The 52386-nt window shown below is 65.5% G+C and carries 46 protein-coding genes and 1 rRNA gene (1 of these 47 cut by a window edge); 14 read left to right on the forward strand and 33 right to left on the reverse strand.

Annotated features, from left to right (window positions below):
* Positions 1-786, forward strand: the 3' portion of a protein-coding gene (trpB, locus tag CXK94_RS10275) for a tryptophan synthase subunit beta (protein WP_102894263.1). It extends 423 nt beyond the left edge of the window; 786 of the gene's 1209 nt are visible here — the last part of the coding sequence; its start codon lies off the left edge, out of view; it ends in the stop codon at positions 784-786.
* A 105-nt stretch (positions 787-891) separates the two neighbouring features.
* Positions 892-1599, forward strand: coding sequence for a tRNA (N6-threonylcarbamoyladenosine(37)-N6)-methyltransferase TrmO (gene tsaA, locus CXK94_RS10280; RefSeq protein WP_102894264.1), 708 nt, complete (start codon positions 892-894; stop codon positions 1597-1599).
* 18 nt (positions 1600-1617) lie between these two features.
* On the opposite strand, the gene CXK94_RS10285 is transcribed toward tsaA, so the two are convergent.
* From CXK94_RS10285 to CXK94_RS10320, 8 genes are all read right to left on the reverse strand, one after another.
* Positions 1618-4155 (reverse strand): penicillin acylase family protein, encoded by a 2538-nt coding sequence (locus CXK94_RS10285; RefSeq protein WP_102894265.1) that lies wholly within the window; start codon positions 4153-4155, stop codon positions 1618-1620.
* 73 nt (positions 4156-4228) lie between these two features.
* On the reverse strand, positions 4229-4693 hold the full coding sequence (locus CXK94_RS10290; protein WP_102894266.1) for a DUF2489 domain-containing protein: 465 nt from the start codon (positions 4691-4693) through the stop codon (positions 4229-4231).
* Positions 4694-4700: 7 nt separating this feature from the next.
* A complete protein-coding gene (locus tag CXK94_RS10295; protein WP_102894267.1) occupies positions 4701-4889 on the reverse strand; it encodes an SEC-C metal-binding domain-containing protein in 189 nt (62 codons plus the stop codon).
* 7 nt (positions 4890-4896) lie between these two features.
* On the reverse strand, positions 4897-5394 hold the full coding sequence (locus tag CXK94_RS10300; protein ID WP_180984410.1) for an LEA type 2 family protein: 498 nt from the start codon (positions 5392-5394) through the stop codon (positions 4897-4899).
* Between the two features lie 151 nt (positions 5395-5545).
* Entirely contained in the window at positions 5546-6283 is a 738-nt protein-coding gene (locus CXK94_RS10305) for an S-methyl-5'-thioinosine phosphorylase (RefSeq protein WP_102894268.1), read from the reverse strand.
* A gap of 25 nt (positions 6284-6308) precedes the next feature.
* A complete protein-coding gene (nagZ, locus tag CXK94_RS10310) occupies positions 6309-7307 on the reverse strand; it encodes a beta-N-acetylhexosaminidase (RefSeq protein WP_102894269.1) in 999 nt (332 codons plus the stop codon).
* A gap of 15 nt (positions 7308-7322) precedes the next feature.
* Positions 7323-7847 carry a L,D-transpeptidase gene (locus tag CXK94_RS10315; RefSeq protein ID WP_102894270.1) on the reverse strand — a complete coding sequence of 175 codons (525 nt, stop codon included), beginning with the start codon at positions 7845-7847 and terminating at the stop codon, positions 7323-7325.
* Between the two features lie 39 nt (positions 7848-7886).
* Positions 7887-8594: a TetR/AcrR family transcriptional regulator gene (locus tag CXK94_RS10320; protein WP_037039436.1), complete on the reverse strand. Its 708-nt coding sequence runs from the start codon at positions 8592-8594 to the stop codon at positions 7887-7889.
* A 205-nt stretch (positions 8595-8799) separates the two neighbouring features.
* On the opposite strand from CXK94_RS10320, the gene lexA reads away from it, so the two are divergent.
* On the forward strand, positions 8800-9408 hold the full coding sequence (lexA, locus tag CXK94_RS10325; protein ID WP_102894271.1) for a transcriptional repressor LexA: 609 nt from the start codon (positions 8800-8802) through the stop codon (positions 9406-9408).
* Positions 9409-9418: 10 nt separating this feature from the next.
* On the forward strand, positions 9419-9889 hold the full coding sequence (sulA, locus tag CXK94_RS10330; RefSeq protein WP_102894272.1) for an SOS-induced cell division inhibitor SulA: 471 nt from the start codon (positions 9419-9421) through the stop codon (positions 9887-9889).
* A gap of 75 nt (positions 9890-9964) precedes the next feature.
* Here sulA and CXK94_RS10335 read toward each other — a convergent pair whose 3' ends face one another.
* Positions 9965-10201 carry a hypothetical protein gene (locus CXK94_RS10335; RefSeq protein ID WP_037039428.1) on the reverse strand — a complete coding sequence of 79 codons (237 nt, stop codon included), beginning with the start codon at positions 10199-10201 and terminating at the stop codon, positions 9965-9967.
* A gap of 188 nt (positions 10202-10389) precedes the next feature.
* Between CXK94_RS10335 and CXK94_RS10340 the strand changes: the two genes are divergently transcribed.
* Complete coding sequence (locus CXK94_RS10340) at positions 10390-11229, forward strand: DMT family transporter (RefSeq protein ID WP_102894273.1); 840 nt, start codon at positions 10390-10392, stop codon at positions 11227-11229.
* An 18-nt stretch (positions 11230-11247) separates the two neighbouring features.
* On the opposite strand, the gene CXK94_RS10345 is transcribed toward CXK94_RS10340, so the two are convergent.
* The 5 genes from CXK94_RS10345 to fadB form a co-directional block, all read right to left on the reverse strand.
* Complete coding sequence (locus CXK94_RS10345; RefSeq protein WP_102894274.1) at positions 11248-11766, reverse strand: DUF6586 family protein; 519 nt, start codon at positions 11764-11766, stop codon at positions 11248-11250.
* Between the two features lie 169 nt (positions 11767-11935).
* Positions 11936-14536, reverse strand: coding sequence for a type I DNA topoisomerase (topA, locus tag CXK94_RS10350; RefSeq protein WP_102894275.1), 2601 nt, complete (start codon positions 14534-14536; stop codon positions 11936-11938).
* 284 nt (positions 14537-14820) lie between these two features.
* Positions 14821-15054 carry a DUF1653 domain-containing protein gene (locus CXK94_RS10355; RefSeq protein WP_102894276.1) on the reverse strand — a complete coding sequence of 78 codons (234 nt, stop codon included), beginning with the start codon at positions 15052-15054 and terminating at the stop codon, positions 14821-14823.
* Between the two features lie 133 nt (positions 15055-15187).
* The gene (gene fadA / locus CXK94_RS10360) at positions 15188-16363 is read right to left on the reverse strand and encodes an acetyl-CoA C-acyltransferase FadA (RefSeq protein WP_102894277.1); all 1176 of its coding nucleotides are present in this window, start codon (positions 16361-16363) and stop codon (positions 15188-15190) included.
* Positions 16364-16381: 18 nt separating this feature from the next.
* Entirely contained in the window at positions 16382-18529 is a 2148-nt protein-coding gene (gene fadB / locus CXK94_RS10365; RefSeq protein WP_102894278.1) for a fatty acid oxidation complex subunit alpha FadB, read from the reverse strand.
* A 427-nt stretch (positions 18530-18956) separates the two neighbouring features.
* On the opposite strand from fadB, the gene CXK94_RS10370 reads away from it, so the two are divergent.
* A complete protein-coding gene (locus CXK94_RS10370; RefSeq protein ID WP_102894279.1) occupies positions 18957-20990 on the forward strand; it encodes a S9 family peptidase in 2034 nt (677 codons plus the stop codon).
* Between the two features lie 295 nt (positions 20991-21285).
* Here CXK94_RS10370 and acs read toward each other — a convergent pair whose 3' ends face one another.
* From acs to CXK94_RS10385, 3 genes are all read right to left on the reverse strand, one after another.
* Positions 21286-23241, reverse strand: coding sequence for an acetate--CoA ligase (gene acs / locus CXK94_RS10375; RefSeq protein ID WP_102894280.1), 1956 nt, complete (start codon positions 23239-23241; stop codon positions 21286-21288).
* 444 nt (positions 23242-23685) lie between these two features.
* Positions 23686-24684 (reverse strand): TRAP transporter substrate-binding protein, encoded by a 999-nt coding sequence (locus CXK94_RS10380; protein ID WP_102894281.1) that lies wholly within the window; start codon positions 24682-24684, stop codon positions 23686-23688.
* Between the two features lie 130 nt (positions 24685-24814).
* The gene (locus tag CXK94_RS10385) at positions 24815-25729 is read right to left on the reverse strand and encodes a LysR family transcriptional regulator (protein WP_102894282.1); all 915 of its coding nucleotides are present in this window, start codon (positions 25727-25729) and stop codon (positions 24815-24817) included.
* Between the two features lie 177 nt (positions 25730-25906).
* Between CXK94_RS10385 and CXK94_RS10390 the strand changes: the two genes are divergently transcribed.
* Together CXK94_RS10390 and CXK94_RS10395 are read left to right on the forward strand one after the other, a co-directional pair.
* A complete protein-coding gene (locus CXK94_RS10390; protein ID WP_102894283.1) occupies positions 25907-27109 on the forward strand; it encodes a CaiB/BaiF CoA transferase family protein in 1203 nt (400 codons plus the stop codon).
* 127 nt (positions 27110-27236) lie between these two features.
* The gene (locus tag CXK94_RS10395) at positions 27237-28172 is read left to right on the forward strand and encodes a hydroxymethylglutaryl-CoA lyase (RefSeq protein WP_102894284.1); all 936 of its coding nucleotides are present in this window, start codon (positions 27237-27239) and stop codon (positions 28170-28172) included.
* A gap of 9 nt (positions 28173-28181) precedes the next feature.
* Here CXK94_RS10395 and CXK94_RS10400 read toward each other — a convergent pair whose 3' ends face one another.
* The 8 genes from CXK94_RS10400 to CXK94_RS10435 all read right to left on the reverse strand — a co-directional run bounded on the left by CXK94_RS10400 (position 28182) and on the right by CXK94_RS10435 (position 36463).
* Positions 28182-29072 (reverse strand): alpha/beta fold hydrolase, encoded by an 891-nt coding sequence (locus CXK94_RS10400; protein ID WP_102894285.1) that lies wholly within the window; start codon positions 29070-29072, stop codon positions 28182-28184.
* Between the two features lie 145 nt (positions 29073-29217).
* A complete protein-coding gene (locus tag CXK94_RS10405; protein ID WP_037039409.1) occupies positions 29218-30210 on the reverse strand; it encodes a TRAP transporter substrate-binding protein in 993 nt (330 codons plus the stop codon).
* 57 nt (positions 30211-30267) lie between these two features.
* Positions 30268-31095 carry an HpcH/HpaI aldolase/citrate lyase family protein gene (locus CXK94_RS10410; RefSeq protein ID WP_102894286.1) on the reverse strand — a complete coding sequence of 276 codons (828 nt, stop codon included), beginning with the start codon at positions 31093-31095 and terminating at the stop codon, positions 30268-30270.
* 19 nt (positions 31096-31114) lie between these two features.
* A complete protein-coding gene (locus CXK94_RS10415) occupies positions 31115-32320 on the reverse strand; it encodes a CaiB/BaiF CoA transferase family protein (RefSeq protein WP_102894287.1) in 1206 nt (401 codons plus the stop codon).
* A 131-nt stretch (positions 32321-32451) separates the two neighbouring features.
* A complete protein-coding gene (locus tag CXK94_RS10420; RefSeq protein WP_102894288.1) occupies positions 32452-33804 on the reverse strand; it encodes an MmgE/PrpD family protein in 1353 nt (450 codons plus the stop codon).
* Positions 33801-34205 (reverse strand): VOC family protein, encoded by a 405-nt coding sequence (locus CXK94_RS10425; RefSeq protein WP_102894289.1) that lies wholly within the window; start codon positions 34203-34205, stop codon positions 33801-33803. Before CXK94_RS10425 ends, CXK94_RS10420 begins: the two co-directional genes overlap by 4 nt.
* 193 nt (positions 34206-34398) lie before the next feature.
* Positions 34399-35562 carry an acyl-CoA dehydrogenase family protein gene (locus tag CXK94_RS10430; RefSeq protein ID WP_102894290.1) on the reverse strand — a complete coding sequence of 388 codons (1164 nt, stop codon included), beginning with the start codon at positions 35560-35562 and terminating at the stop codon, positions 34399-34401.
* Between the two features lie 79 nt (positions 35563-35641).
* Positions 35642-36463 carry an FAS1-like dehydratase domain-containing protein gene (locus tag CXK94_RS10435; RefSeq protein WP_102894291.1) on the reverse strand — a complete coding sequence of 274 codons (822 nt, stop codon included), beginning with the start codon at positions 36461-36463 and terminating at the stop codon, positions 35642-35644.
* 122 nt (positions 36464-36585) lie between these two features.
* On the opposite strand from CXK94_RS10435, the gene CXK94_RS10440 reads away from it, so the two are divergent.
* The 3 genes from CXK94_RS10440 (at position 36586) to ggpS (ending at position 41467) form a co-directional block, all read left to right on the forward strand.
* Positions 36586-37476 carry a LysR family transcriptional regulator gene (locus CXK94_RS10440; RefSeq protein WP_037039396.1) on the forward strand — a complete coding sequence of 297 codons (891 nt, stop codon included), beginning with the start codon at positions 36586-36588 and terminating at the stop codon, positions 37474-37476.
* Positions 37477-37685: 209 nt separating this feature from the next.
* Positions 37686-39008: an MFS transporter gene (locus CXK94_RS10445; protein ID WP_102894292.1), complete on the forward strand. Its 1323-nt coding sequence runs from the start codon at positions 37686-37688 to the stop codon at positions 39006-39008.
* Positions 39009-39211: 203 nt separating this feature from the next.
* Positions 39212-41467, forward strand: coding sequence for a glucosylglycerol-phosphate synthase (gene ggpS / locus CXK94_RS10450; RefSeq protein ID WP_102894293.1), 2256 nt, complete (start codon positions 39212-39214; stop codon positions 41465-41467).
* Positions 41468-41524: 57 nt separating this feature from the next.
* Here the strand turns inward: ggpS and arfB are convergent, their stop codons facing one another.
* On the reverse strand, positions 41525-41938 hold the full coding sequence (gene arfB / locus CXK94_RS10455) for an alternative ribosome rescue aminoacyl-tRNA hydrolase ArfB (protein ID WP_102894294.1): 414 nt from the start codon (positions 41936-41938) through the stop codon (positions 41525-41527).
* Between the two features lie 134 nt (positions 41939-42072).
* Here arfB and CXK94_RS10460 point away from each other — a divergent pair, with 134 nt between their 5' ends.
* Positions 42073-43116 carry a metal-dependent hydrolase gene (locus tag CXK94_RS10460; RefSeq protein WP_102894295.1) on the forward strand — a complete coding sequence of 348 codons (1044 nt, stop codon included), beginning with the start codon at positions 42073-42075 and terminating at the stop codon, positions 43114-43116.
* A gap of 36 nt (positions 43117-43152) precedes the next feature.
* Here CXK94_RS10460 and CXK94_RS10465 read toward each other — a convergent pair whose 3' ends face one another.
* Positions 43153-45105, reverse strand: a complete 1953-nt coding sequence (locus CXK94_RS10465; protein ID WP_102894296.1) for a HAMP domain-containing methyl-accepting chemotaxis protein — start codon at positions 45103-45105, stop codon at positions 43153-43155.
* A gap of 333 nt (positions 45106-45438) precedes the next feature.
* Between CXK94_RS10465 and CXK94_RS10470 the strand changes: the two genes are divergently transcribed.
* Positions 45439-46161, forward strand: a complete 723-nt coding sequence (locus tag CXK94_RS10470) for a TorF family putative porin (protein WP_037039385.1) — start codon at positions 45439-45441, stop codon at positions 46159-46161.
* Between the two features lie 91 nt (positions 46162-46252).
* On the opposite strand, the gene CXK94_RS10475 is transcribed toward CXK94_RS10470, so the two are convergent.
* The 5 genes from CXK94_RS10475 to CXK94_RS10495 all read right to left on the reverse strand — a co-directional run bounded on the left by CXK94_RS10475 (position 46253) and on the right by CXK94_RS10495 (position 50580).
* Positions 46253-48031: an ABC transporter ATP-binding protein gene (locus tag CXK94_RS10475; protein WP_102894297.1), complete on the reverse strand. Its 1779-nt coding sequence runs from the start codon at positions 48029-48031 to the stop codon at positions 46253-46255.
* Positions 48024-48653, reverse strand: coding sequence for a DsbA family protein (locus tag CXK94_RS10480; protein WP_256046181.1), 630 nt, complete (start codon positions 48651-48653; stop codon positions 48024-48026). Before CXK94_RS10480 ends, CXK94_RS10475 begins: the two co-directional genes overlap by 8 nt.
* 35 nt (positions 48654-48688) lie before the next feature.
* Entirely contained in the window at positions 48689-49624 is a 936-nt protein-coding gene (locus CXK94_RS10485; RefSeq protein ID WP_102894298.1) for a rhodanese-related sulfurtransferase, read from the reverse strand.
* A gap of 141 nt (positions 49625-49765) precedes the next feature.
* Positions 49766-50062 carry a BolA family protein gene (locus tag CXK94_RS10490; protein WP_102894299.1) on the reverse strand — a complete coding sequence of 99 codons (297 nt, stop codon included), beginning with the start codon at positions 50060-50062 and terminating at the stop codon, positions 49766-49768.
* A gap of 11 nt (positions 50063-50073) precedes the next feature.
* Positions 50074-50580, reverse strand: a complete 507-nt coding sequence (locus CXK94_RS10495; protein ID WP_102894300.1) for a DUF2059 domain-containing protein — start codon at positions 50578-50580, stop codon at positions 50074-50076.
* Positions 50581-50730: 150 nt separating this feature from the next.
* Between CXK94_RS10495 and CXK94_RS10500 the strand changes: the two genes are divergently transcribed.
* Complete coding sequence (locus tag CXK94_RS10500; protein WP_102894301.1) at positions 50731-52125, forward strand: class II fumarate hydratase; 1395 nt, start codon at positions 50731-50733, stop codon at positions 52123-52125.
* 158 nt (positions 52126-52283) lie between these two features.
* Here CXK94_RS10500 and rrf read toward each other — a convergent pair.
* Positions 52284-52386: ribosomal RNA gene (rrf, locus tag CXK94_RS10505) — 5S ribosomal RNA — on the reverse strand; the annotation flags it as partial.

Here is a 52386-nt window from a genome sequence, read left to right on the forward strand (position 1 = left end):
CACATGGGCCAGGTGGACATCGAGAAGGAACATCCCAACGTCACCAAGATGAAGATCCTCGGCTGCAAGCTGGTGGCGGTCACCCGCGGCGCGGCGACGCTCAAGGAAGCGGTGGACAGCGCCTTCGAGGAATACCTGAAGGATCCGCACAACTACCTCTACGCCATCGGCTCGGTGGTCGGCCCGCATCCGTTCCCGAAGATGGTCCGCGATTTCCAGTCGATCATCGGTCAAGAGGCGCGCGGCCAGTTTCTTTCCAGGCATGGTCGCCTGCCGGACCAGGTGGTCGCCTGCGTCGGCGGCGGTTCCAATGCCATGGGCATCTTCACAGCCTTCCTGGAAGACGCCGCGGTCGAGCTGGTGGGCATCGAGCCGGCCGGCGAAAGCCTGGACAAGCCCGGCCGCCATTCGGCCACCCTGTCCAAGGGCAAACCCGGTGAACTGCACGGCATGGCCTGCTACGTGCTGGAAGATGCCGAGGGCAACCCGTCCGCGGTGCACTCCATCGCCTCCGGACTGGACTATCCCGGCGTCGGCCCTCAGCACAGCTACCTCAAGGACATCGGCCGGGTGAACTACCAGACCGCGACCGACCAGGAATGCCTGGATGCCTTCATGACCCTGTCGCGCGTCGAAGGCATCATCCCCGCGCTGGAAAGTGCCCACGCGGTGGCCTGGGCGATTCGCACCGCGCCGAGGCTGGGCAAGGACAGCCACATTCTGGTCAACCTCTCCGGCCGCGGCGACAAGGATGCCGACTACGTCGCCAACCTGCTCGGTCTGTAACCCCTTCGCAGCGGGCCGTCGCCGTAACCGGAGCGGCCCCGCTGCGCAACGCGGCGCCATAGCGGGTAAGATGCCCAGCCGCCCGCCCGTATCCAGGCCTGCCCCATGCAACACAGCGTCTCGCCGATCGCCTACGTTCGCTCCTGCTTCAAGGAAAAGTTCGCCATTCCGCGCCAACCCAGCCTGGCCCCGGCCGCACGCGGCGTACTGGAACTGCTGCCGCCGTTCGACAAGGGCGATGCGGTGGCCGGACTCGAACAGGTCAGCCATGTATGGCTGCTGTTCCTCTTCCATCAGGCGCTGGAAAGCACGCCACGTCTCAAGGTGCGACCGCCGCGCCTGGGCGGCAATCGCATGGTCGGCGTGTTCGCCACCCGCGCGACGCATCGCCCCAACGGTATCGGTCAATCGGTGGTCAGGCTGGATCGCATCGAAGCGGACCGGCTGTTCATCTCCGGCATCGACCTGCTGGATGGCACGCCGGTACTCGACATCAAGCCCTATGTGCCCTACGCCGACGCCCTGCCGGATGCGCGCAACGAAATGGCTGCGGGCGCGCCGGCGCTGATCGAGGTGCAGTGGACGGAAAGCGGGTTGCGGCAGGCCCACCGCGAAGCGCTGCGCCTCGGCGAGCCGCTGGTGGAACTCATCGAGCAATGCCTGGCGCAGGACCCACGCCCCGCGTACCAGAAGCCGGAGCCCGAGCGGCGCTACGGCGCGCAGTTCTGGGATGTCGACGTGCGCTGGCACTACCCTGCGCCGGGCACGATCCGCGTGCTCGAGGTGATACCCGCGACGCCGCAACTGACCTGAGGCCGGCGCGGCGCGACCTCACTTGCCGGCCGGGGTCAGCAACAGGCGCTGCGTGCCATAGACCTTGTCGAGATTCTCCGCCTTGAACGGGAAGCTCAGGTACTGTGCCTTCAGCCACGCCTCGATGCCGTCGGCGTAGTGCGGGCTGGCCGGGTTGCCGGATTGGCCCGAACTGTTCAGCCCGATCATCGGCTCGTCCAGCCCGAAGTCGACGATGATGCGCATCGCCGGGATCAGCCAGGTATCGAAGTCCGTGCCCAGGTGATAGGCCGAGGCATTCAGCGTACTGTGATCGCCGCCCATGGCATAGGGACCACGGTCGAGGTAGTTGCCGATGGCGTTGATCTTGCTGCGCTGGCCGGCCGGCATGTGCGGCGCCAGCTGCGTCGCGCCGGAGGTCCAGCGAGCCGTATGCAGTTTGCCCCATTGCCAGGCGCTGCGCTCGTTGCCGAGACGGGTTTCCAGCAAACTCACCGCAGCGGCCAGGCTGCGCGCCAGGATCGCCGGTTTGTCTTCGCTCTGCGCGGTACGCTGGTCGTTCCAGAACGGGCTGTCTTCGCGGCCGAGCAGATGGTCCGCCTGGGCCGAATAGGAAGTGTTGGCCGTCTGCACCAGCGCACGCCAGGCCGGCGAGTCCTCAGGCCCCAGTTCGTCGAGGAAGATCTGCCGCGCGCTCTCGTGCAGGAAGGCGCCATACAGCGCGGCGTTGGCCGAATCGGCCGCGAGCTTGCCATCGAAGGCGAGCAACCGATCCAGCGCCTCGCGCGCCTTGCTGCGTTCGGCGGCCGGCAGCGCATCGATCGCCTGGCGCAGCGGCCCGGCCATGCCCGGCGCCTCGAACATCGCCCTGAGCTTGGCGGCGAACGGCGTGACCTGGTCGTACTGCATGGCGATGGTGCTGCGGGTGTCATGCTTGCCGCGCCCGGCCAGCTCCGCCAGTCGCTCATAGCGCTCCGGGCCGTACCAGGAGCTGGACAGCTGCATGCCATAGCCGCGCGGCACGCTGCGCTGGTTGGCGGTGCCTAGCCAGCCCTGGAACGGGTCCTGGTCGTAGGGATGCAGCATCGGGTCGGCATAGCCATCCCAGTCGTAGCGACCGTCCCAGCCCGGCGACGGCACCAGCCCCAGCCCCTCGCGACGGTTGGGGAAACGCCCGGTAACCTGCCAGCCGATGCCCTGCTGGTCGGCGAAGACCAGATTGAGCGCGGCGGCGCGAATCTCCCGGGTCGCCTCGAAGGCCTGGTCCACCGACTGCGCGCGGGACAGGTCGAAGAAGGCGTCCAGCGTGCGATCGGCTTCCAGCTGCGTGGTCTTCAGTGCCAGGCCGTAGCCACTGCTGAGCTGCAACGGTTGCAGCGGGTGCTTGCGCTCGCCGAGTACGCTGTTGAGCAGCGGGCCGTTGCGAGTCTCGAAGATGGTCTCGCGGATCGGCCGCTCGCCCTTGACGAAGTAGGTCTCGTGGCGCTCGCGGGCCGGCAGCCATTTGCCGTCGGCGAGGTACATCAGCCGCGAGCCTTCGCGACGCACCTGCTCGAGATAGAGGTCCTGGTTGTCGCCCATGACCATGGTCATGCCCCAGCCGAGCTTGCCGTTGAAGCCCGCCACCACGGCAGGGACGCCGGCGATGGTGACGCCCGCCGCCTGGAACTTCGGTGCGCGGATCTGCATGAAATTCCAGTACGAGGGCATCGACAGCGGCAGGTGCGTGTCGTTGGCCAGGATCGGCTTGCCGCTGCGCGTGTTGCTGCCGGCGATGGCCCAGTTGTTGGAGGCCGCCATGCCGGCCGGCGTCAGAGCCGCCAGCGGCTGTGTGGCACGTTCGAGTGCCGCCAGCCCGGGCACGCTGCCACCCAGCTTCAAGCCCTTGAGCTTGTCCGCCTCGTCGAACGGCAACGCCTCGTCCGGGTAGATGGGCAACAGCCAGGCCAGCTTGTCGCTACCCACTTTCTGCGCCATCAGCAACGCGGCGACCTCTTCCTGCAGGTTCTGCGACAGGCCGAAATTGAGCAGGCAGAACACCAGCACCGAGTCCTCCGGTTTCCAGTATTCCGGTTTATAGCCGGACTCGGCGAGGTCCATCGGCAGCTTGTCGCGGTGGCGATACAGGTAGGCGTTGACGCCACGGGCGTAGACCTCGAAGAACTTCTTCATCCGCGGCGAGGATTCGCGGTAGAGCACTTCGGCGCTCTGGCGCAGATTGACCGCGCGCATGAAACGGTCGGTCTCCAGCACGCCGGGGCCGACCATTTCCGCCAGGCGACCCTGGGCCATCAAGCGCAGGCTGACCATCTGGCTCAGCCGGTCGCTGGCGTGGACGTATCCCATGGCGAACAGCGCATCGTGAAACGACGAGGTTTCGATCAGCGGCATGCCCAGCGAATTGCGCCGGATACTCGCACTGCCCGCCAGCCCGGTCAGCGGCTGGATGCCCTGCGCCGGCGGCAGGCTGGCGCTGTAGCGGTTGTCGAGATAGGCCTGGCAGCCGCTGAGGCCGAACACGCCGAATGTGGCCACCAGGGCCAGGCGAACCAGAGGGAATGGCAGACACGAAGACATCGACGGCTCCTGTGCGGGCTGGGCAAGGAAGGACTATCAGACTGGATGGCGCGCAGCGATGACGATCGGGCGATCAGGCGGCGTCGTGGAAGTTTGGCAGAGCCTCGTCGAGCAGCCAACGGGCCGAGCGGCGGGCCTCCGCCTTGTGTTGCAGCTCCAGCGCGCTGAAAGTGGCTTCGTGGTGGCGCCGCTCGCGCTTGTCCAGTGCCCTCCAGGCGGCATGGGTCGGCACCTCCCTGGTCGCCTCGAAAAGCACCTGGAAGACCTGGCAACGCGGATGCTGGCCGAGACTGGCGTCGTAGTTGTCGAGCAGCACCTTGATGCGGATCGCCCCTTCGATCAACGGCAACTGCTCGTCCAGCAGGCAGTTGGCGAGGATTCGCAGGTCCTCCGCCAGTGCCAGCTGTTGTTGCTCGCGAGTCTGCGCCTGCAACCGCTCATTGCGCCAGACGCGGCGCCAGAGATACAGCGCATAGCCGGCGAGCGCCACAATCAGCAGCGCTCCGACCACCAGCAGACTCAGCATCAGGGGTGTCATGGCAGGCTCAGGCGCCGTGGCACTTTTTATATTTCTTCTGGCTGCCGCACGGGCAAGGGTCGTTGCGACCGACATCCTTCAGCGGGTTGCGCACCGGCTCCTGGCCGTGGCTGCAATGCGGACCATGCACGTGGTGGTGTTCATGGTCGTGATCGTGGTTGCAATCGGGACCGTGCACGTGGGCTTCATGATTCATCTAGGTACTACTCCGGAATAAAGTTACCCGGGATTATCTCGCCATCGCTGGAAATGTGCACGCGCCGGCCGAGCATCAGGCCGGTCTTGATCTCGCCATCCAGGCGATATCGGATCGGACGGTCGGGCTTCTCCAGCAACCGCACGATGTATTTCATATGGCGCCACAGGTTGGTGTGCACCGGCACCTCGTAGTACTCGAAACCATGGGCCGGCACGGTCAGCCAGCCGCTGGACTCGCCGCTGGCCAATTCGATGTCGTTGAGGTGAACGGTATAGATCAGCCCGCGAACGGGCAGGCTGCGGTCGTTGGGGTTGTCGATGCGAAAGCGCAGCATGAACTGCTGTTCCAGCAATCTCGCCTTGATGATATCGACCTTGGTGAGCTGGACCTCGGGGTCCTTGAAGTCACCGGTGAACCAGGTGGAACAACCCACCAGGCCGCCAAGCAAACTCAGCAACACCACTGTTTTCACTATTCTTATCGTGCGTGCCTGGCAAAACATTCCGGTACTCCATAGGACGGCCAAGTGTAGCAAGCAACATGCTTGCCGCAATGGGGCCCACCGCAAAATTACCAGTCTCGTGCCGCCGTATGACAACGAGGTTTCCGCCCCCTCGCCAAGGCACCGGCGAGGGGCATGACCACGGCGCTGTCTAGCCCGCCAGTACCCGGGCGAGCACCGCGCGGGCCTTGCCGATGCCCTCGCGCAGCGCAGCCTCGATCTCAGCCATGGTGATCACGCCGCTCGACTTGCCCGCTGCGGGATTGACCACCAGCGCCAGGCAGGCATAGGGCAACTCCAGTTCGCGGGCGAGTACCGCCTCGGGCATGCCGGTCATGCCGACGATATCGCAGCCATCGCGCTCCATTCGAACGATCTCGGCGACGGTTTCCAGGCGCGGCCCCTGGGTGCAGCCATATACCCCATGACTGCTGGAGGCGAAGCGTTCGGCGGCCAATGCCCCGATCAACCGCTCGCGCAGCTCTTCGTCGTAGGGATAGCTGAAATCGACGTGGGTGACATGCTCGAGGTCGTCCTCGAAGAAGGTATGCGCCCGACCGTAGGTGTAGTCGATCAACTGGTGAGGCACGCAGAAGTGCCCCGGGCCCATCGCCGAATGGATGCCACCCACCGCGTTTACCGCCAGCACAGCCTCGGCACCGGCCTGCTTCAGCGCCCAGAGATTGGCGCGGTAGTTGACCTGATGCGGCGGGATCCGGTGCGGATGGCCGTGGCGGGCGAGGAACAGGACCTCCCTGCCGGCGTATTCGCCGCGCAGGACTACCGCCGAGGGCGCGCCGTACGGCGTATCGATGTGCTGGGCCTCGTGCAGGACGAAACCACTCAGTTCGGTCAGGCCGGTGCCGCCGATGATGGCATGGACAGTCATGGTCGTTCCTTTGGCAGAGAGGGCGTCATTCGATGAGGCCGGCGGCCTTCAGCGCCCCGAGCGATGCGAGCCAGCGCGGATGCTGCTTGTAGTCCAGCGCCTCGGCCGCCCGGCCGCGCATCCGCGCCAGGGCCGGCGAAGGTTTGACCCCGAGTCGCTGCAGCGCGGCCAGGGCCGATTCGGCGGCGGCGCGGTCGTTGCACACCAGCCCCATGTCGCAGCCGGCACCCAGCGCGGCCTGGATGCGCCCGGCGGCATCGCCGGCGACATGGGCGCCGGCCATCGACAGGTCGTCGCTGAAGATCACGCCGCGAAAGCCGAGCTCGCCACGCAGGATGTCCTGCAGCCAGCGGCGCGAGAAGCCGGCCGGCTGTTCGTCGACCTGCGGATAGATCACATGGGCCGGCATCACCGCATCGAGCGTCGCGCTCAAGGCCCGGAAAGGAATCAGGTCATACCCGCGGAGCTCATCCAGGCTGCGCTCGTCGAGCGGAATCGCCACGTGGGAATCGGCCTCGGCCCAGCCATGGCCGGGGAAATGCTTGCCGGTGGCCGCCATTCCAGCGGCGTGCATGCCGGCAATGAAGGCCTCGATCAGCTCTACCGCGCGTTGCGGATCGCCCTCGAAGGCCCGGGTGCCGACCACCGCGCTGCGCTGGTGGTCCAGATCGAGCACCGGCGCGAAACTGAAGTCCAGGCCCACCGCCAGCACCTCGGTGGCCATCACCCAGCCACAGGCTTCGGCCAACTGTCGTCCATCGGCGCAACGGGAAAGCTCACGCATCGCCGGCAGGCGCACGAAGCCCTGGCGCAACCGCTGCACGCGGCCGCCTTCCTGATCCACCGCCAGCAAAAGGTCGGGGCGCAGCGCGCGAATCGCCCGGCACAGCTCCTGCACCTGGCGCGGGTGCTCGATATTGCGGGCGAATAGGATCAGCCCGCCGACTTCCGGCTGGCGCAGCAGGTGGCGGTCCTCGGCGGTCAGCCAGGTGCCGCCGATGTCCAGCATCAATGAACCTTGCATGAAATGAGCGAGTCCTCAGTCGAGTGCGGCGGCGGCCCAGGCCGGGCAGGCGGCCTCTTCGATGCGCACTGCGCAATGGGCCGGCACCTGTGGGAAAAGTTCCAGCAAATCCGCACTGTGCAGGCGGATGCAGCCGTGGGAAAGCGGCACGCCCAAGGGCTCGTGGTCCGGTGTGCCGTGCAGATAGATATAGCGGCGGAACGTATCGACCTCGCCAAGCCGGTTCACACCGGGCTCGCAGCCACTGAGCCAGAGTATCCGGGTAAGGATCCAGTCGCGACCGGGAAACCGTGCGTGCAGCGCCTCGGACCAGACCTCGCCGGTCCAGCGCCGCCCGCGCAGCACCGCCCCGGCCGGCAACCCTTCGCCGATACGCGCGCGTACCTGGTGCAACCCGCGCGGCGTGCAACCGGAGCCATTGCGCTCGCCAACACCGTTACGCGCGGTGGAAACGGGCAGACGAAGGCGCAGCCGGCCTTCGGCGAAGCCGTAAAGTCGTTGATCGGCAATGGAGATATGCAACAGGTCGAGAGGCGTCATAGGCGGCTAGCTTAGCCGATAGACCGCCGGCCTTGTAGCTCAAGCCTTGGCCGGCATCGCCACCGCGTTGCGCCTGGCCACCGGCTGCGCCTGCGCGAGCGTGGCATCCTCGACGCCACTATCGGCACGCATGCCCGCCGCGAGAAAAGGCACCATCATGCGCATGACCTGCTCGATGGAGGTCTTTACGCCGAAGTCGTTCTCGGCGATCGCCCGCAACGCCTTGATGCCCGACATGCTGAAAGCCGCCGCACCGAGCATGAAATGCACGCGCCAGAACAGCTCGAGGGGAGGAATCGCCGGCGCCGCCTCGTGCACCTTGAGCATGTAGCGGCGGAACACCTTGCCATACATATCTTCGAGGTAACGTCGCAGGTGGCCCTGGCTCTGGCTGAAGGACAGCCCCAGCAGGCGCATGAAGATGGACAGGTCGTCGCCGCTGCGCGGCTTGACCGCCAGCGCCTGCTCGACGAGGATTTCCAGCAGCTCCTCCAGCGTGTCCGGCTTGCTCGTCAAGGCCTCGCGGCGGTCCAGTTCACGCTCGAGGCTGACGCAGAAAGGACCGAGAAAACGCGAGAAAACCGCCTGGATCAGCGCCTTCTTCGAGCCGAAGTGGTAATTCACCGCCGCCAGGTTGACCCCAGCCTTGCTGGTGATCAGGCGAAGCGAAGTCTCGGCGAAGCCTTTTTCCGCGAACAGCTGTTCCGCTGCATCAAGAATGCGCTCAACTGTTTCCGACTGCGCCATGCCCCCTCCGAAAGACAAACATCCGTTTGAAACTTACGTTTCAGCCACCCACAAGTCAACCATGAAACCCCGCACGAGACTAGCGTCATCGTCGCAGGGCTTTCTCCCCCGCACCCAGCCGGCCCCGGGACCGGCGAAACAGTCATTGCCAAGGCCCGATCACTGTATATAATCCCAGTCACTGTATAAAAGAACAGAGACCGCCATGATCAAGCTGACGCCCCGCCAGTCGGAAATCCTCGCCTTCATCAAGCGTTGCCTGGAAGACAATGGCTACCCGCCTACCCGCGCGGAAATCGCCCAGGAGCTCGGCTTCAAGTCCCCCAATGCGGCCGAGGAGCATCTCAAGGCGCTCGCCCGCAAAGGCGCCATCGAGATGACGCCCGGCGCTTCCCGCGGGATACGTATTCCCGACTTCGAACCCGCCCCCCAGGAATCCGGTCTGCCGATCATCGGCCGCGTCGCGGCGGGCGCTCCGATCCTGGCCCAGCAGCATGTCGAGGAATCCTGCCAGATCAACCCCACTTTTTTCCATCCACGCGCCGATTATCTACTGCGTGTTCATGGCATGAGCATGAAGGACATCGGCATTTTCGATGGCGACCTGTTGGCCGTGCACACCACCCGTGAAGCACGCAATGGCCAGATCGTGGTCGCGCGGGTCGGCGACGAGGTTACCGTCAAGCGCTTCAAGCGCGACGGCAAGAAAGTCTGGCTACTGGCGGAAAACCCGGAATTCGCCCCCATCGAGGTCGATCTCGAACATCAGGAATTGGTGATAGAAGGCTTGAGCGTCGGCGTCATACGCCGCTAAGGAGAGGTTCATGCAGTACCAGACCAGCACTTCCCGGCCACAACTTTCCCTGTTCGACGGCGTCATCGCCCATAGCCTGACGCCCTTCGGCGAGATGAAGCCACGCAGCAAGCCCGAGCAGGAACACCTGAGCGAACTGAGCCTCAGCGGCAGCAGTGAACATTGCCACCTGCTGCTCGCGCCCATCCTGCGCGAACTCGGTGATGCCGCGGACAGCCGCTGGCTGACCCTGATCGCCCCGCCCGCCTTTCTCTCGCAGAACTGGCTGCGCAAGTGCGGGCTGAACCGTGAACGCATCATCCTGCTGCAGCCACGCGACGCCGAAGGCGCACTCGGGCTCGCCTGCAAGGCGCTCGCTTCGGGCTGCAGCCACACCGTCGTCAGTTGGCTCGGGCAACTCGACGCCCTCACCCGCAACAAGCTGCGCGCCTCCGCCGCGCTTGGCGAAGCGCAAAGCCTCAATATCCGCCTGGGTTGTTGAGTCGCAAAGCACAGGGAACGTGCTGCCCTCCTCCGAAGCAGGCCCTCGACCTGCTGCCACCGACCGCCTCCCGCCTCAATGCAGAACGCGCGGTTCCTCGTCCTCCCGCTCGAAATCGCCTTCCGTCATGCGGCCGGCCATCTGCACCCCGACATTGAACATTGCCTTGGCGATCTCGACATGCTGCCCCTGCAGGAACAACTTGGCATCATCGGAGAAATCCAGCGTGACCAGCACCTCCTCGTCCTCGGCGCGGCGAAGCACGATGCGCCCGTCGGGTAGCTCGACGATTTCCAGAAAAGATGTAGGCATGGATCAGCTCCGCATGAAAGGCGGGCATTGTACCAGCCGACTACCGACAGAACAGCTGTTGGCCGACCGAAGCAGGTCTTCATTGCCTCCCATCGGAAGAGCGATCATGCACGCGGCAATGCCAACAACGTAGGATGTGCTGAAAAAGAAAGTGGGCGTCTCGATGCGCCCCGAGAACAGGACTGCACATGACGATCCGCACCTTGCTGCTCACCACCCTGGCCATGCTTGCATTCGCCGGCAACTCGATTCTTTGCCGCATTGCCCTGAGGGACACCGGCATGGACCCTGCCAGTTTTACCGGGCTGCGTATATTCGCCGGAGCAATCGCGCTCTGGCTGCTGCTGCGCATCCGTCGGCCCAACCAACCGCTGAGCGGAGACTGGCTCAGTGCGTGCGCCCTGTTCGCCTATGCCGCGAGCTTCTCCTTCGCCTATCTCAGCCTGGATGCGGGGGCCGGTGCGCTGCTGCTGTTCGGCGCGGTGCAGCTGAGCATGCTGGCCTGGGGCTTGCTGAAGGGCGAGCGGTTCAGCCGAGGGCAGATAATCGGCCTGCTGCTCGCCCTGAGCGGGTTGCTGATCCTGTTGCTGCCGGGAAGCCGCGCACCGGCGCTCGGTGGTGCCCTGCTGATGCTGCTGTCAGGTGTGGCCTGGGGCGTGTATTCGCTGCGGGGACGGGCGGCCAGCAACCCGCTCGCGGCAACCGCGGGCAACTTCGCCAGGGCCGTTCCATTCGCAGCGCTGCTGTGCCTCATCCTGATGGGGCAGCAGCAATGGGATCGGGCCGGCGTGGTCTATGCGCTACTCTCCGGCGCACTGACATCGGGAATCGGCTACGCCATCTGGTACGCGGCCATACCCGGCCTGGTGGCGATACAAGCTGCCAGCGTACAGCTCAGCGTACCCCTGCTCACCGCAATTGCCGGCGCCCTGCTGCTGGGGGAGGCGCTGACGGCAACGCTGCTCATCTCCGGCGCGGCCATACTCGGCGGCATCGCCCTGGTGCTGAGGATCAGGTACCGCGCATGATGCCGCGGCGGGCGCGTCTCACCACTCCGTCAGCGATTCACGAAAGCGCAACGCCAAGCCCTTGAGGTTCTGCCGCCAGGCCTCCAGTTCGGCCCGTGGCAAGGGCGGGACTTCCTCTTCGAGACTGACCGCCTCGATCAGCGGCTGGCGCGGATCGGTCTTGACCTTCGCCGGCGCCCGTGGCGCCTCGAACAGCGCGTCATAGGCATCGAGCAGTTGAGACAGCCAGGTATCCGGCTGCTCGGACAACTCCAGCAGTTCGGCAAGTTCGGGGCTCGGCGCGGCTTCGAGCACGTCACGGGTGAGGAACGCCGCCACCGCGCGGGCACCCGCGCCGGACGTGCGATAGTAGCCGGCGATCTCGTGGCACAGCCCCAGCAGAGCGCCGTAGAGATGGAACAGGCAGGCTTCGCGCTCGGCCTGGATCAACCCCTGGGAGTTCAGCGACGCGGCCTCTTCGGCCTTGCGCCAGCTATCCAGCGACAGGCCGGCGAAAAAGATCTTCTGGTTGGTGCGGGTGTAGAGCTCGTGAGCCATGGGATGCTCTCCGAAAAGGGGATGTTGCAGAGAATGAACCTTCGCGCGGCATCGCGCCAATAGCACGTCCGTGTCACTGGGGGGGGATAACGGAAGCTGGCCACGGCGCCGGTATCGAAGCGCGCCGGCCCAAGCGCCCGCTCATCGGACACCGGGCCGGCAAGGCCTGTCAGCGCTTGTCTTCGACCTTCCATTTGCCGCCGTCGTAGAAGGCCTTCCAGCCGGTGGGCTTGCCGTTGACCTCGGACTGGACGTACTGCTCCTTGCTCTTGCGGCTGTAGCGGATCACTGCCGGACGGCCTTCCGGGTCCTGCCGCGGCGCCTCGAGCAGGAAGTGATACTTCGGATCGATCTCATCCTTGTGCGGGATCAGCTCCTGCACCAGCGGCGCGCGGGTTTCGCGGTTCTTCGGGAACTGGCTGGCGGCGAGGAACAGCCCCGAAGCGCCGTCGCGCAGCACGTAGGTGTCGTCGACCTTCTCGCAGCGCAGTTCCGGCATCTTCACCGCATCCATCTTCGGCGGCGCCGGCTCACCGTTCTTCAGCAGCTTGCGGGTGTTCTTGCACTCGGCATTGGTGCAGCCGAAGAACTTGCCGAAACGGCCGGTCTTGAGCTGCATTTCACTGCCGCACTTGTCGCATTCCAGGCTCGGCCCCTCGTAGCCCTTGATGCGGTACTGGCCCTTCTCGATTTCATAACCGGAGCAATCCGGGTTGTTGCCGCAGATATGCAGTTTCTGCGTCTCGTCGAGCAGATAGGCATCCATTGCGGTGCTGCAGATCGGGCAGCGACGCTTGCCAAGCAGCACGCGGGACTCGGACTCGCCCTCGTCATCGGCGGCGATCTCGTCACCTGGGATCAGGTTGACCGTCGACTTGCAGCGCTCCTTCGGCGGCAGGCTGTAGCCGGAGCAGCCGAGGAACACACCGGTCGAAGCGGTGCGGATCATCATCGGCCGGCCACAGACCTTGCACGGGATGTCGGTCAGCGTCGGCTGGTTGGCGCGCATGCCGTTCTCGCTGGCCTCGGCGACTTCCAGTTTCTTGCGGAAATCGCCGTAGAACTCGTCGAGCACGTGCTTCCAGTCGCGCTCGCCCTGGGCGACGTCGTCCAGGTGCTCTTCCATGCCGGCGGTGAAGCCGTAGTCCATCAGGTTGTTGAAGCTCTCGGAGAGGCGTTCGGTGACGATGTCGCCCATCTTCTCCGAGTAGAAACGACGGTTGTGCAGCGAGACGTAGCCGCGATCCTGGATGGTCGAAATGATCGCCGCGTAGGTCGACGGCCGGCCGATGCCACGCTTCTCCATTTCCTTGACCAGGCTGGCTTCGGAATAGCGCGCCGGCGGCTTGGTGAAGTGCTGGCTCGGATCGAGCTTGAGCAGCTTCATGTCGTCGCCCTTGTTCATTTCCGGTAGCACGTCGTCCTCGCCGGCCTTGCTCTGCTGCGGCATGACTTTGGTGTAGCCGTCGAACTTGAGGATGCGGCCCTTGGCGCGCAGCTCGAAGTCACCGGCGCTGACCGTCACGCTGGTGGACAGGTACTGCGCTGGCGGCATCTGGCAGGCAACGAACTGGCGCCAGATCAGCTCATACAGGCGCTCGGCGTCGCGCTCCATGCCGGACAGCTGGTTGGGCCGCAGGTTGACGTCGGACGGGCGGATCGCCTCGTGCGCCTCCTGAGCGCCCTCCTTGCTCGAATAGACGTTGGGCTTCTCGGGCAGGTATTTGTTGCCGAACTCGTCCTCGATGAAGCCGCGCACCATGGCGATGGCGTCGGCCGAGAGGTTGGTCGAGTCGGTACGCATGTAGGTGATGTAGCCCGCCTCGTAGAGCCGCTGGGCCATCATCATGGTCTTCTTCACGCCGAAGCCCAGGCGATTGCTCGCCGCCTGCTGCAGGGTCGAGGTGATGAAAGGCGCCGACGGCTTGCTGCTGGTCGGCTTGTCCTCGCGCTTGCTGACGCTGTACTTCGCGCCCTTGAGCTTCTCCAGCGCGGCATTGGCCTGCGCCTCGTTCAGCGGCTTGAAGGCCTCGCCGTTCTCGCGGGCGACTTCGAAACGCACCTTGGCCTGCTGCGCGGTGGCCAGGTCGGCATGCACTTCCCAGTATTCTTCCGGAACGAAGGCGCGGATTTCACGCTCGCGCTCGACCACCAGCTTCACCGCCACCGACTGCACACGGCCAGCAGACAGCCCACGGGCGATCTTCGCCCAGAGCAGCGGCGAAACCATGTAGCCGACCACGCGGTCGAGGAAGCGCCGCGCCTGCTGCGCGTTGACCCGGTTCAGGTCGAGCTCGCCGGGCTCGGCGAAGGCTTCCTGGATCGCCTTCTTGGTGATCTCGTTGAACACCACGCGCTTGTAGCGGCTGTCGTCGCCACCGATGGACTCGCGCAGGTGCCAGGCGATGGCCTCCCCTTCCCTATCCAAGTCGGTCGCGAGATAGATGGTGTCGGCTTCCTTGGCCAGGCGGCGCAGTTCCTCGATCACCTTCTCCTTGCCGGGCAGGATCTCGTACTTGGCCTTCCAGCCGTGCTCGGGGTCGACGCCCATGCGCGCGACCAACTGGCGCTTGGCCTTTTCCTTGGGCGACAGCGCAGGCGCCTCGGCGGCGGCCTTGCCGCGCTTGACCGGCTCCTTGCTGGCCGAACCGCTGGTGGGGAGGTCGCGGATATGGCCGATACTCGACTTCACCACGTACTGGTTACCCAAATACTTGTTGATTGTCTTGGCCTTGGCCGGTGATTCCACGATGACCAGCGATTTACCCATGGAGAGGAGAGTTCCTGAATCGAGAGGTGAACAGAGGCGACGCTTCGGCAGTGTGAATACCCGTGCCAGCGGCGGTCGGCAAGGCATCAGCGAACGCTAGCGCGGAATTTGCGAACGGCGGCCCACAAGCCTGCCCGTTATCCCCCGATGACGTCTGGCGCGAATCAGCACCACTGAATGCCGGTAAACCGGACGCTGAAGGTTTCGCTCTGTCTAAAAAGCACCGCTATATATAGTGGCGATGGAGGTGAGGTCAAGCGCGAGCCTGCTGGCCGCATGCCAGCTCAACCCTCAAAAAGGCTCGGCTCGACCTCGATCAAGGCGAACCGCGGGACGGTTTCGCCATTGACATCGACGGTTTCGCTGAACATCGACAGCGGCCGAACCCAGAGGCCACGTTCCCCGTACAGCGCCTGATAGAACACCATCGGCTCTTCCGTCTCGGAATGCCGCGCCACGGCGAATACGCGGTATTCGGGGCCCTTGTAGTGGCGATAACGCCCCGGCTGCAACTGCATGCCTACCTCCACGCAACGACAAAAAAGAAAAACCGGGGCACCAGGCCCCGGCTTCCATGCACCGGCTGACAAACTCTGCCCGCGAACCTGCGGGCGCGGCTATCAGCCTAGCGCAGTCATTTGCATCTGTCTGTCAGAGGCGCTCGAAGACCGTGCTGATCCCCTGGCCCAGACCGATACACATGGTGGCGATGCCGAGGGTACCGTTGTTCTGCTTCATCACGTTGAGCAGGGTGCCGGAGATACGCGCACCGGAGCAGCCGAACGGGTGACCCAGGGCGATTGCGCCGCCGTGCAGGTTGACCTTCTCGTCCATCTTGTCGAGCAGCTTGAGATCCTTGAGCACCGGCAGCGCCTGTGCCGCGAAGGCTTCGTTGAGCTCGACGTGGCTGATGTCGTCCATGGTCAGGCCGGCGCGCTTGAGCACCTTCTGCGTCGACGGCACCGGGCCGTAGCCCATGATCGCCGGATCGACACCGGCCACTGCCATGGCGCGAACCACGGCCATCGGCTGGATGCCCAGGTCCTTGGCGCGCTGCGCGGACATGACGATCATGCAGGACGCGCCGTCGGTGATCTGCGAGGACGTGCCCGCGGTGACGGTGCCACCCTTCGGGTTGAACGCCGGCTTGAGCTCGGCCAGGCTCTCGAGGGTGGTCTCGGGACGAATGGTCTCGTCGTAGTCGAACACCTTGAGGAAGCCGTTTTCGTCGTAGCCCTGCATCGGGATGATCTCATCCTTGAACAGGCCCTCGACGGTGGCCTTGTGCGCCAGGCGGTGCGAACGCTCGCCGAAGGCGTCCTGCTGCTCGCGGCCGATGCCGTGCATCTTGCCGAGCATTTCCGCGGTCAGGCCCATCATGCCCGAGGCCTTGGCGGCATACAGCGACAGCTGCGGGTTCGGGTCGACGCCGTGCATCATGCCCACATGGCCCATGTGCTCGACGCCGCCGACGACGAACACGTCGCCGTTGCCGGTCTGGATCGCCTGCACGGCGGTGTGCAGCGCGCTCATCGACGAACCGCACAGGCGGCTGACGGTCTGCGCGGCGCTGGTGTGCGGGATGCGGGTCAGCAGCGAGGCCATGCGGGCGATGTTCCAGCCCTGCTCCAGGGTCTGGTTGACGCAGCCCCAGATCACGTCCTCGACCTCGGCCGGATCGACCTTCGGATTGCGCGCCAGCACGCCTTCGATCAGCTGCGCGGACAGGGTTTCGGCGCGGGTGTTACGGTGCATGCCGCCCTTGGAACGCCCCATCGGGGTACGGCCGAAGTCGACAATGACTGCATCTCTCGGATTCAGGCTCATATCTTCACTCTCACTCGATTAACCGTAGAAGCGCTGGCCGTTGGCGGCCATCTCGCGCAGCTTCGCGGTCGGGTGGTACAGCGGACCCAGGTCGGCGTACTTGTCGGCCAGCGCGACGAACTCGGCGACACCGATCGAATCGATGTAGCGCAACGCACCACCACGGAAGGGCGGGAAGCCGATGCCGTAGATCAGGCCCATGTCGGCCTCGGCGGCGCTCTCGACGATGCCGTCTTCCAGGCAGCGCACGGTTTCCAGGCACAGCGGGATCATCATGTAGTTGACGATATCCTCGTCGGACAGCTCGCGGGTCTCGCTGACGATCGGCTTGAGCAGCTCGTAGGCCTGGGAATCGGCGACCTTCTTCGGCTTGCCCTTCTTGTCCACTTCATAGGCGTAGAAGCCCTTGCCGTTCTTCTGGCCGAGGCGGTTGGCCTCGTACATGACATCGACGGCGGTCTTGCTGTCATCCTTCATGCGGTCCGGGAAGCCTTCGGCCATCACATCGCGGCCGTGGTGGCCGGTGTCCATGCCGACGACATCCATCAGGTAGGCCGGCCCCATGGGCCAGCCGAACTTCTCCATCACCTTGTCGGCACGGGCGAAGTCGACGCCGTGGGCGATGGCGCGGGCGAAGCCGCCGAAGTACGGGAACAGCACGCGGTTGACCAGGAAGCCCGGGCAGTCGTTGACCACCACCGGGCTCTTGCCCATCTTCTTGGCGTAGGCGACGGTGGTGGCGATGGCGGTTTCGCTGGTCTTCTCGCCGCGGATCACTTCCACCAGCGGCATCATGTGCACCGGGTTGAAGAAGTGCATGCCACAGAAGTTTTCCGGACGCTTGAGCGCCTGGGCCAGGTAGCTGATGGAGATGGTCGAGGTGTTGGAGGCGATGATCGCATCCTCGCGCACCTGCCCTTCCACCTCGGCCAGCACGGCGTGCTTGACCTTCGGGTTCTCCACCACGGCTTCGACGACGATGTCGACGTTGCCGAAGTCGCCGTAGGACATGGTCGGGCGGATGGCGTTGAGCGCCTGGGCCATCTTCTCGGCGGTCAGGCGACCTTTTTCCACACGCTTGCCAAGCAGCTTGGAGGCTTCGTCCAGGCCCATCTGGATACCCTCTTCGCGGATATCCTTCATCAGGATCGGCGTGCCCTTGACGGCCGACTGGTAGGCGATGCCGCCACCCATGATGCCGGCGCCGAGTACGGCAGCGAGCTTCACGTCGCGCGCCTGCTTGTCGTAGGCCTTGGCCTTCTTCTTCAGTTCCTGGTCGCTGAGGAACAGCCCGACCAGGCTCTCGGCGACCGAGCTCTTGGCCAGCTTGACGAAGCCGGCGGCCTCGACTTCCAGCGCCTTGTCACGGCCGAAGTTGGCGGCCTTCTGGATGGTCTTGATGGCTTCGACCGGGGCCGGGTAGTTCGGGCCGGCCTGGCCTGCGACGAACGCCTTGCTGGTTTCGAAGGCCATCATCTGCTCGATGGCGTTGAGCTTGAGCTTGTCCAGCTTCGGCTGGCGTTTGGCCTGGTAGTCCAGCTCGCCGGAGATGGCGCGCTTGACCAGGTCCAGGGCTGCTTCCTGCAGCTTTTCCGGAGCGACCACGGCGTCGACCGCACGCACCTTGAGGGCGTCTTCGGCGCGGTTTTCCTTGCCGGAGGCGATCCACTCGACGGCGTTGTCGACACCGATCAGGCGCGGCAGGCGCACGGTGCCGCCGAAGCCCGGGTAGATGCCCAGCTTGACTTCCGGCAGGCCGACCTTGGCGGTGGTGGACATGACGCGATAGTCCGCAGCCATGCACATCTCGAAACCGCCACCCAGGGCAATGCCGTTGATGGCGGCGACGGTGGGTACGCCCAGGTCTTCGAAATCGCTGAAGATCTTGTTGGCTTCGAGGTTGCCGGCGACCAGTTCCTCGTCGGGCAGCTTGAAGTTGTCGACGAACTCGGTGATGTCGGCGCCGACGATGAACACGTCCTTGCCGCTGGTGACGATCACGCCCTTGACCGATGCGTCGGCCTTGATCGCGTCGACGGCCTGGCGCAGATCGTTGAGCGTGAGGCGATTGAACTTGTTGACGGACTCACCCTTGAGGTCGAAATTCAATTCGACGATGCCGCTCTCAAGAGCCTTAACCGTGATGGCTTTACCTTCGTAAATCATCAACTGATCTCCAGGTATGGAAACTGAACGTTACGTGTCTCACGTCTTCGGCCCGGACACGACCGTCGCCTGACCGGCGAAACGACACCCAGCGACACGATAATCCGGGTGACCGGCATTTGCAGAGGCAAACGCTCGATTCATACGCCCGTTTGATTTGGGTCGGCACACCTTCGGGGAAAAGCGCAGCATTGTCAATCGGCTGCTTTGCCTAACCGAAAGCGACCTGCAAGCGGACATTGCGCGACTACCCGGTCATCATCGACAGCGCCAATCCGCCTGCATTCATCCTATCCATGGCCGCGTTGCTCGGCGGTCGGCCCGGCTGAAACCGGGCCGTACCAACCGGGTCAATCCTAGACGCAGTCGAGCAGGTACACTGCCGCATTTCGTTGTACGCATGAGCGGACCAACTCCGGAGTACTGTATGTCCCAAGCCCCCATCGCCCGCGCCGACACCGGCACCGACCCTTACCGCTGGCTGGAGAATCGCGACGCCGAGGACGTGCTCGCCTATCTCAAGGCGGAGAATGCCTATCTCGAGGAGCAGCTCGCCGACCAGGCCGAACTGCGCGAAACGCTGTTCCAGGAAATCAAGAGCCGCATCCGCGAAACCGATCTGTCGCTGCCCTCGCCCTGGGGTCCGTGGCTGTACTACCAGCGCACCACCGCCGGCGACGAGTACCCTCGCCACTACCGCTGCCCGCGCCCGCTGGACGGCTCGCTGACCGTCGATGAAAGCGCCGAGCAGCTGCTGCTCGACCCCAACGAACTGGCCGGTGGCGGTTTTCTTTCGCTCGGCGCGTTCAGCATCAGCCAGGACCACAGCAAGCTGGCCTACAGCCTCGACCGCGAGGGCGACGAGATCTACCGGCTATTTGTCAAGGACCTGGCCAGTGGCGAAGTCAGCGCCCTGCCCTTCGACGACTGCGACGGCAGCATGACCTGGGCCAACGACAGCCAGACCCTGTTCTATGGCGAGCTGGACGACACCCACCGCCCGCACAAGATTTACCGCCACCGCCTTGGCGATACGGACAGCAGCGAGGTTTATCACGACCCGGACGGGCGCTTCTTCGTGCATTGCTACCGCGCCAGCTCCGAGCGCCAGCTGGTCATCCTTTCCCACAGCAAGACCACCAGCGAAGCCTGGGTGCTCCCGGCCGACGAGCCGCAGGGCCAGTGGACCTGCCTGGCGCCGCGCCAGGAGGAGCACGAATACTTCCCCGATCACGGCCTCTACGAAGGCCAGTGGAGCTGGTTGATCCGCAGCAACCAGGCCGGGATCAACTTCGCCCTGTATCGTGCCGACGAGGCGCGAGCGGGTCGCGAGCACTGGCAGGAGCTGGTGCCGCACAGCGACACGGTGATGCTCGAGGACGTCAGCCTGAATGCCGAGGCAATCACCCTCACCCTGCGCGAAAGCGGCCTACCCGTGATCGAGGTGCGGCCGCAGGGCGTCCAGCCCTATCGCCTGCAGTTGCCCGATGCGGCCTACAGCCTGCACGTGCAGCACAACCTGGAATTCACCAGCACGGTGATCCGCCTGCGCTACGAGGCGCTCAACCGCCCGGCGCAGATCCGCCAGCTGACCCTGGCCGATGGCACCCAGGCCGTACTCAAGGAAACTCCGGTGGAAGGGCCGTTCGACGCCGACGCCTACGAAAGCCGGCGCATCTGGGCCACCGCCGAGGACGGCACGCGAATCCCGATCAGCCTGGTGGCGCACCGCGACAGCTTCGGCAAGCCGGCGCCGCTCTATCTCTACGGCTACGGCGCCTATGGCCACAGCCTCGACCCCTGGTTCTCGCACGCGCGGCTGTCGCTGCTCGACCGCGGTTTCGTCTTCGCCATCGCCCACGTGCGCGGCGGTGGCGATCTCGGCGAGGCCTGGTACCGCGCCGGCAAGCTGGAGCACAAGCCGAACACCTTCAACGACTTCATCGCCTGCGCCGAGAAGCTGCTGGCCGACGGCTACACCACGCCGCAGCGCCTGGCCATCAGTGGCGGCAGCGCCGGCGGGCTGCTGATCGGCGCGGTGCTCAACCTGCGCCCGGAGCTGTTCGGCGCCGCCATCGCCGAGGTGCCCTTCGTCGACGTGCTCAACACCATGCTCAACGCCGACCTGCCGCTGACCGTGACCGAGTACGACGAATGGGGCGATCCCAACCAACCCGAGGTGCACGAGCGGATCAAGGCCTATGCGCCCTACGAGAACGTCCGCGCCCAGGCCTACCCGGCGCTGCTGGCGGTGGCCGGCTACAACGACAGCCGCGTGCAGTACTGGGAAGCGGCCAAGTGGGTGGCCAAGCTGCGCGCCACCCGCAGCGACGACAACCTGCTGCTGCTCAAGACCGAGTTCGGCGCCGGCCATGGCGGCATGAGCGGGCGCTACCAGGCGCTCAGGGACGTGGCGCTGGAATATGCGTTCATCCTCAAGGTGTTCGGTATGGCCGGGTAGCGTCGGCACCCGGGGCGGTTCGGGTAATTGGAGCGGGCGGAGTTGCAGGCTGTCCACTGGAGCCTTCCGACGCCGAGCTGCAGCGACCGAGGGACAATGCCCAGGCCGCCACCGGCAGCGACACGCTGAGGACGCCCCCGGCCGGGGGCTAGCGCAGGCGGGCCTACGGCCCGTATCGCCGCGGGGTCGCGCCTCCCACGGGGTCCGCTGTGGGCTCGCTGCTTTTTGTGGGAGGCGCGACCTCGCGGCGATGCTTTTGGCAGACCAAGCGAACGGTACTGCCCGACGCCATCCCTCATACGCGTTCCATCGCCTTGTGGTTATCGATCAACTGGTCCACCACGCTCGGGTCGGCCAGCGTGGAGGTATCGCCGAGCGAGTCGTATTCGTTGGTGGCGATCTTGCGCAGCAACCGGCGCATGATCTTGCCCGAACGCGTCTTCGGCAGGCCCGGCGCCCATTGGATCACGTCCGGCACGGCGATCGGGCCGATCTCGCGGCGCACCCACTGCTGCAGTTCCTGGCGCAGCGCATCCGACGGCTGCACGCCTGACACCAGCGTCACATAGACGTAGATCGCCTGGCCCTTGAGCTTATGCGGCACCCCCACCGCCGCGGCCTCGGCGACCTTGGCATGGGCGACCATGGCGCTCTCGATCTCGGCGGTGCCCATGCGGTGGCCGGAGACGTTGAGCACATCGTCGACCCGGCCGGTGATCCAGTAGTAGCCGTCCTCGTCGCGCCGGGCGCCATCACCGGTGAAGTACATGCCGCGGAAGGTCTTGAAGTAGGTGTCGACGAAGCGGTCGTGGTCCTTGTAGATGGTGCGCATCTGCCCCGGCCAGGAATCGAGGATCACCAGGTTGCCCTCGGCCGGCCCTTCCAGCAGGTTGCCGAGATTGTCCACCAGCCCGGGCACCACGCCGAACATCGGCCGGGTAGCGGACCCCGGCTTGAGTGTGGTCGCGCCCGGCAACGGGCTGATGAGGATGCCGCCGGTCTCGGTCTGCCACCAGGTATCGACGATCGGGCAGCGCGATTGCCCCACGGTTTCGTAGTACCAGTGCCAGGCCTCGGGGTTGATCGGCTCGCCGACCGTGCCGAGCAGGCGCAGGCTGGAACCGTCGGCGCCCTGCACGGCAGCCGCGCCCTCAGCCATCATCGCGCGGATCGCCGTCGGCGCGGTGTAGAGAATGTTGACCTTGTGCTTGTCGATGATCCGGGCGACACGGGTAACGTCCGGATAGTTCGGCACCCCCTCGTACATCAGCGTGGTCGCACCGTTGGCCAACGGGCCGTAGATCAGGTAGCTGTGGCCGGTGATCCAGCCGATATCCGCGGTACACCAGTAGATTTCGCCGGGACGGTAGTCGAAGACGCGTTCATGGGTCAGCGCGACGTACAGCAGGTAGCCGCCGCAGGTGTGCATCACGCCCTTCGGCTTGCCGGTGGAACCGGACGTATAGAGGATGAACAGCGGCTCCTCGGCGCCCATTTCCTTCGGTGCGCAGACTTCGCTGGCAACGCGCATCAGGTCGTCGTAGCGGATGTCGCGATGCGGGTGCCAGCGGATGTCGGCGCCGGTACGGCGAACCACGATGATCTTCTGCACGCAATTGGTCTGCGGGTTGGTCAGCGCTTCGTCGACGTTCTCCTTCAGGGGGATGCGCTTGCCACCGCGGATGCCTTCGTCGGCGGTGATCACCACCTTCGAGTTGCCGTCGATGATGCGTCCGGCCAGCGCCTCCGGCGAGAAGCCGCCGAACACCACCGAATGGATCGCACCGATGCGCGCGCAGGCGAGCATGGCGACGGCCGCCTCGGGGATCATCGGCATGTAGATGGTCACCACGTCGCCGCGATGCACGTCCTGGCCACGCAGGGCATTGGCGAACTTGCTGACCTGCAAGTGCAGCTCGCGATAGGTGATTTCGCGATGCTCCTCGGGGTCGTCCCCCTCCCAGATGATCGCCACCTGGTCGCCGCGCGCCTGCAGGTGGCGGTCCAGGCAGTTGGAGGAGACATTCAGCGTGCCATCGGCGAACCACTTGATGTCCACATGGTGGTCGTCGAACGAGGTGCGCTTGACCTCCGTGAAGGGCCTGATCCAGTCCAGGCGTGCCGCCTGTTCCCGCCAGAATCCATCAGGGTTGACCACCGACTGCTGGTAGAGGGCCTTGTAGCTGGCCTCGTCGGTCAAGGTCTGGGCGGCCACCTCGGGCCGTACCGGATATGTGGACGCAGCACTCATGGCAGATACCTCGTCTGTCTTGTTGGTTTGCAGAACCCTGTCCAACAGGCGAACCAAATAACCAACCCAAGCGCCTGGCAGACGTTGCATTTGAGCCGACCACCCGACAGGCGTTCCTTCGGCCGGTGATCGAACTACCGTGAAGCATAGACGCTGCTTCCGACGACGAAATTGCGCGCCGCCCGCTCGCCGCTGTCGGGCGTCCGGGCGAGCGGGGAATTCCAGTGGCGCGACGAGCGTTTCCCCAAGGCGCCGCCGGGCCGTGGGCGACCGTGCCCAACCCTGTTCCGCGGGCAAAAAAAAGAGCGGCCGACAAGGCCGCTCAACAAACCAAAGGCTGGTAGTACACACTGTCCCATCGCGGGGGTGGACGGGACCATTCTGTGGTGCCAGCAGGCGCTGGAAACTCCTCCAATGGTCTGACAGACCTTCGGCGTAGAGGCTTCAGCTCCCGGAATTCGCCGCCTGCGCCGCTTCGATCAGGTCCTTGCCGATCTCGTCCTCGAACTTCTTCCAGGCCGGCTGCACCGCTTCACGCCACTTGGCGCGCTGCTCGTCGGTGAGCACCAGGATCTCGCTCTTGCCCGAATCGACCACGCCCTGCCTGGCCTTCTGGTTGAGCGCCTCGGCCTGGCGGTTCACCTCGACCGTGACCTCCTCGATGATCGCCTCCAGCTCGCTGCGCACCGGAGCCGGCAGGCCGTTCCAGAACTTGGTGTTGGTGATCAGCAGGTAGTTGCCGATGCCGTGGCTGGACTCGGTCATGTACTTCTGCACTTCGTAATACTTCTGGCTGTAGATGTTCGACCAGGGGTTGTCCTGGGCATTGACCACGCCGGTCTGCAGGCCCTGGTAGATCTCGGCGAAGGCCATCTTGCGCGGCACCGCGCGCAACGCGGTGTACTGGGCCGCCTGCAGATCCGAGGGCTGCACGCGGAATTTCAGGCCTCGGGCATCGGCCGGCTCGCGCAGCGGCTTGTTGGCGGTGAAGTGGCGCATGCCGTTGAGCCAGTAGGCCAGTCCGGTGATGCCCTTGTCCTCCATGGACTTGAGCATCGCGCGGCCCTTGTCCGACTGCTGGAAGCGTTGCGCGGCGGCCATGTCGTCGAACAGGAACATCAGGTCGAACAGCTGCAACTGCTTGGTGTACTGCTCGAGCTTGGAGGGGGCCGGCGCGAGCATCTGCACTTCGTTCATCAGCAGCGCTTCCATCTCCTTGCCGTCGCCATACAGCGAGGAGTTGGCGAACACCTGCACCTCGACCTGGCCCGGCAGGCGCTCTTCGACGAGCTTCTTGAACATCAGGGCGCCCTGCCCCTTGGGCGTGCTGTCGGCGGTGATGTGGGAAAACTTGATCAGGATCGGATCGGCCTGCGCGCCGAGAACGGTGAACAATGCCGAAGCGGCGAGCAGACGGGTGATGCCACGGGTGAGTCGTGTCATGAAGAGCTCCGTTTTGTAGTTGTGTGAGCCATGTAGCTGACACGACTCTACCCCCGTACCCGCCTCCGCTGAATTCCTATTTGGCCAAGCTTGGCTTCGCTGTTCGCGAAGGCTGCACCCTCATACCGCCTTATTCCGCTATTTCCCGGCTCCTGCCTTCGCGAGCGGTGAGGTACTCAAGCATCTGCCGCGCGGTGACCGAGAGGCTGTCCAGGTTGCGTACGCCGACCTTCAGCTCGCGTCGCGCCCAGGCGTCGCTCAGCGGGACGATTGCCACGTCCAGCGCCGGCAGGTAGTTGCGTACCACCTGCTCGGGCAGCACGCCGACGCCCATGCCGGTATGGATCATCCGGCAGATCGCCTCGAAGCTGCGCACCTGGATGCGCAGGCGCAGCGGCATGCCCATCTGCTGGGCCGACTGCTGCAGCAGGGCGTGCAGCGAGGCGTCCTGCTGCAGGCCGATGAAGTCGAAGCCGGCCGCTTCGCTCAAGGCGATGCGCTCGCGCGTCGCCAGCGGATGCTCACGCGGCGTGACCAGCGCCAGCCGGTCCTCGCGGTAGGCGAAGACCTGCAAATCCTCGGCCGGCATGTGCCCGGCGAAGATGCCGATATCCGTCAGCCCCTCGCGCAGGGCGCGCAGGGTATCGCTGCTGACGCGCTCCTCGAGGTCGATCTTCACTTCCGGGTGCTGGCGGGCGAAGGCGCTCAGGTCCTCGGGGAGGAACTCGATCACCGCCGAGGTGTTGGCGTGGATGCGCACATGGCCCTTGACCCCCTGGCTGAATTCGCTGAGGTCGGCATCCAGCTGCCGCAGGTTGTCCAGCAGGTTGCGCGCATGGTGCAGCAGCGCGTGGCCGGCCGGTGTCAGCTCGACGCCCTTGGGCTGGCGATAGAGCAGGCTGACCCCGAGCTGGCCCTCCAGGTCGCTGACGCGCTTGCTCACCGCCGCCAGGGCGAGGTGCTCGCGTTCAGCGGCGCGGGTCAGGCTGCGCTCGTCGGCGATGGCGGCGAACAGGCGCAGGGTGACGAAATCGATACGACGCATAGGGCTCTCCCGTATTCGCAGGCGGCGAAGGATGCACCGTTTCGCCCCTTTACTTCAAAGCCCAGGAAGGATAGCCCTTCGTAAAACGCGAAGCGCACCTTGGCCATCGATCAATTGTCGGCTCCCCACGCGTCGGTCATGCTCTGCGCCACGAATCAATCCCACACAGGTGCTGCGATGAGCCAACAGACGGAAAAGAGCCTGCCGCTGCAGGGCCTCAAGGTGATCGAGATGGGCCAGCTGATCGCCGGCCCCTTCGCCAGCAAGCTGCTCGGCGAATTCGGCGCCGAGGTGATCAAGATCGAGCCGCCGAAGGTCGGCGACCCGCTACGCAAGTGGCGCAAGCTCAAGGACGGCACCTCGCTGTGGTGGCACGTGCAGTCGCGCAACAAGCGCTCGGTGACGCTGGACCTCAAGGCCGCCGAAGGCCAGGCCATCGTCCGCCAACTGGTGGCCGAGGCCGACATCCTGATCGAGAACTTCCGCCCCGGCACGCTGGAGGAATGGGGCCTGGGCTGGGACGAACTATCGAAGCTCAACCCGCGGCTGATCATGCTGCGCATCTCCGGCTACGGGCAGACCGGCCCCTATCGTGACCTGCCGGGCTTCGGCGTGATCGGCGAGGCCATGGGTGGCCTGCGCCACCTGTCCGGCCACCCGGGCCAACCGCCGGTGCGCGTCGGCATCAGCATCGGCGACTCGCTGTCCTCGCTCTATGGCGTCATCGGCGTGCTGCTCGCCCTGCAGGAGCGCAGCCGCAGCGGCCTGGGCCAGGAAATCGACGTGGCGCTGTACGAGTCGGTGTTCGCCATGATGGAAAGCCTGGTGCCGGAATACGACGCCTTCGGCTACGTCCGCGAACCGGCCGGCAGCGCGCTGCCCGGCATCACGCCGTCCAACTCCTACCTGTGCCGGGACGGCGCCTACGTACTGATCGCCGGCAATGGCGACAGCATCTACAAGCGCCTGATGACCCTGATGGACCGCCAGGACCTGGCCGACGACCCGCGCTTCGCCCACAACGACGGCCGCGCGCAGCACGCCGAGCTGATCGACGCCGCCATCGGCGAGTGGACCCTCCGTCACGACCGCGACGAGGTGATCGAGGCGCTCAAGGGCGCCTGCGTGCCGGCTGGTTACCCCTACACCGCCGCCGACATCGTCAAGGACCCGCACTACCTGGCGCGGCAGATGATCGAGCAGGTCGAGACCTTCGCCGGCCCGCTCAAGGTACCGGGCGTGCTGCCCAAGCTCTCGCGCACGCCGGGACGCATTGGCCATGGCGGCCCGCAGTTGGGCGAGCACACCGACGACGTGCTGGCCGGCCTCGGCCTCACCGACGAACAACGCCAGGGCCTGCGCGAGCGCGGGATCATCTGAAAGAAGCAGCTTCAAGCCAACAGCGTAGGGTGGATGACGCTTTTTTCATCCACCGTGACATTCCCGAAACGGTGGATGGGTGGAGCGTCACCCCCCCTTGGCCAGGCATAACCGACAGGATTCATCCATGAGCAAACGCCTGTATATCCAGGAAGTCGCCACCCGCGACGGCTTCCAGATCGAGCCGGACTTCGTGCCGACCGAAGACAAGATCGCGCTGATCGACCGCCTCTCGCAGACCGGGCTGGCGAAGATCGAGGTCACCTCCTTCACCTCGCCCAAGGCCATCCCCAACCTGCGCGACGCCGAGGAGGTGATGCGCGGCATCCGCCGTGTGCCGGGCGTCGAGTACACCGTGCTGGTGCCCAACGTGAAGGGCTGCGAGCGTGCGCTGGCCTGCGCGGTGGACGAAATCAACCTGGTGATGTCGGCCAGCGACACCCACGGCCTGGCCAACCTGCGCATGACGCCCGAGCAGTCGCTGGCGCAGTTCCGCGAGATCATCGAGGCCACCCGCGGCAGCGCGGTGTTCGTCAACGCCTCGCTGTCGACCACCTTCGGCTGCCCCTTCGAAGGCGAGGTGCCGGAGCGCCGCGTCTTCGAGCTGGTGCAGCGCCTGCTGGAGATCGGCGTGCAGGGCATCACCCTCTGCGACACCACCGGCATGGCCGACCCGGCGCAGGTCGAGCGCATCTGCCGCGAGGCGCTGAACAGCTGGCCAGAAACCGTGTTCACCGCGCACTTCCACAACACCCGCGGCATGGGCCTGGCCAATGCCCTGGCGGCGCTGAACGCCGGGATCGACCGCTTCGACGCCTCGCTCGGCGGCCTCGGCGGCTGCCCCTATGCGCCAGGCGCCAGCGGCAATATCTGCACCGAGGACCTGGTGCACATGTTCCAGCGCATGGGCGTGGATACCGGCGTGAATCTGGATGGCCTGCTGCTCTGCGCAGCCGACCTGCCGCAGCTGGTCGACCACGAGGTGCCGGGCGCCGTGCTCAAGGCCGGCAAGGCCGACCGCCGCTACCCGAAGCCGAAATGGCTGCAGGAAGCCGGCGCCTGAGCCTGCGGTTCAGAGCCCCTGGCAGAACGTCAGGATCGCATCGGCCACCGCACCAGGCGCTTCGCGCTGGGGAAAATGGCCAACGCCCGGCAGCAGGTGGCGGTGGTACGGGCCGCTGAACAAACCTTCCCGTCCCGCCGAGCTGTCTGGCGCGTTGCAGCTATCCGCCTCGCCGTGCAGCACCAGGGTCGGCACCGCCAGCACCGGCGTGGGCTGCAGCAGTGCCTCGTCCTGCGCATAGGCCGGATCGCCCTCGGCGAACCCCCAGCGGTGCCGGTAGGAGTGCAGCACCACCGCGGCCCAGTCCGGGTTGTCGAACGCCGCGGCAGCCTCGGCGAAATCCGCCTCGGCGTACCAGCCGGCCGGCGACCAGGTGTCCCAGAGCAGGCGGGTGAAGGCGAGGCGATCCTCGGTCACCGTACGCTCGCCACGCGGCGTGGCCATGTACCAGTGGTACCAGTAGTTGCGCGCCTGGCCCAGGGAGATCCGCTGGTTCGGGTCGTTGGTGCCATAGCCCACCGCAAGCATCACCAGCCGCGCGGCCGCGTGATGACGCAGCCCACAGGCGTTGGCCGCCGCCCGCGCGCCCCAGTCGTGACCGACCAGCACCGGCTGGTCCAGCCGCAGCGCATCGATGAAATCCAGCAGGTCGCGGCCCAGCGCGGCCAGTTGGCCGCTGCGCGGGATCAGCGGATCGACGAAGCGCGTCTGCCCGAAGCCACGCAGCGTCGGGCAGAGTACACGGTAACCGGCGGCGGCCAGATGCTCGGCGACGGCGCTCCAGCTTTCCGGGCTGTCCGGCCAGCCATGCACCAGCACCGCCGCCTGGCGGCCACGGGGATTCCATTCGAGATAAGCGATGTCCAGCACCGGGGTGCGGACGAAGGCGTAGTCGCTCATGCCGGCGTCTCCTGACGAATGTTCGAGTCATCAGCATAGGCGTTCGGCTGGGCAAAAACGGGGGTTCGTCGCATGTGCGCGACCGCCTCAGCGGTCTATCGGCAAGAATCGGCACGGCGTCACATTGCACACCGTGCCCCCGGACTCAGTGCTGGTTGGCCGCCTGTGCCGCCTCGATCAGATCGGCACCGATCTCGTCTTCGAACTTCTTCCATACCGGCCGCATCGCTTCGCGCCACTCGGCACGCTGCTCCGGGGTCAGCTCGATGATCTCGGTCTTGCCCGAGGCGGCGATGGCCTGCCTGGCCTTCTGGTTGAGTTCGTCGGCCTGGCGGTTAACCTCGACGGTGACCTCGGCCATGATCTTCTCCAGTTCGCTGCGCACATCGTCCGGCAGGCCTTTCCAGAACGTGGTGTTGGTGATGACCATGTAGTCGATCAGGCCGTGGTCGGAAGCGGTCATGTACGGCTGCACCTCGTGGACCTTCTGGCTTTCGTAGTTCGACCAGGTGTTCTCGGTGCCGTTGACCACGCCGGTCTGCAGCCCCTGGTAGACCTCGGCGAAGCTCATCTTGCGCGGGTTGGCGCGTACCACCTTGAACTGCTCCTCGAGCACCGCCGAGGCCTGTACGCGGAACTTCAGCCCGCGCGCATCCTTGGGCTCGCGCAGCGGCTTGTTGGCCGACAACTGCTTGGTGCCGTTGTGCCAATAGGCCAGGCCGGTGATGTTCTTGTCCTCCATGGCGGTGAGCAGCGAGCGCCCCTGCGGGCTGCTCTGGAAGCGATCGGCGGCGGCCAGGTCGTCGAACAGGAACGGCAGGTCGAAGATCTGGATGGCCTTGGCGTAGTGCTCGAACTTGGCCAGCGACGGCGCCAGCATGTGCACGTCGCCGAGCAGCAGTGCCTCCATCTCCTTGCCATCGCCGAACAGCGACGAGTTCGGGTAGACCTCGACCTTGACCTTGCCCGGCAGGCGTTCCTCGGCGAGCTTCTTGAACAGCAGTGCGCCCTGCCCCTTCGGTGTGTTGTCCGCGACTACGTGGGCGAACTTGATGGTCACGGGATCGGCGGCATGGACCAGCCCGGCGATGGACAGCGAAAGCGCGCAGGCGAGTGCCTTGGCGGTGCGGTTGAACATGATGAGTACCCTCTTGTTTTTGTCGGTTGGTACGTATGGCTGGCAAGGCAGCGCCTCTCAGGGCACCGCTTGCCCGGCACGTTGCAGCAGGCGGCGGGCGCGGCCGACGACGGGGGCGTCGACCATCTGTCCGTCCACCACGAAGACCCCGTCGCCGGACGCACCGGCGGCGAGGACGCGTCGTGCCCAGTCCAGCTCCTCGGCGCTGGGCATCAGCGTTTCATGCACCACAGCGACCTGGCTGGGGTGGATGCACAGCAGCCCGCCGAAGCCCATGTCGCGGGCATCGGCAACCGTCCGGGCGAGGCCGTGCAGGTTCTTGATATCGGGGAATACGCTGTCCAGCGGCGGCGCCAGGTCCGCCAGTCGCGAATGCAGCAGCAGCGCGTAGCGCGCCTGGTCGAGGATGCGTTCGGCGGCCGCGCTGCCGCTGGCCAGGCCCAGATCCAGGCCCAGGTCCAGCGCGCCGAAGGACAGCCGCTCGACGCCCTCGGCACTGGCGATTTCCGCCAGGCTGGCGAGCCCGCGGGCGCTCTCGACGATCGGCCATACCGGCTTGCCGCTGGCCGCCGCCAGGGCCACCTGAACCGCGCTTTCCACTTTCGGCAGCAGCACGCCGGCCACGCCGGCATGCCGTGCGCACAGCGCCAGGTCCTCGGCATGTCCGGCATGCAGCGGCGAGTTGACGCGCACCAGCACACGGGCGGCCGGATTGGCGGCAAGAAACGCGTCGAGATTGCTCCGCGCTTCGGCCTTCAGGCTCTCGGCAACGGCGTCCTCGAGGTCGACAATCACCGCGTCGGCCCCGCTCGCCAGCGCCTTGGGAATGCGTTCCGGGCGGGTCGCCGGGACGAACAGCGCGCTACGGATGATGGATGAATTCATGGCTGGCTCCTCGTCGCGCTCACACCGCGCCCTGCTCGTGCAGGCGCTGGATGTCACCGGGCGCATAGCCCAGCTCGGCGAGCAGCGCATCGGTGTGCTGGCCGAGCGCCGGGATCGGGTCCATGCGCGGCGCGAACGCGCTGTTGCGCGCAGGTGGCAGCAGCGCCGGCAGCCGCCCCGCGGGACTCTCCACCGCGCCCCAGGCCTGGCGTGCGGCGAGCTGTGGGTGGGCCCAGACGCCGGCCATGTCGTTGACATGGGCGTTGGCGATCGGCGCGGCGTCCAGCCGGGCGATCACCTCCTCGGCGCTCAGTCGAGCGAAGCTCTCGACGATGATGGCGCGCAGCGCCTCGCGGTTTTCCGAACGTTTGAAGTTGGCCGAGAAGCGTTCGTCCTGCGCCAGCTCCGGCTGCAGCAGCACCTTCTCGCAGAACAGCACCCACTCGCGTTCGTTCTGCAGGCCGAGCATCACCGTGCCGCCATCGCCGGTGGGGAACGGGCCGTAGGGGTAGATGGTGGCGTGGGCGGCCCCGGCGCGCGGCGGCGGCGGCGCGCCGTCGTAGGCGTAGTACAGCGGGTAGCCCATCCACTCCACCAGGCTTTCCAGCATGGTCACGTCGACGCGGCTGCCCTCGCCGGTCTTGCCGCGCAGCATCAGCGCCGAGAGCACGCCGGTGTAGGCGTACATGCCGGCGGCGATGTCGGCGATGGAGCAGCCGGCCTTGGCCATCTCGGTCTCGCCCGGTCCGCCGGTGACGGAAAGGAAGCCACCCTCGCTCTGGATCAGCAGGTCGTAGGCCTTCTTCCGCGCGTAGGGCCCGCCTTCGCCGTAGCCGGAAATGTCGCAGACGATCAGCCGCGGGAAGCGCTCGTGCAGCGCCTCGAACGACAGGCCCATGCGCGCCGCGGCGCCCGGTGCGAGGTTCTGCACCAGCACGTCGGCCTTGGCCAGCAACTGCTCGAGCACCTGCCCAGCCGCGTCCTGCTTGACGTCCAGGCTCAGGCTTTCCTTCGAGCGGTTGGTCCAGACGAAGTGCGAGGCCAGGCCATCGACGCGCTCGTCGTAGCCACGGGCGAAGTCGCCGGAGCCGGGGCGCTCGATCTTGATCACCCGGGCGCCGAGGTCGGCCAGTTGCCGTGTGCAGAATGGCGCGGCGATGGCGTGCTCGAGGCTGACCACGGTGATGCCGTCGAGCGGGCGGGGTTTGGCGGTTGTATCGTTCATATCCGGTTCCTGCAGATTCGGCGTAGGGTGGAAATCGGCGAAGCCATTTCCACGCGTTTGTTCAAGCCCCTGGGGACTCTGGCGCCACTTTGGTGGATGAGGCTTCGCCGCCATCCACCCTACGATTCAGTTCAGGCCAGCTCGTCCAGCCGCTCCAGGTCGCGCAAACGCCAGACCTTGTCGATCAATTCGCCCGCCTCGTCGGCGCTGCGCGCCCCGGAGAACTGCAGCAGGCGGCGGAACTTGTCCTCCAGTTCAGTGCGGCTCAGGGTGTTGTCCGGATCGCCCTTGGGCTCGTCGATGGCGCCGCTCAGGGTGCGTCCGTCGCGGGTGCTGACCTCGACCCGGCCGAGCCAGCGCGCCGGGTAGGCGCCGTCGACCTCGGGGTCGAGGACCATGCTCACTTTTTCGCGGAAGGCCGCCACGGCCGGATCGGTCAGGGCCAGGTCGCGGAACTCGGTGAGCTGCGCCTTGCCGTGCACGGCGATCAGCCCGAGCACCGTGCCCATGCTGAACTTGGCCTGGTGCACCGTCTGCGGCACGCTCACCCGCCCGAGCACGTCGATGGCGCCCTGGTGCACGCGGGTGGTGACGCTGGCGATCTGGTCGGCGCGCAGGCCTTCGCGCTGTATCAGCGCCAGCAACGCATCGGCGGCCGGATGGGTGTGGCGGCAGGAGGCATGGAACTTGAACGAGGTTTCCGCCAGTGCCCAGCGCGTGCCGAGGCGATCGGACAGCCTGCTCGGGTCGGCATCGCTGGACATGCCGGCAGCCATGCCCTGCTCGCCTTCGAGGATGTTCTGCGCGCCGCTCAGGCCGTCGGCCGTGAGGTAGGCGGCGAGCAGGCCATCGGCGGCGGCCTTGGCGGTGTGCAGCTGCTTGGAATCCGCCGCGTCACGAAGGAACTCCCACAAGCCCGCCGCTTGCGTACCGGCGCTGCCGAGCAGGTGGGTGAACCGCTGCTGGTCGAAGTCCAGCAGCTTGCCCACCGCCACCGCCGCGGCCAGGGTGCCGACCGTCGCGGTGGTGTGGAAGATGCGGTAGTGCGAGCGGCCGAGGAACTCGCCGATGCGGATGCCCGCCTCGTAGCCGGCGACCGCGGCTACCAGCAGCTCGCGGCCGGACTTGCCGAGATCCTGCGCGGCGGCCAACGCGGCCGGGAACACCACGGTGGCCGGATGCAGCACCGAACTGTTGTGCAGGTCGTCCTGCTCCACCAGGTGCGAGCTGGCGGCGTTCACCAGCGCGGCGAAGTAGGCCGAGCTGCTGCCGCCGTTGACCAGGATGCGTGCCGGCCCCTCGCTCGGCCCCATCTTCTGCGCATAGCGCTCGAACAGGGGAATCGGGTGCGAGCCGGCGCTGGCCAGCGCGGAGCCCAGCCAGTCGAGGAAGAGGTCTTCGGTGCGGGCGAGCACCGGCTCGGGAATCTGCTGGTAATGCAGGCCGGCGAGGAATTCGGTCAGCGCCTGGGTGTGCTGGCTCATGCGGTCGGCTCCAGTGGGTTGGCCAATGGGTTGGATAGTTCGATCAGGTTCTGGTCGGGGTCGCGCAGGTACACCGAGCGGATCGGCCCGGTCGCGCCGGTGCGCTGCACCGGGCCTTCGATGATGGCTGCGCCTTGCCGTTCGAGGTGGGCGACGACCGCCTCCAGCGACGTGGCGACGATGAAGCAGAGGTCCGCCGAGCCCGGTGTCGGCCGCTCGGCCTTGGGCTCGAACTCGCGCCCGGCCTGGTGCAGGTTGATCTTCTGGTTGCCGAAGGCCAGCGCCTTGCGCCCTTCGCCGAAGGTCACCGCCTGCATGCCGAGCACGCGGGTGTAGAAGTCCACCGTGGCCTCGATATCGGCGACGGTCAGGACCAGATGGTCGAGGTGGTCGATCTGCATGGCATCACTCCTTCGCTCGGTCGTCGCAGGGTGGAAAACGGCGAAGCCTTTTCCACGCGTTTGGCCGAACCCGCTCCGCTGCAGCGCGGCGCCCAGGTGGTGGAAAACGAACACCAGGTCTTTCCCAGCAATTGCGTCGCCTGTTGGATACGCGTGGAAAAGACCTGCGGTCGTTTCCACCCTACGTTGCTCGTCAGAAACTGCGCGGCAACGCGAGCAGATGCTCGGCCACGTAGGACAGGATCAGGTTGGTGGAGATCGGCGCCACCTGGTACAGCCGCGTCTCGCGGAACTTGCGCTCGACGTCGTATTCGTTGGCGAAGCCGAAGCCGCCGTGGGTCTGCAGGCAGGCGTTGGCGGCCTCCCAGCTGGCCTTGGCTGCCAGGTACTTGGCCATGTTGGCGGCGGCACCGGCGTTACGACCGGCGTCGTATTCCTCGCAGGCGCGCCAGCGCATCAGATCGGCGGCCTCCACCTCGATATGCGCTTCGGCGATGGGGAACTGCACGCCCTGGTTCTGTCCGATTGGCCGGCCGAACACCACGCGGTCGCGAGCGTAGGCGCTGGCCTTCTCGATGAACCAGCGGCCGTCGCCGATGCATTCGGCGGCGATCAGCGTGCGTTCGGCGTTGAGCCCGTCGAGGATGTAGCGAAAGCCCTTGCCTTCCTCGCCGATCAGGCTGCTGGCCGGAATCTCCAGGTTGTCGAAGAACAGCTCGTTGGTCTCGTGGTTGACCATGTTGGCGATCGGCTGCACGGTCAGGCCGCGGCCGATGGCCTCGCGCAGGTCGACCAGGAAGATCGACATGCCCTCGGACTTGCGCGTGACCTCGGCCAGCGGCGTGGTGCGCGCCAGGAGGATCATCAGGTCCGAATGCTGGATGCGCGAGATCCACACCTTCTGGCCGTTGATGACGTACTTGTCGCCGCGCTTCACCGCGGTGGTCTTGATCTTGGTGGTGTCGGTGCCGGTGGTCGGCTCGGTGACCCCCATGGACTGCAGGCGCAGCTCGCCGCTGGCCAGCTTGGGCAGGTAGTAGCGCTTCTGCTCCTCGCTGCCGTTCCTGAGCAGGGTGAACATGTTGTACATCTGCCCGTGCACGGTGCCGGAGTTGCCGCCGCAGCGGTTGACCTCCTCGAGGATCACCGACGCTTCGGCCAGCCCCAGGCCGGAGCCGCCGTATTCTTCCGGGATCATCGCCGACAGCCAGCCTGCCTGGGTCAGCGCGCTAACGAAGGCCTCGGGAAAGCCCTTCTCCTCGTCGATCTTGCGCCAGTATTCGGCGGGGAATTCGGCACAGAGGGCACGCACGCCTTCGCGGATGAAATTCAGTTCTTCGGTCTTGCTCGGGGTCATCTCGGTTCCTCGCTTGTTCGGCGCGCATGGCCTCAACGGTGGACAAGGCTGCGCCGTTATCCACCCTACGCTTCGCTATTCAGTCGAATTCCACTTCGGCCTTCTGCGCCAGGCCGTTGTGGTCGCCGGCCCAGAGCTCGGCCTTGCCCGGCGCGACGATGCGCCCGCCAACCTCGAACGGCTGCGGCGCGATCAGCGGGCGCAGGCCCCGGTAGGCGAAGCGGCGCAGGCGCGCCTCGGGGTTGGCGCGACAGAAGGCGCGCAAGTTGAGGGTGGCAATCAGCGGCCCGTGCACCACCAGGCCCGGATAGCCTTCGGTTTCGGTGACGTAGGGCCAGTCGTAGTGGATGCGATGGCCGTTGAAGGTGACGGCGGAATAGCGGAACAGCAGCGTCGGGGTCGGCGATACCGCCTCGCGCCAGTCGCCGGCGACCATCGGCTCGCCGCTGCTGGCCTTCGGCGGGCTCGGCACGCGGTAGACGATGTCCTGCTCTTCGCGAATGGCCAGGCGGCCGTCCTGCAGGTAGTCGTGCTGCACGGTGACGAACAGCAGCGCGCCGGTACGACCGTGTTTTTCCTCGATGTGCTTGATGGTGGAGACCCGCCGTGCCTCGCCGCTGGCTTCCAGCGGGCGGAAGAACTCGACGCGCCCCCCCGCCCACATGCGGTTGCGGTTATCCGCCGGCGGCAGGAAGCCACCGCGCGCCGGGTGACCATCCTCGCCGAGGCCGCTTTCGGCGATCGGCTCCTGGAAGAAACACCATTGCCACAGCGGTGGTAGCGCTTCGCCGTAAGCCGGGGTGGTTTCACCGAAGGTCGCAGCGATGCGCATCAGCAGGTTACGGCTGAGCTGGTCGTGGACTTCTTCGCTGCGGCCAATCCAGGCAGATAAATCGGTCATGGGAGCATTCCGGTTGTTGTCTTGTTTTGCCGAAGCATGCTACGAAGTCGGCGTTCTGAGAATTTGCATTTATCGACACCTGCGTTCGGCTAAGACGAACGCCAAACCAGAGACGAGTTCACATGCATTTCGATCTGGCCGACCTGCGCCTGTTCATCCATATCGCCGAGTCTCCCAGTCTGACCCAGGGCGCGCGCCGGGCTCATCTGTCGCCCGCAGCCGCCAGCGCGCGGATCAAGGCGCTGGAGAACCAGCTCGACAGCCGTCTGCTGTATCGCGACAGCCGCGGCGTGGAGCTGACACCGGCCGGGCAGAAGCTGTTGCAGCACGCGCGGCTGATCATGCGCCAGGTGGACTACCTGAAAAGCGAGTTCACCGAATACGGCGCCGACTCGGCCGGGCATATCCGCATCTTCGCCAACACCACCGCGGTAACCGAGTTCCTGCCGGAAGTGCTGGCGGGCTTTCTCGCCCAGCGCCCCGGAGTTACGGTGGACCTGCAGGAGCGCCTGAGTCGCGACATCGTGCGCGGCGTGCTGGATGGCAGCACCGACATGGGCATCATCGCCGGGCCGGTGCAGGCCGAGGGGCTGCAGGTGCTGCACTTCAGTACCGACCGGCTGCTGCTGGCGGTGCCGGTCGGCCATCCACTGGCCGGCCAAGCGCAGGTGACGCTGCGCCAGACCCTGGCCTATCAGCACATCGGCCTGCACGAGGGCAGCACCCTGCTGACCTTTCTGCGCGATCAGGTGGAGAAGCTCGGCGGGCAGCTTTCCCTGCGCATCCAGGTCTCCAGTTTCGAGGCGGTGTGCCGGATGATCGAGGCCGGTGTCGGCATCGGCATCATTCCCGAATCCGCCGCGCGCCGGCACAGCCGCACCATGCAACTGGCGCTGGTGACACTGGATGAGTCCTGGGCAGTGCGCGAGCGCAGCATCCTGGTCCGCGAACTGGACGCCCTGCCCGGCAGCGTGCGCGCGCTGATCGCGACCCTGGCGCCGGATTCCGTCTAAGCCAGCCCTACCCGATTGCGGGTAAAGCAGTGGAATCCTCGGGCGTTCGAGCTGCCCAAGAAAGCAGCGCAAGCGGATCGGCGCTCTCCACGCGACCCTCTCGCACTCATGATTTCTCTTGTTAATCAAATGGTTATGCAGATGAAACGAACTCGCCCGGGCCGTTCGCAACTTGCCATCACCGTCACACTTGCCTAGGGTAGTCCGTCATGAGGTCTCTAATCGCCCCCATCAGTTCGCTGCTCGCCGGCGTGGCCCTGCTCCTTCTCGGGCACGGCCTGCTCAATACCCTGCTGACGCTGCGCGGTGTCGCCGAAGGCTACTCGACGGGACTGATCGGCCTGCTGATGTCCGGCTATTTCGCCGGCTTCCTGCTCGGTACCTGGCTCGCGCCGTCGTTGATCAGGCGCATCGGTCATATCCGCACCTTCGCCTTCTACGCCGCCCTGGCCGCGGTCACCGTGCTGCTGCACGTGCTGGTCGTCAATCCCTGGGTGTGGCTGGTGCTGCGGGTGCTCTACGGCGTCTCGCTGGTAACGCTGTACATGGTCATCGAGAGCTGGCTCAACGCCCAGGTCAGTGGCGAGAAGCGCGGCCAGGTGTTCGCCCTGTACATGGCCGTCAACCTCGGCGCCCTGGCGGCGGCCCAGCAACTGCTGAACCTCGACAGCCCGATGACCTTCACTCTCTTCGCGCTGGCGGCGATCCTCATCTGCAGCGCGCTGATGCCGATCACCCTGACCCGCCAGGCGCAGCCCAGCCTACCGGACATGCCCGCCACCGACCTGCTGCAGCTGGCGCGCATCGCGCCCTTGCCGCTGATGGGCGCCGGCATTTCCGGGTTGGCGCTCGGCGGTTTCTGGGGCCTGGCGCCGGTGTACGCCAGCCAGGTCGGCTTCGATGCGGCCGGCGTCGGCCTGCTGATGAGCATGACCATCCTCGGCGGGGCGGTGCTGCAATGGCCGATCGGGCTGTTTTCCGACAAGCATGACCGCCGCGTGGTGATGCTCTGGGTGGTGGCCATCGCCGCGGTGCTGGCCCTGGTGGTCGCACCGATCCAGGCCGGACCGCTGCTGCTGGGGCTGATGTTCCTCTGGGGCGGCCTGGCCTTCTCGATCTATTCCATCGCCGTGGCGCAGATGGTCGATCACCTGCACCCGGACGAGATTCTGTCCGGCTCCAGCGGCCTGCTGCTGGCCAACGGCTTCGGCGCCGCGCTCGGCCCGGTGGTGGCCGGCGGCCTGATGCACCTGTTCGGCGCCGTCGCCCTGCCGCTGTTCTTCGCCGTGACGCTCTGCCTGCTGGCGCTCTATTCGTACTGGCGGCCCAAGCGCGTGGTCGATCTGGTCACCGAGCCGCACGGACACTTCACGCCGATGCTGCGCACCAGCCATACCGTGCTGGAACTGATGCCCGACACGCCCGAAACGGCCCCGGAGCAGGCGCAGACCGCGGAAGCAGACATTCTGGACGAATACCAACCGCCCCTGGAAGAGCGAGACCCGGCCCCCCAGCGAGCCAACACACCTTGAACCACGAGAGCGCAACCATGAGTGCGCTCCGCCAGCGCCACGGCTGAGCACGGCCTGGCGCCGCACCGACGACCGGGTTCGCCCGGCTACCGCCCGGTGCCCTGCAATCTGCCAATACACCCGGCCGCCCACGGCCGGATGCCGTTTGCTCGTCGGCCCAGGTCGGCGCGTCACTGCACCACTCATGGACAGGGAGACAGCGCATGCTACTTGCCACCGATCTCGATGGAACCTTTCTTGGCGGCGATCCGCAGGATCGCCTCAGCCTCTACCAGACCATCACCGCCCACCCGGACATCCAGCTCGCCTATGTCACCGGGCGCAGCCTCGAAGCCGTGCTGCCCTTGCTGGCGGACCCGACGCTGCCGCAGCCGGACTACATCATCGCCGACGTCGGCGCCAGCCTGTATCACGGCGAAACCCTGCTGCCGATCCAGCCGCTGCAGCAGCACATCGAAACCCGTTGGCCAGGCGAGACGGTCATCGCCAAAGCCCTGGCGTCGTATCCCGAGCTGGTCCGCCAGGATGTGCCGCAGGCACGCCGCTGCTCCTATTTCTGCACGCCGGAACAGGCCGCCGACCCGGCCTTGAAGGCCGTCGCCGAGCAATTGGGTTGCGACCTGCTCTACTCGGCGGACCTCTACCTGGATTTTCTCCCGCGCGGCGTGAACAAGGGCAGCAGCCTGCTGCGCCTGATCGAGACCCTGGGCCTGGATCCCGAGCAGGTGCTGGTCGCCGGCGACACCCTGAACGACCTGAGCATGCTCGGCTGCGGGCTCAAGGGCGTCTGCGTCGGGCAGTCCGAGCCCGGCCTGCTGGAGCAGACGCGCAACTGCACCCGTGTGCTGCATGCCGAGGCAGCCGGTTGCGGTGGCATCATCCAGGCCTTCGCCCACTTCGGCTTCCTCGGCGAACACGGCTTCGCCGCCGAGAGCCGCAAAGCCGCCGAGCCCGGGCAGGCCGAGCTGGTCATCGTCTATCACCGCCTGCCCTATGAGGAACACCGGGTGGACGGGCGCATCCAGCGCCGCCGGCCGACATCGCCCAACGGCATCATCCCGACCCTGCTGAGCTTCTTCGCCGATGGCCGCAAGGGCTCCTGGGTGGCCTGGGCCGAACACGACGAGACCGACGGCCCGTTCGACAGCCACACCACGGTCGATGCCGAGCGCTACCCACGCCTCACCGCGGCGCGCGTGCCCTTGAGCAAGGAACAGGTCGACACCTTCTACAAGCGCTTTTCCAAGGAGGCGTTCTGGCCGACCCTGCACACCTTCTGGGAGCGCGCCGCGTTCAACGAGGCGGACTGGCAGGTGTTCCTGCAGGTCAACCGCGCCTTCGCCGAGCGCACCGCCCGCGAAGCCGCCGAAGGTGCGACCGTGTGGCTGCACGATTACAACCTGTGGATGGTGCCGGCCTATCTGCGCGAGCTGCGCCCCGACCTGCGGCTGGCCTTCTTCCATCACACCTATTTCCCCTCGGCGGACGTATTCAACGTGGTGCCCTGGCGCCGGCAGATCGTCGGCAGCCTGCTGCAGTGCGACTACATCGGCTTCCATATTCCCCGCCAGGTGGAGAACTTCGTCGATGTCGCCCGCGGCGTGTTTCCACTGGAGACCCTCGCCCGGCAGAACTGCGCACCGCGCTTCGTCACCTACGGCTGCGCCGTCGGGCTCGACAGCATGACCACCGAAGTGGACACCGGCATGCGCCGGGTCAAGCTCGGCGCGCATCCGGTGGGGCTGGACCTGGACCGGGTACGCAACGCCTTGGCACGGGAAGCGGTGCAACAGGCCATGAGCCGGCTGCGGCAGGAGCTGGCCGGCGTGCGCTTGATTCTCGCGGTGGAGCGGCTCGACTACACCAAGGGCGTGCTGGAGAAGCTTCAGGCGTTCGAAGCGATGCTGGCAGCCAACCCCGAACTGCACGGCAAGGTCACCCTGGCCAGCATCTGCGTGCCGGCGGCGCAGGAAATCTCGGTCTACGACACGCTGCAGGGACAGATCGAACAGGCCGTGGGTCGCATCAATGGCCGCTTCGCCAGTATCGGCTGGACGCCGGTACAGTTCTTCTTTCGCAGCCATCCGTTCGACGAGGTGGTGGCCTGGTACGCCATGGCCGACGTCATGTGGATCACCCCGCTGCGCGACGGGCTGAACCTGGTGGCCAAGGAATTCGTCGCCACCCAGGGGCTGCTGGACGGCTGCGGCGTGCTGGTGCTCTCGGAGTTCGCCGGTGCCGCGGCGGAACTCAAGGGCGCACTCCTGACCAATCCGCACGACACGGCCGATCTCGCCGCAACCTGCTATCTGGCGCTGAACATGCCGAAAAGCGAAGCCCGCGCGCGGCTGCGCGAGTTGTACGGCATCGTCAGCTTCAACGATATTCGCCGCTGGGGCGATGAATTCCTCGGCTCGCTGCAGCAGCAGCCATTGCCGGCCGAGGCGATCGAGGTTTGAGCGCCGGCGACCGGGCGGCCAACGCCCGGTCCAGCCGGCGGCGGCGCAGCGCCCGCCTCAATATTCCACCTTGCCCCGCCCGGCCTTGACCGCCCCGCGCTTGCTCTTGCCCTCCAGCCGGCGCTTCTTGGAGCCCAGCGTCGGCCTGGTCGGACGCCGCGCCTTCTCGACCTTGGCGACGCTGCGGATCAGCTCGGCCAGGCGCTCCAGCGCATCGGCGCGGTTCTGCTCCTGGGTGCGATAGCGCTGCGCCTTGATGATGACCACGCCCTCGCGGGTGATCCGGCTGTCGCGCAGGGCCAGCAGGCGCTCCTTGTAGAACGGCGGCAACGACGAGGCATTGATGTCGAAGCGCAGGTGCAGCGCGCTGGAAACCTTGTTGACGTTCTGCCCGCCGGCGCCCTGGGCGCGGATGGCGGTCAGTTCGATTTCGGCATCCAGCAACTGAACGGAATTGGAGATTTCCAGCATGGCAGCTCGTCGCGAGGATCAGGCCCGGCATTGTCGTATGTCTCGGCAATTACGACATGTTTTTAATTGAATTTCGCCGCATGTGCGCAGAAGCATTGGGCTAAGGTAAAACCCCGCTTCGAACGGACCGCTCCATGGATTCGATCACCCAGGCCGTACTCGGCGCCAGCGTCCAGGCCGCCCTGCTCGGCCGCTGGCAGGGCCGCAAGGCGTTGCTCTACGGCGCCCTGCTCGGCACGCTCCCCGATCTCGACGTGGTCATCGACTACGGCGATGCCGTGGCCAACATGACCTATCACCGCGGATTCAGCCATTCGCTGCTGGTGGTCAGCCTGGTCGCCGCGCTGCTGGCCTGGCTGGCCCGGCGCTGGCGCCCCCACCCGGGCTATTCCGGCGGACGTCTGTTCCTCACACTCTGGCTGGTGCTGGTGACCCACGTGCTGCTGGACGCCTTCACCAGTTTCGGCACCCAGCTGCTATGGCCCCTGCACACATCGCCGGTCGCCTGGTCGAGCATCTTCATCATCGACCCACTGTACAGCGTGCCGCTGCTCCTGGCGGCGCTGGCCGGCGCGCTGTTCGGCCTGCACGGGCGGATCGCGCGCTGGCCACTGCTGGCGCTGGTGGTTTCCTCGCTGTACCTGGGCTTCACCCTGGCCGGCAAGCAGATGGCCGAGCAGCGCGTACGGGACATCATGACCCGGGACGGCATCCGGGCCGAACGCCTGTTCAGCACGCCGACGCCGTTCAACAGCCTGTTGTGGCGGGTGATCGTGGTGGACGGCGAGTTCTATCACGAGGCACTGGTCAGCTGGCTGGACGACGGCCCGCCGGAGCTGGTGCGCCTTCCGCGCGGCGGCCATCTGGCCGCGGCCCTGCGGGACTCGCCACAACACGCGCGGCTGCGCTGGTTCACCGGCGATGTGCTGCGTTACGACGAAAGCGCTGGCCGCCTGCTGGTCACCGACCTGCGCCTGGGCATGACCGGTTTCCATCCCTTCCGTTTCCCCCTGGCCGAACGCACGGAAAACGGCTGGCAACCGATCGCTCGGCCGGAACGCCTGCCGGCCGAGCGCGGCGACCTGGATCGCCTGCGGCAGATCTGGGCACGCATCTGGCGACAGTATCCGCCGCTACCGCTGGCAGCCTGGGCGGCGGAACTGGACGGCAAGCGCTGAGGCAGAGCGAGCCCGGGCAGGCTCGCCCTTTTTCGCTCAGGTACGAAATTGCCGGACCAGCTCCTGCAGTTCGACGCCGAGCCGCGCCAGCTCGGCACTGGCCCCGGCCGTCTGCTCGGTGGCACTGGCACTCTGATCGCCGATGTCGCGCACGCGGGTCACGCTCTCGGAAATGTTCTCCGCAACCGCGCTCTGCTGCTCGGCCGCCGCGGCGATCTGCTGGTTCATCTGCTCGATGGTGGAAACCGACTCGGTGATACGCCCCAGGGCGACGCCGGCCTCATTGGCCAGATCCACCGTGCGCTGGGTGAGATCGCGGCTGTTCTGCATCTGCTCGACCGCCTGCTGCGCGACCCGCTGCAGGTTGCCGATCAGGCCTTCGATCTCTTCGGTGGAATCGTGGGTGCGCCGCGCCAATGCGCGTACCTCGTCGGCCACCACGGCGAAACCACGGCCCTGCTCGCCGGCCCGGGCCGCCTCGATGGCCGCGTTGAGGGCCAGCAGGTTGGTCTGTTCGGCGACCGCACGGATCACTTCCAGCACACTGCCGATGCGCCCGCTTTCGGCATGCAGCGCTTCGATGGCATGCGCCGACTGGTCGACCTCGCCGGCCAGGTTGCCGATCTGGCCGACGGCATCCTGCACCACCCGATCGCCCTGGCGCGCCTGCTGATCGGCCTGGCGCGCGGCAGTCGAGGCCTGTTCGGCGTTGCGCGCCACCTCCTGCACCGTGGCCGCCATTTCGTGCATGGCCGTTGCGACCTGCTCGGTCTCCAGCCGCTGGGTCTGCACACCGGCACTGGTCTGCGCGGTAACGGCGGAAAGTTGCTCGGCCGCCGCCGCGATCTGGCTGACGCCCCCGCCGATACGCCCGATCAGGGCCCGCAGGCTTTCGGTCATGCTGTGCATGGCGTTCTGCAACTGGCCCACTTCATCACGCCGCGTGCTCGCTTGGGAATACGTCAGGTCCCCGCCGGCCACGCGCTGGGCCTGCTGCACGGTGGCACGCAGTGGTCCGACGATCATCCGCGAGATCGACACCGCTGCCAGCAGCCCGATACAGATCGCCAGCGCACCGATGACGGCCAGCAGCGTATAGGTGCTGCGACGCTGCTGCTCCATGGCGGCAGTCGCGCTGGCCAACGCCTCGCCGGCGGCATCGATCACCACCTCCGCTTGCTGGTCCATCGAGCGCTCCAGCGCGAGGCGCTTGTCGCGGTTCTGGCGGAACTCAGCGAAGGCGGCACGGTAGTTCTCGAGTTCGGCCAGCGCCTTGTCCATGGAAGCCTTCTGGTCATCGCCCAACCAGACCTTCAGATTGCTGCCGACAGCCGCCACGTTGTCGTGCAGCTCCTGCCAGCTCTTGACCGCAGCATCGGAGCTGTTGCCGACGTAGACATTCTCCAGGGTGCGCATGTCGAGAATCTGCTTGGTCAGCCCCGAGGTGGCCTCGGCGATGGTCAGCGGATCGCTGCCCTTCAGGCGATCCCCCTCCAGCCGCAGGACGCGCACCGCATCGTACATATCGAGTTCGATGAATTCGAACTCCTCGCGGCTGACCTGCGCGGCGTTCTGCATCTGCGTACGCAACGCGACACCCCGCTGGATCAACTCGCCGTATTCATCGAATTGCCGCCCGTACTCGTCCGCGGCCAGGCGAATCCGCGCCAGGTAGGCGTGCTCCACGTTGTCGGAACTGGCGGCCAGAGCGGTCAGCTCGTCGTCGAGCTGTTGCAGTGACTTGCGCAGCCCATCGGCCGAGGCCTGCTGACGCGTCAGCGCATAGTCACGCTCGTTCCCCCGCGCCGCGAGAATGGAGGCGTTGACCGTGGAAAACTGATTGATCTGGCTCGTCCGCCCGAGGATTTCGTCGACGGCGATAAAGCCGGTACCGGCCACGCCCAGGGTCAGCAGCAGTACCACGCCAAAGCCGTAGATCAGCTTCTTGCCGACCGGGATGTTGGTGAAGAAGTTCAGCACTGATTCCATCGAAAACATTCCACAAATGAAGGGCACCCCAGGTGAGTCGGCAGAGATTACTAATAGTTGAGTAATTAATCAGGAGTTTTTGGCGCCTTAAGACTGACGGCCTGGACATACCCGATGCATCGAAGCGGTGCAGTCTCTTTCGGATGCTGGCAAAGCGCCCCAGCGCAGCGCAGCGATACTTCTACAGCACATCAAAAACAACAGCATCCATATGATTTATAAGTAATTTTACGAACTGGCAAGCATCCTGCTTTGAGAGCCTCACCCTGATTACTGCAATCAGGTTTCCAGGACGAGGGCCCACCCTCGCGTACCGACACAGGGAGTCAAAGCATGTTCAAAAAACTCACAGTGGCAGTTGCCGCAGCGTCCGCAATGGGCTTCAGCGCCTTGGCCGTCAGCGAGACGGTGCCCTCTCCACTCGGCGATTTCGATGTCAGCATGACCGCCACTCTGGCCAGCGATTACATTTGGCGCGGCCAATCGCAGACCGCTGGCGAAACCGCTATCCAAGGCAGCCTGGACGTCGCACACGAAAGTGGTCTGTATGCCGGAATCTGGGCCTCGAACGTCGACGATGCGGCTTTCCCGGGCAACACCAGCGGCGCTGACATCGAGGTCGACTACTACGTCGGCTACGGCTATGGCTTCACCGATGACATCTCCGCCGACCTGCAGCTGGCCAAGTACGCTTATCCGCAGGCCAGCGAGTGGAACAGCTACGAAATCATCCCGAGCATCACCGCCTACGGCTTCACCCTGGGCTACAAGTACGGCGTCGAGACCGGCGTGCACCCGTCCTACACCTGGGCCGGCTACGAATACGAGCTGCCCTACGAAACGACTCTGTTCGCCAGCTACGGCTACACCGATGCAAAGGCCGGTGGCGAGGACTACAACGACTGGGCCGTCGGCGTGGGCAAGACCCTCTTCGGCCTGGACGTGACGCTGACCTACACCGACACCGACATCGCCTCGGCGGACTGCGAAGCCACCTACGGCAAGGACGACTACTGCGACTCCAACCTGACCGTCGCGGTCTCCAAGTCCTTCTGACCGGGTGCCGGCCATCGCTAGACGGCCGGGCCAAGCAAACCTTTGGTTTTGAACCGCTCCAACGGGGCGGTTTTTTATAGCTCCGTTCCGCTCAGTGCTGCAGGTGCCCGTACAGCCGGGCGTACAGGCCGCCCTCGGCGATCAGCTGCTGGTGATCACCTTCCTCCGCGATCCGCCCACCATCGAATACCAGAACCCGGTCAGCCTGCTTCACCGCCGACAGCCGGTGGGCGATGATCAGTGTCGTGCGGCCTCTGAGAAAACGGTTCAATTCCTGGTGCAGGGCGTATTCGGTGGCCGCATCCAACGCCGAGGTGGCTTCGTCCAGGATCACCACCTTCGGCTCGGAAAGCACCATGCGCGCGACCGCCAGCCGCTGGCGCTGGCCACCGGACAGGCGCACGCCAGAACGCCCGACCACACTGTCCAGTCCCTTCGGCAACTGGCGAATGGTCTCCGCCAGCTGGGCGATTTCCAGGGCGTGCCAGCAGAGCGCGTCGTCCCGCTCACGCCCCATGGTCAGGTTGGCGCGCACGGTGTCGTTGAACAGCGCCGGATGCTGCAGCACGACGGCCACATTGTCGCGCACCGTGTTCAAGCCGATCTCCTCCAGCGGCACGCCGCCGAAGCGAATCTGCCCGGCCTGTGGCTGGTAGAGCCCCAGCAACAACTGCACCAGCGTACTCTTGCCACCGCCGCTGGCGCCGACGACGGCAACCTTCTCCCCGGGCGCGATGCTGAGGTCCAGGCCTTCGAGAACCGGCTCGTCCTGGTAGGCGAACTGCAAGCCATGCACGTCGATGGCGACAGTCGACTGGCCGGCAAACGGATCGCGGCCACCGGCATACTGCGGCTCGTCGGCCCGGGCCAGCAACTGGTTGATCCGCCCCAGCGCACCGCCGGCCGCGTAGAAGGCATATTGCAGGCTGAGCAGTTGCTCCACCGGGCCGATCATGAACCAGAGGTAACTGAATACCGCGAGCATCTGGCCGATGGAGAGATCGGAAAACAGCACGGTCAGCATTGCCGCCGCGCGGAACACATCGATGCCGAACTGGAACAGCAAGCCACTGGCGCGATTGGAAGCATCGGTCTTCCACTGCGAGGCCACCGCGTAATCGCGCACTTCGCGGGCGCGCAGCCCGAGACGGCCAAGGAAGAAGCCCTGGCGATTGCCGGCGCGGACCTCCTGGATCGCGTCAAGGGTCTCGGTGAGTGCCTGGGTGAAGCGCGAGGTGCTGTCGTTCTCCAGCTTCTTCAGGTACTTGACGCGCTTGCCCAGCTGCACCGTGGCGTAGATCACCAGCGGATTGAACAGCAGGATCAGCAGCGCCAATTGCCAGTGCATCCAGACCAGGATGGCGGCCGTGCCGATGATCGACAGCAGCGCCACCAGGAAGCGGCTGAGGGTTTCCCCGATGAACTTGTCGATGGTTTCCAGATCGGTGACCAGATGCGTTGCCACCGTGCCGCCACCCAGGCTCTCATACTCCGCCAGTGCGATGCGCTTGAGCCGCTCGATCAGACGGATCCGGATGCGATAGACGATGTCCTTGGACAGCCGGGCGAACAGGCGCGCCTGCAGTACGTTGAACACCAGCGCCGAGAGGCGCAGCAGCAGCGTGATGCAGAGCATCAGGCCGATATAGCCAGCCGCGGTCTCCCAGCCGCTGGGCAGGAAGCGATCCATGACCTGCAGCGCGGCATCTCCTTCGCCCAGCAGCACCTCGTCCACCAGCAACGGCAGCAACAGGGGAATCGGCACACTGCACAGGGTCGCCAGCACCGCGATCAGGTTAGCCAGGAACAACGCCTTGCGATGATGCAGTGCGAGCCGGCGGATCTCCGCCCAACTGAGCCGGTCAGGCATGGGTATTGTGCTCCAGCCAGCGCCCCAGCAGCGGAGCCAGAACCGATAATGGCTGGTAACCGTTGGTCAGCAATGCCAGCCGTCCCCCGCCCTCGGCCAGCAGGGTCGGGAAGCCGGCGATCCCGAGATTTTCCACCCAGGCGAAATCGGCCGCCGTGGCCGCCCTCGCCTCCTGGGAGTCGTAATGCTCGGCGAACCTGCCACGCGGTATACCGGCCGCTTCGGCCAGCTCTACCAGCAGCGAGGGCTGCGTCACGTCGCGGCCTTGCCCATAGAACGCCTGCTGGATCAGCGTTGCCAGCGGCCAGACGCGGGCCTGGTCGATACCGCGTGCCGCCACCAGTGCCCGGCAGGCGGGTTCGGTGTCATAGACCAGGCCCTCCGGCAGCCCCGCGACAAGATTGAACGGCTGGCCGGTAGCGGCACGCACCGCCTGCCAGTAGGAGAGCGTCCGCGCGCGCCCGCTCTGGTCCATAGCCGCCCGCTCGCGGCGCAGCCCACCGACCACCCATTCCAATTGCACGCCCTGCGCCCTGGCCTGCTCGGCCAGCTCCTGCAGCACCGGTGCGAACCCCCAGCACCAGGAGCACATGGGGTCCATCACGTAAATCAGTCGAGCCACTTCGATACTCCACTACTCGGCGCATGCCGGCCTGCTCAGCGCTCCAGCTCCCGGGGGTCGCGTCCGATGGGATGCGGCTGGTTGCGCTGGCGGGCCAGCTCGATCTGCTTCTGTCGCTCACGAGCACTGGCCCGGGTCTTCTCGCTCAGGGTATTCCAGCAGTGCGGACAGCTGATACCCGGAGCGTAGTGCTCGGATTGCCGATCCGCCACGGAAACCGGGGAGCGACAGGCGTGGCACAGATCGAAATCGCCGGTGCTCAGGTCGTGCCGTACGGTGACCCGATTGTCGAACACGAAGCAGTCGCCCCGCCAGCGACTCTGCGCCTCGGGCACCTCCTCCAGATACTTGAGGATGCCGCCCTTGAGGTGATAGACCTCTTCGAACCCTTCACCGAGCATGTAGCTCGATGCCTTCTCGCAACGGATACCGCCGGTGCAGAACATCGCCACCTTCTTGTGCCTGGTCGGATCGTAGTGCGCCTTGATGTAGGCGGGAAACTCGCGGAACGAGCGGGTCTTCGGATCGACCGCACCGTCGAAGGTGCCGATGGCCACCTCGTAGTCGTTGCGCGTATCGATCAGCAGCACCTCTGGATCGGCGATCAGGGCGTTCCAGTCCTGCGGTTCGACATAGGTACCGACGCGCTGGTTGGGATCGACCCCGGCCACGCCCAAGGTGACGATCTCCTTCTTCAACTTGACCTTGGTGCGGTAGAACGGCTGTTCGTCGCAGTAGGATTCCTTGTGATCGATATCGGCCAGTCGCGCATCACGCCGAAACCAGGCGAGCAGCGCATCGATCGCCTGGCGAGTGCCGGACACGGTGCCGTTGATCCCCTCTTCGGCCAGTAGCAGCGTGCCTTTGATGTCGTTGTCGCTGAGTATTTCGAGCAGGGGCTCACGCAGCGCGACGTAGTCCGGTAGGGACACGAACTTGTACAACGCTGCGACGACGATCTTCTGTGTCATGGGTATGTCCACCAGTGGTCGCCCGCGTAAAGGGCGGACCGGATACAAACGAAAGCGCCGGCAACGGCCGGCGCGAGGAAAAGTCTAACAAACAAGGCACAACGGGCGCGCGGGTGCGAACGGTAAGCCGGTCCCGTCTATTTATTTATGCCCGCCGGCGCAGACGGGCGAGGATGGCACCGCAGTTTGCTGGCGCCACTCCTCCGGTGTGTAGGTATGCAGCGCTAGTGCGTGGATCTGCTGCATCAGCGCCCCCATCGCGGCATAGGCCTTCTGGTGGCGCTTGACCGAACTCAAGCCGGCGAATTGCGGGCTGACGATCACGGCCTTGTAGTGGGTTTCCTGCCCCCGGCTGTGCATGTGGCTTTCATCGAACACTTCGAGGTGCTCGGGCTGGAGTGCTTGCAGGGCGTCTTGGATCGAATCGAGTTTGGGCATGCCTGGCTCTCTCAAGGCTTCTGGGTATCGAGTTCGGCCGTCATGTCGGCCAGCAGCTGGTTCACTTCCGGCACAGCGGCTTCCAGTTTCGCCTGGGTCAGCTGCGCCGAACGGGCATTGAGCTCCGGCAGCTTGGCGAGCATCTTCTTGCCCAACGGCGATTGATAGAAGTCGATCAGCTGGTTCAATTCAGGCTCGGAAAACTGGCTGGTATAGAGCACGACCAGATCAGGTTTCAGCTTGTCCCAGCCGATGGCTTTGTCCAACGCCGCATCGGCCTTGGCCTGGTAGCGCTCGAGCAGCGCCCTCTTGCTCCCCGGCGCCTGGGCTTCGGCAAAGCGCTGCGCGAACATTTGCTGGACCTGGGCATAAACCGGCACCGCGAGGCGCTCGGCATTCGCCAATTGGAGGAAGCGCTCGGCACTGTCAGCGTGGGTTGCACTGTCGGCCATCGACGATACGGCGATACAGCTGAGGGCAAATGCGCAGCAAAAACGGAAGGTACGGTGCGTGGACATTGGAAATACCTTGGATGGGCGATAGGTAGCCCTCAATGGACACATTCTGCGCCTGGAGTTCCAATGGCTCAAGCAACGGGCTGCAACACCACGGAACCCCCAGTGTCGTAACGCAGCCTAAACCAGTAATTCGAACCATGGAGCAACGGCATGACACGTACCGAGACCGACAGCCTGGGCCCAGTAGAGGTGCCGAAACAGGCTTACTGGGGTGCCCAGACCCAACGCTCGCTGAGCAACTTTGCAATCGGTGGCGAACGCATGCCGATCGAAGTGGTGCATGCCCTGGCTCTGATCAAGAAAGCAGCAGCACGGGTCAACAACCGCATCGGAGACCTGCAGCCCGATATTTCCCGCTTGATCGAACAGGCCGCCGACGAGGTGTTGCATGGCCAGCACGACGATCAGTTCCCATTGGTGGTCTGGCAGACAGGTAGTGGCACGCAGAGCAACATGAACGTCAATGAAGTGATAGCAGGGCGCGCCAACGAACTGGCTGGAGGCAGCAAGGGCGGCAAAAGCCCCGTGCACCCCAACGATCACGTCAATCGTGCGCAGAGCTCCAACGACTGCTTTCCTACCGCGATGCATATCGCCACCGCCAAGGCCATCCATGCCGATCTCTTACCGGCGTTATCCGAGCTGTCCGGTGGGCTCGCCGAACAAGCCGCGCGCCATAACAAGCTGATCAAGACTGGGCGGACCCATATGATGGACGCCACCCCGATCACCTTCGGCCAGGAACTCTCGGCCTTCGTAGCCCAGCTCGACATCGCCGAACGGGCGATCCGTCAAAGCCTGCCGGCTGTCTACGAACTGGCCCAAGGCGGAACGGCCGTCGGCACCGGGCTGAATGCCCCGCACGGTTTCGCCGAAGCCATCGCTGCGGAACTGGCAGCTCTTTCAGGGCTTCCCTTCGCCAGCGCACCCAACAAATTCGCCGCATTGGCTGGGCATGAGCCCTTGGTCGCGCTTTCCGGGGCCTTGAAGACCCTGGCCGTGGCCCTGATGAAACTGGCCAATGATTTGCGCTTGCTGGGTTCCGGGCCTCGCGGCGGCTTCGCCGAAGTGAAACTGCCGGCCAACGAGCCCGGCAGCTCGATCATGCCCGGCAAGGTCAACCCGACCCAGTGCGAGGCGTTGTCGATGCTTGCCTGCCAGGTCATGGGCAACGATATGACCATCGGTTTCGCGGCAAGCCAGGGGCATTTGCAGCTCAATGTGTTCAAACCGGTGATCGCCCATAACCTGCTGCAGTCGATCCGACTGCTGGCTGATGGCTGCCGCAACTTCAATACCCACTGCATAGCGGGACTCGAACCAGACCCTGCGCGTATGGCTGAACATCTGGAACGAGGTTTGATGCTGGTAACTGCCCTGAATCCCCACATCGGCTACGACAAGGCAGCGGAAATCGCCAAGAAGGCTTATGCAGAGGGCAGTACCCTGCGCGAAGCGGCATTGGAACTCGGCTACCTGACCAACGATGAATTCGAACAATGGGTTCGTCCGGAAACCATGCTGGAGTCAGGGCAACGAGGATGACCTGAATCGACTGATAACCAGTCATTCAGCGGGGCTGGGAGCCGCTCCAGTCCCAGCAGTGCTGCAGTCCATCGCCACGAACCACCAGCTGCCAATAATTCCAGCGCCCAAAAGCAAACCCCCGAGCCGCTAATGCGGATCGGGGGTTTGGGATAGGTGCTTGACGATGACCTACTCTCACATGGGGAGACCCCACACTACCATCGGCGATGCGTCGTTTCACTGCTGAGTTCGGGATGGGATCAGGTGGTTCCAACGCTC

The organism is Stutzerimonas stutzeri, assembly GCF_002890915.1.
GTDB classification, from domain to species: domain Bacteria; phylum Pseudomonadota; class Gammaproteobacteria; order Pseudomonadales; family Pseudomonadaceae; genus Stutzerimonas; species Stutzerimonas stutzeri_AF.

Coding starts and splice junctions, on each gene's coding strand:
- CXK94_RS10465 (WP_102894296.1), bottom strand. CDS start 45,105: ATGGAATCAGTGCTGAACTTCTTCACCAACATCCCGGTCGGCAAGAAG.
- CXK94_RS10335 (WP_037039428.1), bottom strand. CDS start 10,201: ATGCCTACATCTTTTCTGGAAATCGTCGAGCTACCCGACGGGCGCATC.
- CXK94_RS10285 (WP_102894265.1), bottom strand. CDS start 4,155: ATGTCTTCGTGTCTGCCATTCCCTCTGGTTCGCCTGGCCCTGGTGGCC.
- arfB (WP_102894294.1), bottom strand. CDS start 41,938: ATGCTGGAAATCTCCAATTCCGTTCAGTTGCTGGATGCCGAAATCGAA.
- CXK94_RS10435 (WP_102894291.1), bottom strand. CDS start 36,463: ATGACCGATTTATCTGCCTGGATTGGCCGCAGCGAAGAAGTCCACGAC.
- CXK94_RS10425 (WP_102894289.1), bottom strand. CDS start 34,205: ATGCAGATCGACCACCTCGACCATCTGGTCCTGACCGTCGCCGATATC.
- CXK94_RS10420 (WP_102894288.1), bottom strand. CDS start 33,804: ATGAGCCAGCACACCCAGGCGCTGACCGAATTCCTCGCCGGCCTGCAT.
- CXK94_RS10290 (WP_102894266.1), bottom strand. CDS start 4,693: ATGACACCCCTGATGCTGAGTCTGCTGGTGGTCGGAGCGCTGCTGATT.
- CXK94_RS10475 (WP_102894297.1), bottom strand. CDS start 48,031: ATGCCTGACCGGCTCAGTTGGGCGGAGATCCGCCGGCTCGCACTGCAT.
- CXK94_RS10340 (WP_102894273.1), top strand. CDS start 10,390: ATGACGATCCGCACCTTGCTGCTCACCACCCTGGCCATGCTTGCATTC.
- CXK94_RS10495 (WP_102894300.1), bottom strand. CDS start 50,580: ATGTCCACGCACCGTACCTTCCGTTTTTGCTGCGCATTTGCCCTCAGC.
- CXK94_RS10300 (WP_180984410.1), bottom strand. CDS start 5,394: ATGTTTTGCCAGGCACGCACGATAAGAATAGTGAAAACAGTGGTGTTG.
- CXK94_RS10345 (WP_102894274.1), bottom strand. CDS start 11,766: ATGGCTCACGAGCTCTACACCCGCACCAACCAGAAGATCTTTTTCGCC.
- nagZ (WP_102894269.1), bottom strand. CDS start 7,307: ATGCAAGGTTCATTGATGCTGGACATCGGCGGCACCTGGCTGACCGCC.
- CXK94_RS10460 (WP_102894295.1), top strand. CDS start 42,073: ATGGATTCGATCACCCAGGCCGTACTCGGCGCCAGCGTCCAGGCCGCC.
- fadB (WP_102894278.1), bottom strand. CDS start 18,529: ATGATTTACGAAGGTAAAGCCATCACGGTTAAGGCTCTTGAGAGCGGC.
- CXK94_RS10405 (WP_037039409.1), bottom strand. CDS start 30,210: ATGTTCAACCGCACCGCCAAGGCACTCGCCTGCGCGCTTTCGCTGTCC.
- CXK94_RS10445 (WP_102894292.1), top strand. CDS start 37,686: ATGAGGTCTCTAATCGCCCCCATCAGTTCGCTGCTCGCCGGCGTGGCC.
- CXK94_RS10315 (WP_102894270.1), bottom strand. CDS start 7,847: ATGACGCCTCTCGACCTGTTGCATATCTCCATTGCCGATCAACGACTT.
- ggpS (WP_102894293.1), top strand. CDS start 39,212: ATGCTACTTGCCACCGATCTCGATGGAACCTTTCTTGGCGGCGATCCG.
- CXK94_RS10390 (WP_102894283.1), top strand. CDS start 25,907: ATGAGCCAACAGACGGAAAAGAGCCTGCCGCTGCAGGGCCTCAAGGTG.
- CXK94_RS10440 (WP_037039396.1), top strand. CDS start 36,586: ATGCATTTCGATCTGGCCGACCTGCGCCTGTTCATCCATATCGCCGAG.
- CXK94_RS10320 (WP_037039436.1), bottom strand. CDS start 8,594: ATGGCGCAGTCGGAAACAGTTGAGCGCATTCTTGATGCAGCGGAACAG.
- CXK94_RS10295 (WP_102894267.1), bottom strand. CDS start 4,889: ATGAATCATGAAGCCCACGTGCACGGTCCCGATTGCAACCACGATCAC.
- CXK94_RS10385 (WP_102894282.1), bottom strand. CDS start 25,729: ATGCGTCGTATCGATTTCGTCACCCTGCGCCTGTTCGCCGCCATCGCC.
- CXK94_RS10380 (WP_102894281.1), bottom strand. CDS start 24,684: ATGACACGACTCACCCGTGGCATCACCCGTCTGCTCGCCGCTTCGGCA.
- CXK94_RS10355 (WP_102894276.1), bottom strand. CDS start 15,054: ATGCAGTTGCAGCCGGGGCGTTATCGCCACTACAAGGGCCCCGAATAC.
- fadA (WP_102894277.1), bottom strand. CDS start 16,363: ATGAGCCTGAATCCGAGAGATGCAGTCATTGTCGACTTCGGCCGTACC.
- tsaA (WP_102894264.1), top strand. CDS start 892: ATGCAACACAGCGTCTCGCCGATCGCCTACGTTCGCTCCTGCTTCAAG.
- CXK94_RS10410 (WP_102894286.1), bottom strand. CDS start 31,095: ATGAATTCATCCATCATCCGTAGCGCGCTGTTCGTCCCGGCGACCCGC.
- CXK94_RS10500 (WP_102894301.1), top strand. CDS start 50,731: ATGACACGTACCGAGACCGACAGCCTGGGCCCAGTAGAGGTGCCGAAA.
- CXK94_RS10395 (WP_102894284.1), top strand. CDS start 27,237: ATGAGCAAACGCCTGTATATCCAGGAAGTCGCCACCCGCGACGGCTTC.
- CXK94_RS10490 (WP_102894299.1), bottom strand. CDS start 50,062: ATGCCCAAACTCGATTCGATCCAAGACGCCCTGCAAGCACTCCAGCCC.
- CXK94_RS10370 (WP_102894279.1), top strand. CDS start 18,957: ATGTCCCAAGCCCCCATCGCCCGCGCCGACACCGGCACCGACCCTTAC.
- topA (WP_102894275.1), bottom strand. CDS start 14,536: ATGGGTAAATCGCTGGTCATCGTGGAATCACCGGCCAAGGCCAAGACA.
- sulA (WP_102894272.1), top strand. CDS start 9,419: ATGCAGTACCAGACCAGCACTTCCCGGCCACAACTTTCCCTGTTCGAC.
- lexA (WP_102894271.1), top strand. CDS start 8,800: ATGATCAAGCTGACGCCCCGCCAGTCGGAAATCCTCGCCTTCATCAAG.
- CXK94_RS10485 (WP_102894298.1), bottom strand. CDS start 49,624: ATGACACAGAAGATCGTCGTCGCAGCGTTGTACAAGTTCGTGTCCCTA.
- CXK94_RS10430 (WP_102894290.1), bottom strand. CDS start 35,562: ATGACCCCGAGCAAGACCGAAGAACTGAATTTCATCCGCGAAGGCGTG.
- CXK94_RS10470 (WP_037039385.1), top strand. CDS start 45,439: ATGTTCAAAAAACTCACAGTGGCAGTTGCCGCAGCGTCCGCAATGGGC.
- CXK94_RS10305 (WP_102894268.1), bottom strand. CDS start 6,283: ATGACTGTCCATGCCATCATCGGCGGCACCGGCCTGACCGAACTGAGT.
- CXK94_RS10400 (WP_102894285.1), bottom strand. CDS start 29,072: ATGAGCGACTACGCCTTCGTCCGCACCCCGGTGCTGGACATCGCTTAT.
- acs (WP_102894280.1), bottom strand. CDS start 23,241: ATGAGTGCTGCGTCCACATATCCGGTACGGCCCGAGGTGGCCGCCCAG.
- CXK94_RS10415 (WP_102894287.1), bottom strand. CDS start 32,320: ATGAACGATACAACCGCCAAACCCCGCCCGCTCGACGGCATCACCGTG.